The 56332-nt window shown below is 41.0% G+C and carries 61 protein-coding genes, 1 tRNA gene, 1 other RNA gene and 2 pseudogenes (1 of these 65 running past the window's edge); 11 read left to right on the top strand and 54 right to left on the bottom strand.

The features are described 5' to 3' along the window. The 3 genes from pyk to ACVR1I_RS09345 all read right to left on the bottom strand — a co-directional run. On the bottom strand, positions 1-899 hold the 5' portion of the coding sequence (gene pyk / locus ACVR1I_RS09335; protein WP_447443756.1) for a pyruvate kinase. Its footprint begins 607 nt before the window's first position; only the first 899 of its 1506 coding nucleotides appear in the window; it begins with the start codon at positions 897-899; the stop codon falls past the left edge of the window. Between the two features lie 32 nt (positions 900-931). Continuing rightward, on the bottom strand, positions 932-1945 hold the full coding sequence (gene pfkA / locus ACVR1I_RS09340; RefSeq protein ID WP_447443757.1) for a 6-phosphofructokinase: 1014 nt from the start codon (positions 1943-1945) through the stop codon (positions 932-934). Positions 1946-2028: 83 nt separating this feature from the next. Continuing rightward, positions 2029-5133 carry a DNA polymerase III subunit alpha gene (locus ACVR1I_RS09345; protein WP_447443758.1) on the bottom strand — a complete coding sequence of 1035 codons (3105 nt, stop codon included), beginning with the start codon at positions 5131-5133 and terminating at the stop codon, positions 2029-2031. A 120-nt stretch (positions 5134-5253) separates the two neighbouring features. On the opposite strand from ACVR1I_RS09345, the gene ACVR1I_RS09350 reads away from it, so the two are divergent. From ACVR1I_RS09350 to ACVR1I_RS09360, 3 genes are read left to right on the top strand one after another with little or no spacing between them, the layout of a single operon-like run. Beyond that, positions 5254-5619, top strand: coding sequence for a GntR family transcriptional regulator (locus ACVR1I_RS09350; protein ID WP_447443759.1), 366 nt, complete (start codon positions 5254-5256; stop codon positions 5617-5619). A gap of 1 nt (position 5620) precedes the next feature. After that, entirely contained in the window at positions 5621-6328 is a 708-nt protein-coding gene (locus tag ACVR1I_RS09355; RefSeq protein ID WP_447443760.1) for an ABC transporter ATP-binding protein, read from the top strand. Positions 6329-6347: 19 nt separating this feature from the next. Further along, the gene (locus tag ACVR1I_RS09360) at positions 6348-7145 is read left to right on the top strand and encodes a hypothetical protein (protein ID WP_447443761.1); all 798 of its coding nucleotides are present in this window, start codon (positions 6348-6350) and stop codon (positions 7143-7145) included. A 77-nt stretch (positions 7146-7222) separates the two neighbouring features. On the opposite strand, the gene ACVR1I_RS09365 is transcribed toward ACVR1I_RS09360, so the two are convergent. Together ACVR1I_RS09365 and ssrA are read right to left on the bottom strand one after the other, a co-directional pair. Then, positions 7223-7310: transfer RNA gene (locus tag ACVR1I_RS09365), tRNA-Ser, on the bottom strand. Beyond that, positions 7311-7659: a transfer-messenger RNA gene (gene ssrA / locus ACVR1I_RS09370) on the bottom strand. 107 nt (positions 7660-7766) lie between these two features. Between ssrA and ACVR1I_RS09375 the strand changes: the two genes are divergently transcribed. Beyond that, the gene (locus ACVR1I_RS09375) at positions 7767-8363 is read left to right on the top strand and encodes a TVP38/TMEM64 family protein (RefSeq protein ID WP_447443762.1); all 597 of its coding nucleotides are present in this window, start codon (positions 7767-7769) and stop codon (positions 8361-8363) included. Between the two features lie 32 nt (positions 8364-8395). On the opposite strand, the gene ACVR1I_RS09380 is transcribed toward ACVR1I_RS09375, so the two are convergent. The 3 genes from ACVR1I_RS09380 to dnaG all read right to left on the bottom strand — a co-directional run bounded on the left by ACVR1I_RS09380 (position 8396) and on the right by dnaG (position 11867). Then, complete coding sequence (locus ACVR1I_RS09380; protein WP_447443763.1) at positions 8396-8728, bottom strand: metal-sulfur cluster assembly factor; 333 nt, start codon at positions 8726-8728, stop codon at positions 8396-8398. Positions 8729-8934: 206 nt separating this feature from the next. Continuing rightward, positions 8935-10056 carry an RNA polymerase sigma factor RpoD gene (gene rpoD, locus ACVR1I_RS09385; protein ID WP_447443764.1) on the bottom strand — a complete coding sequence of 374 codons (1122 nt, stop codon included), beginning with the start codon at positions 10054-10056 and terminating at the stop codon, positions 8935-8937. Between the two features lie 2 nt (positions 10057-10058). Continuing rightward, positions 10059-11867, bottom strand: a complete 1809-nt coding sequence (gene dnaG / locus ACVR1I_RS09390; RefSeq protein ID WP_447443765.1) for a DNA primase — start codon at positions 11865-11867, stop codon at positions 10059-10061. A 157-nt stretch (positions 11868-12024) separates the two neighbouring features. Between dnaG and mscL the strand changes: the two genes are divergently transcribed. Next, complete coding sequence (gene mscL, locus ACVR1I_RS09395) at positions 12025-12396, top strand: large conductance mechanosensitive channel protein MscL (RefSeq protein ID WP_447443766.1); 372 nt, start codon at positions 12025-12027, stop codon at positions 12394-12396. An 87-nt stretch (positions 12397-12483) separates the two neighbouring features. Here mscL and galE read toward each other — a convergent pair whose 3' ends face one another. The 28 genes from galE to ligA all read right to left on the bottom strand — a co-directional run bounded on the left by galE (position 12484) and on the right by ligA (position 36465). Further along, complete coding sequence (galE, locus tag ACVR1I_RS09400) at positions 12484-13500, bottom strand: UDP-glucose 4-epimerase GalE (RefSeq protein ID WP_447443767.1); 1017 nt, start codon at positions 13498-13500, stop codon at positions 12484-12486. Positions 13501-13564: 64 nt separating this feature from the next. After that, positions 13565-13741 carry a 30S ribosomal protein S21 gene (rpsU, locus tag ACVR1I_RS09405; protein WP_000048054.1) on the bottom strand — a complete coding sequence of 59 codons (177 nt, stop codon included), beginning with the start codon at positions 13739-13741 and terminating at the stop codon, positions 13565-13567. 79 nt (positions 13742-13820) lie between these two features. Further along, positions 13821-14462 (bottom strand): TIGR01906 family membrane protein, encoded by a 642-nt coding sequence (locus tag ACVR1I_RS09410; RefSeq protein WP_447443768.1) that lies wholly within the window; start codon positions 14460-14462, stop codon positions 13821-13823. Beyond that, entirely contained in the window at positions 14452-15225 is a 774-nt protein-coding gene (locus ACVR1I_RS09415) for a TIGR01457 family HAD-type hydrolase (RefSeq protein WP_447443769.1), read from the bottom strand. Before ACVR1I_RS09415 ends, ACVR1I_RS09410 begins: the two co-directional genes overlap by 11 nt. A gap of 260 nt (positions 15226-15485) precedes the next feature. Continuing rightward, positions 15486-15641: an NUDIX domain-containing protein gene (locus tag ACVR1I_RS09420; protein WP_447443770.1), complete on the bottom strand. Its 156-nt coding sequence runs from the start codon at positions 15639-15641 to the stop codon at positions 15486-15488. Between the two features lie 58 nt (positions 15642-15699). Then, positions 15700-16326 carry an NUDIX hydrolase N-terminal domain-containing protein gene (locus ACVR1I_RS09425; RefSeq protein WP_447443771.1) on the bottom strand — a complete coding sequence of 209 codons (627 nt, stop codon included), beginning with the start codon at positions 16324-16326 and terminating at the stop codon, positions 15700-15702. Beyond that, the gene (locus ACVR1I_RS09430; protein ID WP_447443772.1) at positions 16319-17053 is read right to left on the bottom strand and encodes an acyl-ACP thioesterase domain-containing protein; all 735 of its coding nucleotides are present in this window, start codon (positions 17051-17053) and stop codon (positions 16319-16321) included. The genes ACVR1I_RS09425 and ACVR1I_RS09430 overlap by 8 nt, the downstream gene beginning before the upstream one ends. A gap of 1 nt (position 17054) precedes the next feature. After that, the gene (hemW, locus tag ACVR1I_RS09435) at positions 17055-18197 is read right to left on the bottom strand and encodes a radical SAM family heme chaperone HemW (RefSeq protein ID WP_447443773.1); all 1143 of its coding nucleotides are present in this window, start codon (positions 18195-18197) and stop codon (positions 17055-17057) included. 83 nt (positions 18198-18280) lie between these two features. Continuing rightward, positions 18281-20545: a glycogen/starch/alpha-glucan phosphorylase gene (locus ACVR1I_RS09440; protein WP_447443774.1), complete on the bottom strand. Its 2265-nt coding sequence runs from the start codon at positions 20543-20545 to the stop codon at positions 18281-18283. Positions 20546-20689: 144 nt separating this feature from the next. After that, positions 20690-21415, bottom strand: coding sequence for a Gbs1250 family HEPN protein (locus ACVR1I_RS09445; protein ID WP_447443775.1), 726 nt, complete (start codon positions 21413-21415; stop codon positions 20690-20692). 1 nt (position 21416) lies between these two features. Further along, a complete protein-coding gene (deoD, locus tag ACVR1I_RS09450) occupies positions 21417-22124 on the bottom strand; it encodes a purine-nucleoside phosphorylase (protein WP_447443776.1) in 708 nt (235 codons plus the stop codon). Positions 22125-22333: 209 nt separating this feature from the next. Continuing rightward, positions 22334-22498 (bottom strand): hypothetical protein, encoded by a 165-nt coding sequence (locus tag ACVR1I_RS09455; RefSeq protein WP_447443777.1) that lies wholly within the window; start codon positions 22496-22498, stop codon positions 22334-22336. A 60-nt stretch (positions 22499-22558) separates the two neighbouring features. After that, complete coding sequence (locus ACVR1I_RS09460) at positions 22559-23368, bottom strand: purine-nucleoside phosphorylase (RefSeq protein ID WP_447443778.1); 810 nt, start codon at positions 23366-23368, stop codon at positions 22559-22561. Then, positions 23368-23790 carry an arsenate reductase (glutaredoxin) gene (arsC, locus tag ACVR1I_RS09465; protein ID WP_447443779.1) on the bottom strand — a complete coding sequence of 141 codons (423 nt, stop codon included), beginning with the start codon at positions 23788-23790 and terminating at the stop codon, positions 23368-23370. Before arsC ends, ACVR1I_RS09460 begins: the two co-directional genes overlap by 1 nt. Positions 23791-23799: 9 nt before the next feature. Beyond that, on the bottom strand, positions 23800-25011 hold the full coding sequence (locus tag ACVR1I_RS09470; protein WP_447443780.1) for a phosphopentomutase: 1212 nt from the start codon (positions 25009-25011) through the stop codon (positions 23800-23802). A 198-nt stretch (positions 25012-25209) separates the two neighbouring features. Next, positions 25210-25752, bottom strand: coding sequence for a TlpA family protein disulfide reductase (locus tag ACVR1I_RS09475; RefSeq protein WP_447443781.1), 543 nt, complete (start codon positions 25750-25752; stop codon positions 25210-25212). 14 nt (positions 25753-25766) lie between these two features. Continuing rightward, positions 25767-26447: a cytochrome c biogenesis CcdA family protein gene (locus ACVR1I_RS09480; protein WP_447443782.1), complete on the bottom strand. Its 681-nt coding sequence runs from the start codon at positions 26445-26447 to the stop codon at positions 25767-25769. Between the two features lie 123 nt (positions 26448-26570). Then, on the bottom strand, positions 26571-26915 hold the full coding sequence (locus tag ACVR1I_RS09485; protein WP_447443783.1) for a DUF2200 domain-containing protein: 345 nt from the start codon (positions 26913-26915) through the stop codon (positions 26571-26573). Between the two features lie 61 nt (positions 26916-26976). Next, positions 26977-27393: a F0F1 ATP synthase subunit epsilon gene (locus tag ACVR1I_RS09490; RefSeq protein WP_447443784.1), complete on the bottom strand. Its 417-nt coding sequence runs from the start codon at positions 27391-27393 to the stop codon at positions 26977-26979. Between the two features lie 9 nt (positions 27394-27402). Continuing rightward, positions 27403-28809 (bottom strand): F0F1 ATP synthase subunit beta, encoded by a 1407-nt coding sequence (atpD, locus tag ACVR1I_RS09495; protein ID WP_447443785.1) that lies wholly within the window; start codon positions 28807-28809, stop codon positions 27403-27405. 76 nt (positions 28810-28885) lie between these two features. Further along, positions 28886-29761 carry a F0F1 ATP synthase subunit gamma gene (locus ACVR1I_RS09500; protein ID WP_447443786.1) on the bottom strand — a complete coding sequence of 292 codons (876 nt, stop codon included), beginning with the start codon at positions 29759-29761 and terminating at the stop codon, positions 28886-28888. A 14-nt stretch (positions 29762-29775) separates the two neighbouring features. Continuing rightward, positions 29776-31281, bottom strand: a complete 1506-nt coding sequence (gene atpA / locus ACVR1I_RS09505; RefSeq protein WP_447443787.1) for a F0F1 ATP synthase subunit alpha — start codon at positions 31279-31281, stop codon at positions 29776-29778. A gap of 19 nt (positions 31282-31300) precedes the next feature. Continuing rightward, complete coding sequence (locus tag ACVR1I_RS09510; protein WP_447443788.1) at positions 31301-31834, bottom strand: F0F1 ATP synthase subunit delta; 534 nt, start codon at positions 31832-31834, stop codon at positions 31301-31303. Continuing rightward, the gene (atpF, locus tag ACVR1I_RS09515) at positions 31834-32334 is read right to left on the bottom strand and encodes a F0F1 ATP synthase subunit B (protein WP_447443789.1); all 501 of its coding nucleotides are present in this window, start codon (positions 32332-32334) and stop codon (positions 31834-31836) included. The genes ACVR1I_RS09510 and atpF overlap by 1 nt, the downstream gene beginning before the upstream one ends. Before the next feature lie 20 nt (positions 32335-32354). Next, entirely contained in the window at positions 32355-33068 is a 714-nt protein-coding gene (gene atpB, locus ACVR1I_RS09520; protein ID WP_447443790.1) for a F0F1 ATP synthase subunit A, read from the bottom strand. Between the two features lie 37 nt (positions 33069-33105). Next, positions 33106-33309: a F0F1 ATP synthase subunit C gene (locus tag ACVR1I_RS09525; RefSeq protein WP_447443791.1), complete on the bottom strand. Its 204-nt coding sequence runs from the start codon at positions 33307-33309 to the stop codon at positions 33106-33108. A gap of 138 nt (positions 33310-33447) precedes the next feature. Then, positions 33448-34497, bottom strand: coding sequence for a diacylglycerol kinase family lipid kinase (locus ACVR1I_RS09530; RefSeq protein ID WP_447443792.1), 1050 nt, complete (start codon positions 34495-34497; stop codon positions 33448-33450). 9 nt (positions 34498-34506) lie between these two features. Next, the gene (gene ligA, locus ACVR1I_RS09535) at positions 34507-36465 is read right to left on the bottom strand and encodes an NAD-dependent DNA ligase LigA (protein ID WP_447443793.1); all 1959 of its coding nucleotides are present in this window, start codon (positions 36463-36465) and stop codon (positions 34507-34509) included. Between the two features lie 135 nt (positions 36466-36600). Here ligA and ACVR1I_RS09540 point away from each other — a divergent pair, with 135 nt between their 5' ends. The 4 genes from ACVR1I_RS09540 (at position 36601) to zwf (ending at position 40007) form a co-directional block, all read left to right on the top strand. Beyond that, positions 36601-36723, top strand: a complete 123-nt coding sequence (locus ACVR1I_RS09540) for an SPJ_0845 family protein (protein WP_447443794.1) — start codon at positions 36601-36603, stop codon at positions 36721-36723. Continuing rightward, a complete protein-coding gene (locus ACVR1I_RS09545) occupies positions 36720-37625 on the top strand; it encodes a permease (RefSeq protein ID WP_447443795.1) in 906 nt (301 codons plus the stop codon). Before ACVR1I_RS09540 ends, ACVR1I_RS09545 begins: the two co-directional genes overlap by 4 nt. Further along, positions 37626-38441, top strand: coding sequence for a TIGR03943 family putative permease subunit (locus ACVR1I_RS09550; protein WP_447443796.1), 816 nt, complete (start codon positions 37626-37628; stop codon positions 38439-38441). It begins immediately after the preceding gene. A gap of 78 nt (positions 38442-38519) precedes the next feature. Next, complete coding sequence (gene zwf, locus ACVR1I_RS09555; RefSeq protein WP_447443797.1) at positions 38520-40007, top strand: glucose-6-phosphate dehydrogenase; 1488 nt, start codon at positions 38520-38522, stop codon at positions 40005-40007. A gap of 76 nt (positions 40008-40083) precedes the next feature. Here the strand turns inward: zwf and ftsY are convergent, their stop codons facing one another. From ftsY to ACVR1I_RS09575, 4 genes are read right to left on the bottom strand one after another with little or no spacing between them, the layout of a single operon-like run. Further along, positions 40084-41439, bottom strand: a complete 1356-nt coding sequence (ftsY, locus tag ACVR1I_RS09560; protein WP_447443798.1) for a signal recognition particle-docking protein FtsY — start codon at positions 41437-41439, stop codon at positions 40084-40086. A 1-nt stretch (position 41440) separates the two neighbouring features. Continuing rightward, complete coding sequence (locus tag ACVR1I_RS09565; RefSeq protein WP_447443799.1) at positions 41441-42253, bottom strand: Cof-type HAD-IIB family hydrolase; 813 nt, start codon at positions 42251-42253, stop codon at positions 41441-41443. Beyond that, entirely contained in the window at positions 42229-42546 is a 318-nt protein-coding gene (locus tag ACVR1I_RS09570) for an HAD family hydrolase (RefSeq protein WP_447443800.1), read from the bottom strand. Before ACVR1I_RS09570 ends, ACVR1I_RS09565 begins: the two co-directional genes overlap by 25 nt. Next, the gene (locus ACVR1I_RS09575) at positions 42543-43046 is read right to left on the bottom strand and encodes an HAD-IIB family hydrolase (RefSeq protein WP_447443801.1); all 504 of its coding nucleotides are present in this window, start codon (positions 43044-43046) and stop codon (positions 42543-42545) included. Before ACVR1I_RS09575 ends, ACVR1I_RS09570 begins: the two co-directional genes overlap by 4 nt. A gap of 251 nt (positions 43047-43297) precedes the next feature. On the opposite strand from ACVR1I_RS09575, the pseudogene ACVR1I_RS09580 reads away from it, so the two are divergent. Beyond that, positions 43298-43399 (top strand): annotated as a pseudogene (locus ACVR1I_RS09580) (DNA-binding protein); the annotation flags it as partial. A gap of 61 nt (positions 43400-43460) precedes the next feature. On the opposite strand, the gene ACVR1I_RS09585 reads toward ACVR1I_RS09580, so the two are convergent. The 3 genes from ACVR1I_RS09585 to ACVR1I_RS09595 are packed head-to-tail and all read right to left on the bottom strand — an operon-like array spanning position 43461 to position 45259. Then, complete coding sequence (locus tag ACVR1I_RS09585) at positions 43461-44114, bottom strand: hypothetical protein (RefSeq protein ID WP_447443802.1); 654 nt, start codon at positions 44112-44114, stop codon at positions 43461-43463. Positions 44115-44123: 9 nt separating this feature from the next. After that, entirely contained in the window at positions 44124-44333 is a 210-nt protein-coding gene (locus tag ACVR1I_RS09590; protein ID WP_447443803.1) for an HNH endonuclease domain-containing protein, read from the bottom strand. An 8-nt stretch (positions 44334-44341) separates the two neighbouring features. Then, the gene (locus ACVR1I_RS09595; RefSeq protein WP_447443804.1) at positions 44342-45259 is read right to left on the bottom strand and encodes a hypothetical protein; all 918 of its coding nucleotides are present in this window, start codon (positions 45257-45259) and stop codon (positions 44342-44344) included. Between the two features lie 138 nt (positions 45260-45397). On the opposite strand from ACVR1I_RS09595, the pseudogene ACVR1I_RS09600 reads away from it, so the two are divergent. After that, positions 45398-45502: pseudogene (locus ACVR1I_RS09600) on the top strand (DNA-binding protein); the annotation flags it as partial. A 213-nt stretch (positions 45503-45715) separates the two neighbouring features. On the opposite strand, the gene ACVR1I_RS09605 reads toward ACVR1I_RS09600, so the two are convergent. The 11 genes from ACVR1I_RS09605 to rnc all read right to left on the bottom strand — a co-directional run bounded on the left by ACVR1I_RS09605 (position 45716) and on the right by rnc (position 56020). Next, complete coding sequence (locus ACVR1I_RS09605; protein WP_447443805.1) at positions 45716-46006, bottom strand: immunity protein Imm33 domain-containing protein; 291 nt, start codon at positions 46004-46006, stop codon at positions 45716-45718. Further along, the gene (locus ACVR1I_RS09610) at positions 45993-46535 is read right to left on the bottom strand and encodes an ankyrin repeat domain-containing protein (RefSeq protein ID WP_447443806.1); all 543 of its coding nucleotides are present in this window, start codon (positions 46533-46535) and stop codon (positions 45993-45995) included. Before ACVR1I_RS09610 ends, ACVR1I_RS09605 begins: the two co-directional genes overlap by 14 nt. A gap of 10 nt (positions 46536-46545) precedes the next feature. Continuing rightward, on the bottom strand, positions 46546-47637 hold the full coding sequence (locus ACVR1I_RS09615; RefSeq protein ID WP_447443807.1) for a GH-E family nuclease: 1092 nt from the start codon (positions 47635-47637) through the stop codon (positions 46546-46548). A gap of 108 nt (positions 47638-47745) precedes the next feature. Further along, a complete protein-coding gene (locus ACVR1I_RS09620) occupies positions 47746-48027 on the bottom strand; it encodes a hypothetical protein (RefSeq protein WP_447443808.1) in 282 nt (93 codons plus the stop codon). 93 nt (positions 48028-48120) lie between these two features. After that, positions 48121-48702: an RHS repeat-associated core domain-containing protein gene (locus tag ACVR1I_RS09625; protein WP_447443809.1), complete on the bottom strand. Its 582-nt coding sequence runs from the start codon at positions 48700-48702 to the stop codon at positions 48121-48123. A 212-nt stretch (positions 48703-48914) separates the two neighbouring features. Beyond that, positions 48915-49046 (bottom strand): hypothetical protein, encoded by a 132-nt coding sequence (locus tag ACVR1I_RS09630; protein WP_447443810.1) that lies wholly within the window; start codon positions 49044-49046, stop codon positions 48915-48917. Between the two features lie 138 nt (positions 49047-49184). After that, positions 49185-49601 (bottom strand): PIM7 family immunity protein, encoded by a 417-nt coding sequence (locus ACVR1I_RS09635; RefSeq protein WP_447443811.1) that lies wholly within the window; start codon positions 49599-49601, stop codon positions 49185-49187. Positions 49602-49626: 25 nt separating this feature from the next. Beyond that, on the bottom strand, positions 49627-50886 hold the full coding sequence (locus tag ACVR1I_RS09640; protein ID WP_447443812.1) for a hypothetical protein: 1260 nt from the start codon (positions 50884-50886) through the stop codon (positions 49627-49629). A gap of 79 nt (positions 50887-50965) precedes the next feature. Next, positions 50966-51796, bottom strand: a complete 831-nt coding sequence (locus ACVR1I_RS09645; protein ID WP_447443813.1) for a Cof-type HAD-IIB family hydrolase — start codon at positions 51794-51796, stop codon at positions 50966-50968. Between the two features lies 1 nt (position 51797). Further along, entirely contained in the window at positions 51798-55331 is a 3534-nt protein-coding gene (smc, locus tag ACVR1I_RS09650; RefSeq protein WP_447443814.1) for a chromosome segregation protein SMC, read from the bottom strand. Positions 55332-55333: 2 nt separating this feature from the next. Beyond that, positions 55334-56020: a ribonuclease III gene (gene rnc, locus ACVR1I_RS09655; RefSeq protein ID WP_447443815.1), complete on the bottom strand. Its 687-nt coding sequence runs from the start codon at positions 56018-56020 to the stop codon at positions 55334-55336. Positions 56021-56332: the final 312 nt, after the last annotated feature.

Genomic DNA, 56332 nt, shown 5'->3' on the forward strand with positions numbered 1-56332 from the left:
TTACCAGCAGCATTAACTTTTGTGATAATCATTTTTTGGTAAACTGGAACCATTTCAAATGGTACTTCAATACCCATGTCACCACGAGCAATCATGATACCATCTGATGCTTCAATAATCTCATCAATATTGTCAATACCTTGTTGGTTTTCAATTTTAGAGAACAATTGAACATGCTCATTGCCAGTTTCACGCAAGATGTTACGGACTTCTTCAACATCTTTTGCTGTACGAACAAATGAAATCGCGATAAAGTTCAAACCTTGCTCCAAACCAAAACGGATATCTGCATTGTCACGTTCAGCAAGAGCTGGGAAAGGAATTTTAGTGTAAGGGATGTTCACACCTTTTTGCTTAGCAATCACGCCATCATTTTCAACACCAACAAGGAACTCACGTGTTTCTTCATCTTTTGAAATAACCGTCAAACCAAGTTTACCATCGTCAACAAGGATTTGTTTTCCGACTTCAACATCATCAAAGATATCCAAGCCACCAGCAACGTTTAAAGCAATCACATCTTTTGTTGATTTGATACCTTGTTTTGTCGCAACACGTAATTGATCACCAGTCTTGTATTCGAATTGACCTGAACCATCTTCAAACAATTCTGTACGAATTTCAGGACCTTTTGTATCCAACAAGAAACCAACCTTTTTACCAGCGATTTCTTCTGCACGACGAACAGTTGCCATACGTGCACCTTGCTCAGCATGGTCACCATGCGAGAAGTTGAAACGGAAGACGTTAGCACCTTCAGTGATCAACTGAGCAATTTTCTCAGCTGATGCTTCTACATCCAATTCTTCTCCCCAGTAACCATCGTCACCGAATTTTTTTCCGCCACGGAATTCAACCGCAGGACCAAGGGTTGCAACGATTTTGACACGTTTATTCATTTTAAAGAGTTCTCCTATTTTTTAGTTATTGATTAACGACGTAATTCACGACTCAATTGAGCCAAATCCAAGCGGGCTTTATGTGGATTGTTAACCACAATTTTGCCATCTTCTGCCAAGCTAAACAAAGCGTTTTCTTCAGCTGTTCCAAGAATTTTGTTTTCAATCAAACGTTCATCTTGAATACCAACTGCAAGACCGCCTTTTCCTTCTTTCAGAAGTTCAACGGCACGTGCTCCCATCCACGAAGCTAGCACACGGTCACGTGGACTTGGGCTACCACCACGAAGAATGTGACCAAGGTTTGTCGCACGAAGATCACTTGTATCTCCTGCTTCTTTCATTTTCTTGGTAAATTCATCAGCTGACATGACACCTTCTGCTAAGACAATAATCGCATGGCTCTTGCCACGTTTTTCATAGCCTTCCATGTTACGTTTAACCACTTCGTTAATATCATATCCTTCTTCAGGAATGATGATTTGGTCAGCACCAGTAGCAACACCTGTCCAAACAGCAATATCACCAGCATTACGACCCATTACTTCAACAACGAAAGTACGCTTATGACTGTGGGAAGTATCACAAATCTTATCAATCGCTTCAACAGCCGTATGAACAGCTGTATCAAATCCGATGGTATAGTCTGTTCCGACAATGTCATTGTCAATCGTACCTGGTACACCAACAGCTGGGAAGCCATGTTCTGTTAATCTCATGGCGCCATGGTAAGAACCGTCTCCACCAATCACAACAACGCCTTCAATTCCATGTTTTTTTAATTGCTCAATTCCTTTTAATTGCCCTTCTAACTTGGCAAATTCAGGATAGCGAGCTGATTTCAAGAAAGTACCTCCACGAGATAGGATATTGGTTACTCCCTTTGTATCAAACTGGAAAATATCTCCTTCAACCATACCGGCATAACCACGGTTAATCCCGTAGACTTCCATGCCTTCATAAAGTGCTTTACGAACAACTGCACGAACAGCAGCGTTCATACCAGGAGCGTCTCCACCACTGGTTAAAACGGCAATACGTTTCATTCACACATTCTCCTTTAAATTTTCATTTCAACTTTATTATTATAACATATCCGAGGCGAGTCTGCTTGACTTTTCCCTATTTTTTATCGAAAAACCGTTTTCACTGATAGATGGCACAATCGATTCTGTAATTCCTCTGATTTTTGAACCGAAAATCCCTGTACACGAACTGTCTGGTTGGTATTTTGATAGTGTAGTATCACTGGAATTGATCCTGGAAATTGACCTAGCATAGCTGCAATTTCAGCATCGTTTGTTTGATCTTTTACTAGTATCCAAAACCTCTCTGAGCTGGCTAATTCCAGATCATCCAGTATCAATTGCAGATGGCCATCTCTTTCTTGTACCTTACCCGATAAATAGCACAGGACTCCTTCGCTTAACAAATTCATATATTTTTGATACGTTTCTGGAAAAAGCGTTACATCCATACGTTTTTTGGTATCCGTCACCTGTAAAAAAGCCATGAGTTCCCCAGTTTTTTTGGTTCGAATCTGGCGAATCTGCTGAATTTGCACTAAAATCGTCACGCGCTCTCCTTCTACTAAATCAGCAATCGGCAGAAAAGATTTCGCACTTTCTTTTGCGATTTGAAGCAAGGGATGTGGACTCAGACCAACCCCGATAATGGCTTGTTCCATCTCGTATTTTTCAAGGTCAGCGTAATCATCTGATTCTGCCCAACTGTATTCTTCTTCGGCAAAAAAACTACCAAAGGCATCTGCAAAGACAAATAGGTTTTCCAAATTCGATATAATTTTTTTCCGATTTTTATCAAAAAGATCAAACAAACCAAGTTGCACGAGCGGTGTCAAAAGTTCTACTTTTTTAAAGGGAGCAGGTAGGCGTAAGACAAAGTCTTCCACACTCTTAAACGGACGTTCTTCCATCACCCAAAAAGCAAATTCCCGCGGGAGTCCCTTAATGTTTTTCAAGCCCATAAAAATACGGCCTTGGTCAAATTTATCATGATAGGGAATCGAATTGATGGATAAACTGGCTACTTCAAAACCAAATTGCAAAGCGTCGGTAATGTAATCACTGCTTGAGAAATTAAGCATGATGTCAAAAAAGACATCCGGATAGTGAGCCTTAAAATAAGCCAGTTGAAAGGCAAGAGCTGAATAGGCATAAGCGTGACTTCTGTTAAATCCATAACCTGCAAACTTGGCCATCATGGCAAAAATATGTTTGGCCTTTTCCGGGTCGTGTCCTAGCTGAGTAGCTCCCATCAAAAAGGCTGCTTCCATCTTCTGCATTTCAGCGGCATTTTTCTTCGACATGGCCCTACGTAACAAATCGGCTTTTCCAAGAGTAAAACCAGCATAAACTTGCGCAATCTGCATGACTTGCTCCTGATAGAGCATAATGCCGTAGGTCGGCTCTAGAATAGAAGCAATAGAGGAATCCAACAGATCGACTGCTTCTTTTTGGTGCTTTCGGTTCACAAAATTATCAGAATAATCACTCGCCCCCGGACGATTAAGACTAGTTGTAGCCACTACCTCTTCAAAAGAAGCCGGTTGAACACGTTTCAAAAGAGCGATGGCCCCCGGTTGCTCAAATTGGAAAATCCCTTTGGTCAAGCCCTTTGCAAATAAGGAAAGGGTTTGTTTGTCTTCTAAATCAATCTCTTCGATGACAATTGTTTTCCCATATTTTTCAGCAACAGCTTCTTTCATTTTTTGAACAAAAGTCAGATTGCGCAAACCTAGAAAATCCATCTTTAACAGACCATTGGCCTCCACCGCATGGGCGTCGTACTGGGTAATGTACATATCCTCGCCCTGCTTAAGCGGGATACAATCGGTCAAATCAGCATCACTCATGACCACACCTGCTGCATGAATAGAGGTCTGGCGAGGTTGCCCTTCGATTGCTTGTGCCAATGAAAAGGCCTTCTGGTATTCAGGCTTGCTGTTTATCAACTGACGAAAAGAAGCATTTCGTTCATAGGCAGAATGCAAATTGTCCCGAAACGAGATTTTTTTGGTAATATTGGTCAATTCATACTCAGGTGTTCCAAATCGTTTAAAGACATCACGAATCGCCTGCTTGGCTCCAAAGGTCGAATAGGTCACAATTTGGGCACTGTGGTAACTGCCGTAGCGCTCGCGAACATAGCGAATAAACTCCCCACGGTAGATATCCGGTATATCAATATCAATATCTGGCATACTGTAACGTTCTTCATTCAAAAAACGTTCAAACAGAAGGCCATGTTTGACAGGGTCAATGCCTGTGATTTCCAAGGAATAGGCAACCAAACTCCCTACTGCTGATCCACGTCCCATTCCCATGTAATACCCTTGTGAACGGCCGAAGCGCAGCAAATCCCAGACAATTAAAAAATAGTCATCAAAGCCCATTTGGTGGATAATGCCCAATTCCTTGTTGAGGCGTTCTTGGTAGATGGAGGCTGTTAAGCCTTTTGCAACCAAGCCCGCTTGCGCTCTCTCCTGCAATTCCACTACGGCTTCTTTTTCTCTGTTAAACCGAGGCAACTTTAAATCGCGGTTAATCTGATAGGAAATGCCTTGAACCAACTGTGAGAGATTGACCAGGGCCTCTGGAAACCGTCCCGCAAATACTTCTTCTAGCTTTTCTGGTGGTAACAACTGCTGGTGATGAGCCAACTCTCCGACTTCATTTAAACTGGTATTGTCCCGAATCGCATGAAGTACCTGCAAAGTCTCCCTGTCACTTTCATCAAAATACCGCACAGTATAAAGTGGTAGAATCGGTCTCGGAAAGCCCTGTACAGGCGTATCGCCATACACTCCAATATAATAGTCAAAATCTAAACGAAGGTTCTTTTCGTATTCTTTGTAAGGAAGGATAAGGGCGACATCTGAAAAATACTGGAAGTAAGCTTCAAGTTGTTTTTCCCCCAACATACGCAGCGTAGAAATTTTCAATAACTGCTGATAACCATGACTAGTAAGAGCTACCATTTGAAGCCTGAAAGAGATCCCTTCTTGCTCCAACTCTACTTCACAGCCAATAATGGGAGAAATGCCAGCCTTATGACACATTTCCATAAACCCAAAAGCTGCATACAAACTATTGCTATCCATGATGCCAAGATGAGTATAGCCAAGTTCCTTAGCACGAGAAACGTATTTTTCAATCGTTACAGTACTATCCATAAAACTATATACCGTCTTTGTATCTAATTGCGCCAGCATCGCTTCCTCCTTTAAAATCTCTTTTACACTATTATACAAAAAAAAAAGAAATAATACTTGCATTCCATTTTGTTTTATTGTATTATATATTTAAGACAAATAAACAGAAAGGAACAGACTATGGCTTGGAAATTTGATAACAATATTCCCATCTATGTTCAAATTACGAACATTATCAAACTGCAAATTGTCACAAAACAATTAAAATCAGGAGACAAACTCCCAACTGTGCGTGATTTAGCCGAAACAGCTGGTGTCAATCCAAATACCGTCCAACGGGCATTATCCGATTTGGAAACAGAAGGTTTTGTCTATTCTGTCCGCACAACAGGACGCTTTGTGACAGACAATATAGACTTAATTGCAAAGACCCGTATCCAACTGGCACAAAATGAATTGGAAAACTTTGTGACCAACATGTTGGCACTCGGTTTTGACCAGTCAGAATTAACGCAATTATTGGACAACTACTTGAAGGGAGCATAATATGGAAAACCAACTAAATCTTGTTGAATTCAAACAAGTATCAAAAGCGTATGGCGGTTTAGTCGCCCTCAACAATATCAATCTCAAACTTGGTGCTGGGAAAATCATCGGATTATTAGGTCCAAACGGCTCTGGTAAGACAACTATGATCAAATTATTGAACGGTCTGCTGCAGCCAGGATACGGCCAAATTCTCATCAATGGTATGGAGCCATCTCCTGAAACAAAGAAAATTGTTTCTTACTTACCAGATACCACCTATCTAGATGACCATATGAAGGTCAAAGAGGCACTTGCTTACTTTAAAGACTTTTACGAAGACTTCGACGAAGCCAGAGCACTTCACTTGCTTGATGATTTAGGTATTGATATTGAATTACGCATGCAGCACCTCTCTAAAGGAAACAAGGAAAAAGTGCAATTGATTTTAGTCATGAGCCGCCAAGCCCTCCTTTATGTATTGGATGAGCCGATTGGTGGTGTCGATCCTGCGGCCCGTGACTATATTCTTCGGACTATCATCAATAACTACTCACCGACTGCTTCTGTTCTCATCTCCACACACTTGATTTCAGATGTCGAACAAATCTTAGATGAAGTTATCTTCATTCAAAATGGTAGCATCATTCGCCATGACAATGTTGACGATTTGCGCATCGAAAGTGGTGAGTCCATCGACGAGCTCTTCCGCAGAGATTTTAGAGCCTAGTCCAGAAAGGAGATAAAATATGTTTAAAAAATTACTAAAATACGAATTTAAATCACTTGGAAAATGGTACCTGAGTCTCTATGGCTTAATCACACTCCTATCTGTTGTTCTAGGATTTTGGATGCGTTCAGTTGTCAATCGTTCAATAGAAAATGTATCAACTGGACCTGAGTTTGAAGGTTGGCTCTTTGGAATTAGTTGGTTTGCCTTTATGTTACTCATTGCGGGACTCGGCATCTCCACCTTTATATTAGTCATTCGTCGTTTTTATTCCAACATCTACGGGCGAGAAGGCTACTTAACCATGACCCTTCCTGTCACCAGCCACCAAATTATCCTCAGCAAGTTTCTTGCGTCCTATATCTGGTATACACTTGCTGGTTTGATGACAGCCTTGAGTATTGCCATTATCGGATTCTTGGCCATACCAACAGAAGTCTATCCTGAAATTCAAAAAGGTATTTGGACTGCTTTACTAGAATTTGAAGGCATTGATTTCCCTTTCTGGAACCTGATTGTTAACGGCTTTCTAGAGTCTATCAGTAGCATCTTACTGGCTTACTTTGCCATTTCGATTGGCCAACTGTTTAAAGACCATAGAGTCTTAATGGCAGTTGTCGCTTATGTTGGTATTTCCTTTGTACTTGGAACATTCTCAAGTATCGCTACCCTTAGCCTTGGTTTATTTTCCGCATCCAATTCGGAAGTTTTCTTCCCATTCAGCCATCCTTTCCATCTCATCTTGAACATTATCTTGATCCCAGTCTACTACTTTGGAACGCATTACATCATGACCAAGAAGTTAAACCTACAATAAAAAATAAGCTGAGGCAACCGCCTCAGCTATTCTTATAAAGAAAAAAGTATTGCTTGCAATACTTCATCATCACGATACGGAAGACATGGGATTCGAACCCACGCACGCTGTTACACGCCTACCGCGTTTCCAACACGGCCTCTTAAGCCTCTTGAGTAATCTTCCATATGGAGCTGGTGGGAGTCGAACCCACGTCCAAACACCTGCTAACTTATTCGTCTACAACTATAGGCTATGTATTGATTTAACCCCTACCAGACACATAACTCAAGCCGAGTGTGGGCGATTCAGAACATCTCTTTTGAAAGATCCTGACCCTCTTTCAACGTAGCTTGCTATTTTTAAGACCAGACGAGAAACACAAGCAATTTCTATCTAGTCACGCAGGCAGGTGTTTAGGCTGCTAATGCGTAAGAATTTGTATTTTTTGCAGTTATATTTAAACTGAGCGGTTACGCCGCCAATCGAGTTGCAGAACAAGCCTCATAATGCCTGTCGAATCCGTAACAACCCCTAAGTTATTACAAAGAGTATTCTAACATATTCTATTGGAAAATGCAAAAATATTTTCCGAAACAGCAAAAAAAGAAGAAAGGTCCCCTTCTATGGTAAAATAGTCTTATGTATAAATTTTGGCAAAAAACAATCCATATCCTAAGTATTCTAGTGATTATCGCAACAGGTATCTTATTGGTATGGCTTTATAAAATCGGGATTTTGCATGACCAAAATGCCCTTAAACAATTTATTGAAAATCAGGGAAGCATGGGAGCAATAACCTATACATTTCTTCAGATTATCCAAGTTGTCTTTCCCATCATTCCAGGCGGTGTCACAACTGTTGTTGGCTTTCTCATTTTCGGACTATGGAATGGCCTGCTCATCAATTATATCGGAATTGTCATTGGCAGTATCATTCTCTTTTGGCTGTCACGCACTTATGGAAAAAAATTCTGTCTTCTCTTTATGACAGAAGAAACCTTCTACAAATATGAAAGCAAGATTGACGACAAACGTGGCTACGAGCTTTTCTTTATTCTCTGCATGATTTCTCCTATCTCCCCAGCAGATATTTTGGTCATGATTACTGGTCTAACCAGCATGAGCTATAAAAAATTTTTAACCATTATTCTCTTGACAAAGCCCTTGTCAATCCTTGGTTACAGCTATTTTTGGATTTATGGTGCTCAATGGTTGCAAGAATGGTTTTCAAAATAAAAAGTCTTGAAACAAATTGTTTCAAGACTTTTTTAACGAATTCCTAGAGCAATACGAGCATAGCGGCTCATTTTTTGAACAGTCCATGCTGGTGACCAAACCAAACGAACATCGACTTCGGTCACTTCAGGGATAGAGCCTAACACATCGTGAATCTGATCGGTAATCAAGTCCGCCAATGGACAGCCCATTGTCGTTAAGGTCATATCAATCTCAGCTTTTCCATCGATGAAACGAATTTCATAAATCAAACCAAGATTGATAATATCAATGCCTAATTCTGGGTCAATGACTTCTTCTAATGCAACAAAAATCTTTTCTTTAATGACCTCAATTTCCTCAGGGCTATATTTTTTTTCTGACATGAAATTCCTTTCTCATCCAGCTCTCTTCCTGTTTCAAGTAAGCTAGCTAGGATATACTCTCTATCTTAACCAATATTCTACAATATTAAGATCAAGTCGTTTGCATCATTTTCACGAGGGATCTGATGTCAGCTATCGGGTATTAAAAATCTCCCCAACAGACTGAACAATCTTCTCATCTTGATAAAAGGTATTTTTTAAGTGTATCAGTCCTCAATAAAGTCACGGAGTGGTTTGCTACGACTTGGATGGCGAAGTTTGCGAAGCGCTTTAGCTTCAATCTGACGAATCCGCTCACGAGTCACATTAAAGACCTTACCGACATCTTCCAAAGTCCGCATTTTCCCGTCGTCCAAACCAAAACGCAAACGCAAGACATTTTCTTCACGGTCTGTTAAGGTATCCAATACTTCGTCCAATTGTTCACGAAGAACGACACGCGTCGTATAGTCAACTGGGTTTTCAATCACTTCATCTTCAATGAAATCACCCAAGTGGCTGTCATCTTCTTCACCGATTGGGGTTTCAAGAGAAACTGGCTCTTGCGCAATCTTCAGGATTTCACGCACCTTGTCCGGTGTCATGTCCATCCGCTCTGCGATTTGCTCTGGAGTTGGGTCTTGACCTAATTCTTGCAAAAGATTGCGTTGTTCACGGACCAGTTTGTTAATGGTCTCAACCATATGAACTGGAATCCGAATGGTACGGGCTTGATCCGCAATCGCACGGGTAATCGCCTGACGAATCCACCATGTGGCATAAGTAGAGAACTTAAACCCTTTTGAATAGTCAAACTTATCCACGGCCTTCATCAGACCCATATTTCCTTCTTGAATCAAATCAAGAAACTGCATGCCACGGCCAACATAGCGTTTTGCAATCGATACAACCAAACGAAGGTTAGCTTCTGCTAAGCGTTGCTTGGCTTCTACATCTCCAGCTTCAACTGCAAGAGCCAATTCCTGTTCTTCTTCATTGGTTAAGAGTGGAACAACCCCAATCTCTTTCAAATACATCCGGACTGGATCATTCACTTTAGCTGAATTACTGCCCAACAATTCTTCATCTGATAATTCTGGCTCTTCTTCGGTTTGCATGACACGAGAACTTGGATTGCCATCCTTGTCAACAATCGAAATACCAGCATCCTGAATGCGTTGCAATAAATCATCAATGCCATCTGCATCTAATGTAAATGGAACAGCTAATTTGTCATTAATTTCATCATCAATAGCTGTGCCTTCTTTTTTATGATGACGGATAAATTCCGCTACTTGAACATCAAAAGTTGTCACTTCTGTTTTTTTGTCCGTTTTTTTGGTTGCCATAATTACTCCATTTTTCTTTTTTGGGCGATGAGTCTTGCCAACTCATCAAGGGCTTGGTCAGTATTACCAACATGCGATTGCTCACGAACCACACGCAAGGTTTGTCGATTGTCCCTCTTTAGTAATTCGCGATTGCGATGGGTTTCTAAATCTTCGATTTCATTTGAACCCACTTCTTTTGGTAATTTTTCTTCCAAAACCAGATACCAGGCTCTTTGAGTTGATTCATCCAGTTGCGACAATTCAAAAGAGGTGATTTCACCATTTTCTTTTAAAATGCCAAAAAGAACCTGCAATTCTGGTGTCGCAAACTCAAAATCCTCACGCAATCGAAATTCATTTAAGATGTACAAGTGTTCTGCCATACGGGCTAAGAGTTGATTTTCAGTCCGAACAAGACTGGTTAGCTTAGACTGCTGTAAAACAATCGGTGCTTGAACATTCGGATGAGCAAGATAGCCTTGGGTATCGCCTTGTAAATAATCTCTTCTTTCCTGACGCTTAGACAGTCTAACACGGTTCACAACGTCCTCAACCTGCTGGTAATCAAAATCACTCAGCACATCCGCTACTTTATAAATATAGGAATTTTGAGCAGTGATAGATGCCGTTTGTGCAATAATGGGAGCCATCTTATCCACAAAATCAATTTGCATCTGCAAATTATCTGGATTTTCTGGCTTGTAGTAATGAATCAAAAATTCAACACTACTCAAACGAGATTTGGTAAGCGCCTGAGCCAATGCTTCTTCCGAATTTTTGGCAATAAATTCATCAGGGTCCATATTGTCTGGCAAAGAGACAATTTCAACATCAAAGGCCGACAACTCTTCAAGCGCTTTAGCGGTGGCTGTCTGACCTGCCTTGTCTCCATCGTATGTAAGCACCAGCTTTTTAGTAAATTTGCTCAGGTGTTGCACATGTTCAGGTGTTAAGGCAGTCCCCATTGAGGCAACGGCATTGTCAATACCTGCACGATAAGCAGCAATGACATCCATGAAACCTTCCATCACATAGACTTCACATTCTTTTTTAATCGAAGCCTTGGCCTTATCCAAATGATAAAGCTCGTAACTTTTATTAAAAATTGCTGTTCCACGGCTGTTTTTGTACTTTGCTAATTCTTTATTTTCTAGATCTGCTACTGTCCATTTTCGACCTGAGAAGGCCATGACCCTACCATGCTCATCCATCAACGGAAACATAATCCGATGTTGAAAAGCATCATAAACTAGATTGTTATTTCCTGTATTAAAAAGCCCAGACGCCAACAAATCATCTTCATTATACTGCTTTGACAAATGCTGGAAAAGATAATCGGGTTCTTGTGGAGAAAGACCTATTTGAAAATGCCGAATCACATCATCTGTCAACCCCCTATTGTGCAGATACTCCCTAGCAGCTTCTCCCATCTTAGTCGTCATCAAAAAAGCATGGTAAAATTTTGTGGCTTCTGAATGAAGATCAAACAAAATTTGATGAGGATGATTTCTTTGTTGCATTTGGCGAGAATAAGATGGTTGAACATCTAGTTGAAAGCCAGATTTTTCAGCAACAACTTGCACACTTTCTGAAAATGAGATGCCACGAGATTCTTCCACAAATTTAAAGACATCTCCAGAACGTCCACAACCAAAACAGTGGTAAAACTGCTTATCCTCTACAACATTAAAGGAAGGTGTTTTTTCTCCGTGAAAGGGACAGAGACCGAGATAATTGCGTCCACTCTTTGTAAGAGCAACCGTTTCACCAATCACATCAACAATGTTGACAGATTGCTTTATTTCATTAATTTTCTCTTTTGAAATCATGGTCTCTCCTCTCTATGTAGAATAAACACATTTTAACATACTTTATTGTAACCTAATTTTCAAAAAATGTAAATTTTCAAAGCACATAGCTTGCAAAAAAAATAAAAACCTATATAATAATTAAGTAAAATATTTTATGAAAGGACATATTTAGGATATGTTAAAAGATTTAAAAGCATTTTTGTTCCGTGGCAACGTTCTTGATCTTGCAGTAGCGGTTATCATCGGTGGTGCATTTGGTGCCATCATCACTTCATTTGTAGAAGATATCATCACTCCACTTGTTTTAAACCCAGCCTTGAAAGCTGCAAATGTTGAAAACATTGCAGAATTAGCTTGGAATGGTGTGAAATATGGTAGCTTCTTGAGTGCCATCATCAACTTCTTAATCGTTGGGACATCTCTCTTCTTCGTAGTAAAAGCTGCTGAAAAAGCAATGCCTAAAAAAGAGGAAGAAGTGGTTGAAGTGGCTGCACCAACTCAAGAAGAACTTCTTGCAGAAATCCGTGACTTGTTGAAAAACAAATAATCACATATAAAAAGGTAGATTCGCTGCCTTTTTCTTTTATATGAATACAAAAGAAGTTGTCAACGACAACTTCTTTTTTTTGAACGATTAACCTTCGTATCCATTTGGATTTTTCGATTGCCAATTCCATGTATCACGGCACATATCCTCAATGGATTTTTCTGTTTTCCAGTTTAATTCTTCCAATGCTTTGTCAGCATTTGCATAAAAGGCTGGCAAATCCCCTGCCCGGCGTGGTGCCATTTTATAAGGTACTTCTACTCCCGTTTCCTCTACAAAGGTATTGACCAACTCAAGAACACTGGTTCCTTGGCCTGAACCGAGATTGTAGGTATAGACTTGTGGCGCTTTATTCAAGACATCTAGTGCTTTCACATGTCCTTTTGCAAGGTCAACGACGTGGATATAATCGCGAACACAAGTGCCATCAACTGTGTCATAATCGTTTCCAAAAATGCTGAGGTATTCTCGCTTGCCGACAGCAACCTGAGCCACAAACGGCATGAGGTTATTTGGAATCCCTGATGGATCTTCACCGATTAAACCAGATTCATGAGCGCCGATTGGATTGAAGTATCGCAAGAGCGCAACCGACCAATTGTTATCAGAAACAAAGATATCACGAAGGATTTGCTCACACATGACCTTAGTTTGCCCATAAGGACTAGTTGGTACTCCGACAGGCATATTTTCCAGGTATGGAGATGGATTGAGACTGCCATAAACAGTCGCACTAGATGAAAAGACAATCTTTTTCACATCATATTCGGCCATTACTTCGACCAAGGATAAGATGGACATGATGTTATTCTCATAATACATCCCTGGTTTTTGAACAGATTCACCTACTGCCTTGAAGGCTGCAAAATGAATGGCAGCGTCAATATTTTCTTGTTCAAAAACAGTTCGAAGTCCTTCTTTTTCTGCTACATCCAGCTGATAAAATCGTGGGCGTTTGCCAGTGATTTGTTCGATTCGATCAATCACAAGGACACTTGCATTAGAAAGGTCATCGACAATGACTACTTCATGACCTAATTCAAGCAATTCTACAACCGTATGACTACCGATATAGCCACAGCCACCTGTTACTAAGATACTCATTTTTTCTCCTTTGAGATAGTTGACAAAAATAAAAGACAGCATTGCAGCTGTCTTTCATCTATTATTAGAATTTTTTACGCTTACGAGCTGCTTCTGATTTGCGTTTACGTTTTACAGATGGTTTTTCGTAGAATTCACGTTTGCGTGTTTCTTGAAGAGTACCAGCTTTGGTAACCGCACGTTTGAAACGACGAAGAGCATCATCAAGAGATTCATTCTTGCGTACTACTGTTTTAGACATTATTTTCACTCCCCTCAATTTCAAAGTCTACATTATTATACTATGTCCCTTTGAAAAAGTCAAGGCTTACCTATTGATTCTATCCTGTTTTCAGAAACTTTTTTCTTTGAAAAAAATGAAACGTTAGTATTGCCAAGCAAAGCGTTTCATAGAGGAAGAAAAACAATAAGAAACAATGTAAGAAAAACTCAGCTGGTAAGATATAAATAACTGGGTCGGTTGCTGGATTAAAGAGCCAAGTGCTATCTCCAGGAAATAAAACCTGATGAAATAGGACAAAAAACTGGTCAAAGCCAATCAAGACACCCACTAGAGCGACAAGAACTGGCACTAGGGCCATCCATATATAGAAACGGCGATAGATAGTCCCGTAGCCCTTCATGATGACTTCCTTGAAGAAATCAATACTCAACGGAAGACTCAGTAAGAATAACCCTTGACAAAGATGAAAGAGGAGTTTCACATCTTGAAAATGGTGAAGCCCTTCTTTAGAAGAGGCAAAATTCGGCATGTCCAATTCCCAAGAAAATGGATTGGTCAGGTAGTTCATCAAAATATTAAAATTATAGGAAATATCCTCTGCCTTCAAATAGACAATCTTTTCCAGTTCAAAATACTGTATTTCAAGCGGGTAAAAGACCCAGGCTAAGTAGATGGTCAACAGAACGGATGATGATAGAATTGTCACCACTGTTGAGGTAATTTGTAATTTAGTCTTCATCCATACTCCATTCATCAAGACTGTCAAGAACATGGGTCGGTGCGATTGGAAGATTGGCAACTTCTTCCGCTCTTGTAAATCCTGTTAAAACAAGTAGAGTTGGGAAGCCATTATCAATTCCAGCCCGGATATCGGTCAGGTAATTGTCCCCCACCATCACTGTTTTTTCACGCTCCGTTCCTAAACGCTCCAAAGCCTTGTTCATAATGGTAGCTTCTGGTTTGCCCATGATAATTGGTTTGATGCGAGTTGCAGCTTCTAAAAGAGCTAAGAGCGACCCAGCTCCTGGCAACAGTCCTCGCTCCGTCGGGATATTCAAATCGGGATTGGTCCCAATAAAGACCGCTCCCTTTTGAATGGCTAGTGTTGCCAGAGCCAGTTTTTCATAAGTGACGTTCCAATCCAGTCCAACAACGACATAGGCTGGATGCTCTGTGTCCTCAACATAGCCTGCTTCAGCAATGGCCGACTTCAATCCTTCTTCGCCAATGACATAAGCCGTTTTCCCTTTTCCTAAGTCATCCATAAAATCAACCGTTGCATGAACAGCTGTATAAATGGTCTCAAGTGGCGTTTCCACTTGGAATTGGTTGGCTAACATATCCTTAATTTGCTGTGGAGTCCGTGTGGTGTTGTTGGTCACAAAAAGATAGGGAAGCCCCTTTTCTTGCAATCGCTGCACAAACCGTTCACCAGCTGGAATCCGAGTGGTGCCCTTGTAAATCGTTCCATCTAAATCAATCAAATACCCTTGATAAGCCATATTCTCTCCTATCTATTTTTAAACTGCCATTTCTGCTCTTCTATAAAAAAGAAATTCTCACTCAAATGATTGTCTTCAAAAATCGGCAACATGTGTTCAAAGCCATCTACTAGCTGATACTAATCCAAACCCGCTCGCTCTATCCAAAACACTTCTCCCTCTTCAGACGATTGTAACTCACCTGAAAACTGATTGGTTTTGTACAAAAAGACTAGACAGCGAGGCGTACCCTCACTATGGGTAAACTGCTTGACACCACATCAGTGCAAATCTGAAATGGCCAAACCAGTTTCCTCATAGACCTCCCGAATGGTCGCATCGATAAAGGATTCTCCTTTTTCAACATGGCCCCGCCAGAAATACCAATCCTGGTCAGTTCGGATCCTTACGTTTTTGAACGAGAATTTTTGTGCCATCTTAGATCATACACATATTGGTCAAGACAACGGGTTCTGTACGTGCCATCACTCCCCCTTAATCAAATCGGGTTTCCCAGTAGTCTGCCTTGCTGGCTTCAAAACACATCTCCAGCTGTTTTGCAGTCGTTTTTTGTTCGGATAAAACTGGTAATTGGTCCAAACTGAAATAGCCACTGGCTATCGTTTCATTGTTGGGAACAAATTCCCCGCCAAGACTGGTGCACAAGACAAAAGCTTTGGTCACATGATGAGCGAACCGCTTGGTATTGGGGTGGTGCTTATGCTTGTCCAATACTGCAATCAATCGCTCTGCACGCACATTTAGCCCTGCTTCTTCTTTGGCTTCTTTGATGGTATTTTCTAAGATTGATTGGTCAACATCGCACCAACCACCCGGCAGTGCCCAACGCCCATCTGCTTCTTGAACCAAGAGGATTTTCTCGTCTTTGAAAATAGCTGCGCGGGTATCCAATTTGGGAGTTTGGTAGCCTGTTTCGTTGCAAAAGAGCTCTTCGACTTTTTCCAAAGGCAAATCAGATGGCGTCACCAACATTTCTGCTGCAATCTGGCGAATTTCTTCAAAACGTTCCTTGTCAAAGGCATTGGTCGTATAAGCCAGGCCATTTTGAGCCAGAGACTGCAACCGAACAGCCCATTCCAGCCACTTATCTTCCTTATGCATCGCGTCTCTCCCAGTTCAAAATTGCTTGGGCATGGATTTGCCCATCTGACCAGATTTCATGCTGACTAGTTAGTCCGTCTTGCTTGACACTGGACGTAATCATCCCACCTGGCGAGACTTCTTTGACGTATTTTAACTGAAGATGGCTGGGTCTATGTTCCAATAAAAAGGCATAATCCAAGGCATCATACATCCATTCTAGGTACTTGCTGTTGTTGACATGGCCATTCATATCGATGTCAAAATACCGGATGCGGTAATCCTTGCTGTCGGGCTCTTCCAAGGTTTGGTAGCGAGGTGCCCGTTGCAATTTTTTCACTTTTTCAGACTGGTAAGGAGCAATCAAGTCATCTGGTACAGGGGTTAGCTGACGTGTTTGAAAATCAATCAAAACAAAATAGCACAAGAGATCCATCAACAATTCACTCTTGTCATCGTAAATATAAAATTTTCGGTAACAGAAAAATTTATTATAAGACACTGCTTCTGTCACAATAGTAACCGTTTCATTGTAGCGTGGCAAGCGGTTAATAGTCATATCGTAGTCTGTGACCACCCAGACCAGGCCATATTGTTCAAAGACATCTAAGTCACTACGGCCAATGGCTTCTGATTGTCGACCAGAAACACCCAAACAATAAGAAATAAACTGTGACAAAATAATCTCTTGTTTGACATCCGTCATGGCAAAGGGTACGGTAAAACTTTCTTTGTATTGCAATCCCATCTTATTCTTCCTCGTCTATGATAAACCGTTCGGCAACGGTATCCCCTAAAAACAAACCACGTTTGGTCATGCGAATGGTATCTCCCTCTTGTTGGAGCAAACCTTCCTTGATTAAATCAGCCACAATCTCCCCATAGCGATGTTCAAAGGAAACACCAAATTTCTCATTAAATCGACTCATGGAGATTCCAGTTTTCTTTCGCAGTCCCAAGAACATCTCTTCCTCCATCTGTTCTTTTAGCGTCAATATCTCTTCGTGCAAACGAGCATGTTGCTTCTCACGAATTGATTTGAGGTAATGCTGGATTGGGCCACGGTTGCGGTAACGCATGCCGTTTAGGTAGCCTGAAGCACCTGCTCCCAAGCCGTAGTATTCACTGTTGTCCCAGTACATGAGATTGTGCCGGCTTTCAAATCCCGGTTTGGTAAAATTGGAGATTTCATAGTGTTCAAAACCATTTTTTTCCAACTCTTGTAAAATGTACTCAAACATTTCTGATTCGACGTCTTCATTTGGCAAATGCAGGCGACCACGTTTCTGACGGTTCATAAAGACCGTGTGGTTCTCTAAAATCAAACTATACAGGCTCATGTGGGGAATGTCTAGAGCCAAAGCCTTGGCCACATTGTCCACCACCTGCTCCATGGTTTGTCCTGGTAAGGCATAAATCAAATCAATGGAGATGTTGTAAAATCCGGCCGCCTTTAGGGCATCAATGGTTTCATAAATTTGGCTCTCGTTGTGGCTGCGGCCAATTCGTTTGAGCATTTTATTGTCAAATGTCTGCACGCCTAATGAAACACGGTTGCACTTTGATTTTTGAAGCACCGCGATCTTGTCTTCCGTCAAATCCCCTGGATTGGCTTCTATGGTAAATTCTTCCAGTTGGGACAAGTCCAAGACTTTTTCCAGATTGGTCAAGAGGTAGTCCAACTGTTCTGCTGATAAGGCCGATGGCGTCCCACCACCAATGTAGAGTGTGCGAAGGGCTGGTAAATCATACCACTTCACTTCGGAGATGAGGGCTTCCAAGTATTCATCGACTGGTTGATTTTTTATAAAGACCTTAGAAAAGTCACAATAGTAACAAATCTGGGTACAAAATGGAATATGGATATAGGCCGAACTTGGTTTTTTTAACATAGATTTATTATAACACAAATACACTATTTCCTTTTTGATGAAGTCAATAGAAAAAAGCTAGATGATTCTAGCTTTCTTCACCATTAGGCTTCTAAATGCCAAATGTCTTCATTGTATTGGGAGATGGTACGGTCACTTGAGAAGAAACCAGCTTTGGCAATATTGACAATGACTTTGTCCAACCAAGCATCACGGTCTTCGTAATCCGCCAACATTTTTTCCTTGGTCACAATGTATTCTTCCAAGTCAAGCAGGGTCATGAAGTGATCATTGTGCTTGAGGTTGTCCTGCAATCTCCAGAGACGCTCATCAATACCACCTTCGGCACGGATCACATCACTGGTGATAAAGTCAATCAATGGACGAATGGTATCCCGCTCGTAAAAGGCATATGGGTGGTAGCTGCCATTTGCGTAGTGGTCAATGACCGTTTGGCTATCTTTACCGAAGATGTAGATATTCTCATCCCCGACCAATTCATGAATTTCAACATTAGCTCCGTCATCTGTTCCAAGGGTCAAGGCACCATTCAGCATGAATTTCATATTCCCTGTACCAGAAGCTTCTTTGGAAGCCAAAGAAATCTGCTCTGAAATATCGGCTGCCGGAATGATGAAACTAGCTTCTGTTACATTGTAGTTTTCAATCATGACCAGTTGCAAGTGTGGGCTCACTTCTGGATCGTGTTTGATAACTTGTGACATAACCAAAATAAAGTGAATAATGTCCTGGGCTGCAGTGTAGGCTGGAGCAGCTTTACCCGCAAAGAAAACTGTCAATGGACGAGCTGGAATATTTCCGGCCTTGATGTCCAAATACTTATGAATGACATACAACATGTTCATTTGCTGGCGCTTGTATTCGTGGAATCGTTTGATCTGAACATCGAAAATCGAATCTACATTAACTTCAACACCTTGTGTTTTGGCAATATGGCGTTGCAATTTGCGTTTGTTGTGCTGTTTGATATCTTCTAATTTTTCTTTTAAGGCTTTATCAGCCTTAAATTTCAACAACTCTTCCAATTCAGATGCATCATGGTGGTAGCCATGACCAATCAATTCATCCAGGTAGCTAGCCAAACTTGGGTTGGCATGCATGAGCCAGCGACGGAAGGTAATCCCGTTGGTTTTGTTATTGAATTTTTCAGGGTACAAATCATAGAATGGTTTGAGCTCTGATGTTTTCAAAATCTCTGTATGAAGTGCTGCCACACCATTGATGGAATAACCATAGTGAATGTCCATATGGGCCATGTGAACACGGCCATTTTCATCAATGATATTTACTGCAGGATCATTCTGAATAGCTTTAGCCCGACGATCCAATTCTTCGATAAATGGTACCAAATGAGGTACGACACGGTTCAAGAATTCCAAAGGCCATTTTTCCAAGGCCTCTGCCAAAATAGTATGGTTGGTATAAGCTGTCATGCTCTTGACAATATCCACTGCTTCATCAAAGGAGATGCCACGTAATTCCAGAAGTCGAATCAATTCAGGAATCACAAGTGAAGGATGGGTATCGTTGATTTGAACAACCGCATAGTCTGCCAAATCATGGAGATTAGAGCCTTTGGCAATCGCCTCATCAATCAACAGTTGAGCGGCATTGGAAACCATAAAGTATTGTTGGAAAATCCGCAAAACCTTACCTTGGTCAGTTGAATCGTCTGGATAAAGGAAAAGAGTCAAATTACGGAAAATGTCTTCTTTGTCAAACTCAATTCCATCATAAATGATGTTGTCATCAACAGAAGCCAAATCAAAGAGGCGCAAACGGTTTTTCCGCTCTGTTTTGTATCCTGGCACATCAATATCGTACAATTTCGATGTCAGAGTAAAATCAGCAAAAGGAACTTGGTAGGAAATAGGTGATTCTGTCAACCAAGAGCGTGGTGTAATCCATTCATTTGGTACAGCAGATTGCTGATGATATTCAAACAATTGACGGAAAAGACCAAAGTGATAGTTTAGACCAACACCGTCTCCGTTCATTCCAAGACTCGCAATGGAATCCAAGAAACAAGCCGCAAGACGTCCTAGACCACCATTGCCAAGAGAGGGCTCCATCTCCATTTCTTCAATAGCGATTAGATCTTTTCCAGTTGCAACCAGCTGCTCCTTGACTTCATCATAGAGTCCAAGGTTGATTAAATTGTTGGACAAGAGTTTTCCAATCAAAAATTCTGCAGAAATGTAGTAAACCTTTTTCTTTTGTTCATTGGTGCATTTGGCTTCACTGCGTTGCTTGGTAAAAGCCAACAAGGCATAATATAGTTCTGTATCCGTACAATCCTCAATACGCTTTGCGTACATCGCTTGCACAAAATTTTGTAAATTAATCAATCGAATTCTCCATAAATATTTTTATAAAAACGTTTTCAGACGTTCCCTATCTATTATACCTTATTTACATAGTTTTTACAAATTCAATCACTAAAAAAGCAAGGGCCGTTCGGCTCTTGCTCTTTTCTACTGAAACGTATCGCACTATTTTGTTAACATCGTTTTCAACCGATCATTCATCTGATCAAAATAGAAGGGAGCTGGGTAGTTGACACCCGCTGTTCTAGCTAGACGAATCAAGGTTTCTAGAAATACTTTGGATGAAAAATTGGTTGTCCGTCTCAATTCTGTTTCATCAAAGGGTTTAATCAAGTGTGCTAAGGGATTGCGAACCGAGCGTTCAAAGTCACGCAGTTGAAGACTATCCTCTTTTATTTGTTGAGAATAGGGTAATAACTGAATCAATTGAACAAGACTACTGGATGTTACATTTCGACCAGACCGAAAGGTTTGCAGGACTTCGTTGGACGAATTGGCCAAAGCATCCCAGATCCATTCATCATAGGATTGGTCTTTGGAATCGTAAATGTAATCTTTGAGATTTGGAATTTCCATGTAAAGGATTCGTAAAAATATTCGATACAAAACAGGCGATACGGCACGCACAAAATCAATCAACTGATTTTTCTTAAATTTTACCTGCAAATCCAAGATGTAATTGGCAATTTGCTCTGCTGATTCTTCTTGGTTCATCACGAGGCCTGCTTCTTGAGCTGGCCTTATATCAAGCTCCCGTCTTTCTTTCAAAAGATAGAGCAAATCCAGCATGTCCTTAGGACAATGCTGGATTGTTTGGGCAAAGCGATAAGCAATGCCGTATTCATACAAGTCAATCAACAGAAGCAGTTGTTGCTGTTCTTCTGCTTTCATATTAGCCAATCAACGTTTCTAGTCCAACTTTCATCATATCTGTGAAAGTATTTTGACGCTCTTCAGCTGTGGTGTCTTCTTCTGGATGAATAAGACTGTCTGAAATGGTCATGATTCCGAGAGCTTGTACACCATGTTGAGCTGCAAGGTAATAAAGCGCTGCAGCTTCCATCTCAATTGCTTTAACACCCAACTCACCCAACTTCATATTGCGTTCCGGCATATTGGAATAGAAAACATCCGATGACAAGACTGAACCAACATGCGTTGTCAAGCCCATTTCTTTTGCAATGTGGTAGGCTTTATCCAACAATGTAAAGTCTGCAATTTGTGGAAAATCAAATTCAGGGAAGTCATTGCGAATAATGTTAGAGTTTGTTGCGGCAGCTTGTGCCAATACCAACTCACGTACATGAACATTTGGATCGATGGATCCAGCAGTTCCCACACGGATGAGTTTTTTCACGCCATAATCTACAATCAACTCACGCGCATAGATGGAAATCGATGGCATTCCCATACCCGTTCCCATAACAGATACACGCTCTCCCTTATACGTTCCTGTGTAACCAAACATGTTGCGGACTTCATTGAAGCAAACCGCATCTTCAAGGAAATTCTCTGCGATGAATTTAGCCCGCAGAGGATCTCCAGGAAGTAAAATTTTATCAGCAATATCGCCTTTTGCGGCGGAAATATGAATAGACATCAATAAGATACCAAGCCTGTCACAAATCCGTTTTGAAACTATCAGAATGCTTCATAAGGATTTTAATCAAGGCAATTCCTTTCTGTTATGAATTTATAATCAGGATAGCTCCGTGTTCAGACCACTGAACACGGAAATCTACCTTTTTTAATATCAATAGACTTCTATAAGGTGAACATTTTATTAAGCAAAGCAGTCCACTAATCGTTTTAATCTTGTTTTTCTTTACTGAAAAAATAAAGCCAGATAACTGCAACGATAAGAGTCATCACAGCCATTTTTCCATTCTTTCCTAGAAAAAAAGCAATACTGGCAATACTTGAGCAAATACTAGCAAATAGATAGAGCGATCTTAAAGAAATTTTTAGATGCATCTTATCTCCTTTCCAAAACATACACTGGCTATCGATATGAAGTGTTGAACAAGTTCTATCCTACAACTCTGCCAAAATCGCTTTGATAAGGCCTTTAAAATCTTCTTTGATACGCTGTGTCACTTCAACCACTTCTTCGTGGTTAAGCTCTGCTTGGAAACCAGCAGCAAAGTTGGTAATAGCCGAAATACCGAGTACCTTCATACCAGAGTGAGCTGCAATAATGACTTCAGGAACAGTAGACATACCAACCGCATCTGCTCCTAGAACTTTGAAAGCACGAATTTCAGCAGGCGTTTCATAAGTTGGACCAGAACAGCCAAGGTAAACACCATCTTCCAAACTTACTCCCAATTTAGCAGCGACTGCATGGGCTGTCTCACGATACGATCTAGTGTAGGCATCAGACATATCTGGGAACCGAGGTCCAAATTCATCTAGATTCTCACCAATCAATGGATTTGTCCCTGTCATATTGATATGGTCGTTAATCAGCATCAAGGTTCCTGGACCAAATCCAATTCCACCTGCTGCATTAGTAACCAAAACACTATGACACCCCAGTGCCTTCATGACACGGACTGGGAAGGTCACCACCTCCATTGGATTTCCTTCATAGAAATGGAAACGCCCTTGTAATGCCAAGACTTTACGACCAGCCAAATCTCCATAAACCAACTTCCCAGCATGGCCAACCACTGTTGATTGCCCCCAGTTTGGAATATCTGCATAGTCCAAAACAATGGCATTTTCCACTTCTTCTGCCAATTCACCTAGACCAGATCCCAAAATCAAACCAAATTCTGGTGCCAGCAATCCTTTTTCTTCTAAAAATGTTTTTGTTTCGTTAATTTTTGTTATCAGTGACATTATTTCTCCTTTTCTTCTGCTTCAACAACCTGTCCGTCTTCCTTAGAAAAAGGGTAGGGAAAATCTACTGGTAATATCTCTAAAACCTTCTCTGATGGGCGGCACAACCTTGTCCCTTGAGGGGTCACCACAATCGGACGATTGATTAAAATAGGCTCTGCCATCATGGCATCAAGCAAATCATCGTCAGATAAATCCGATTTCTCCAATCCTAACTGTTCATAGGGAGGGACGTTGGTCCGAAGGACCTCTCTGACAGAAATGTCCATATCCGTTATCATTTGAGTCAAGCTCTCACGAGACGGTGGTTGTTTTAAATACTCAATAATTTCTGGCTCAATCCCCGCATAGCGAATCATGGCTAGAACATTCCGAGAAGTTCCACACTTTGGACTGTGGTATATCGTAACAGTTTTCGTCATTTTCTCCTTTTAAACCAGCTGGCTTAAGAAACTCTCCCCAATCATGGCTTTTTCGACGCCGAAGTTTTCAGCAATGGTTGCTGAAATATCTGCAAAATGACCTTGTGGCAAGACACCATTTCCTTTGAGAGATTTTCCATACATCAAAACTGGAATGTATTCACGCGTGTGGTCTGTACCTGCATAAGTTGGGTCATTGCCATGGTCTGCTGTGATAATCAGCAAGTCTTTCTCACCCAGATGTTTCAAAATATCTGGCAATTGACTGTCAAATTCTTCTAGGCAATCACGGTAGCCTTCTGGATTCCGGCGGTGACCATAAACAGCATCAAAATCAACCAAATTCGTAAAAGAAAGACCTTTTGTAAAGTCTGGTAATTGCAGGGTTTCAATCAATTTTTCGACGCCGTGGGCATTTGATTTTGTGTGACCCATGTCATTGGTAATACCTGAACCATTGAAAATATCATTGATTTTGCCGACAGAATATGTCGCTACTCCAGCTTCTGCTAATTTGTTTAAAACCGTTGGCTCAAAAGGCGATACAGCATAGTCATGGCGGTTAGAAGTCCGTGTAAAGTTGCCAGGCTGACCTACATAAGGACGAGCAATAATCCGTCCCAAGAGGGCTGGGCGTTCTAAGGTAATAGAGCGGGCATATTCACAAATACGGTAGAGCTCTTCCAAGGGAATAATGTCTTCATGTGCCGCAATTTGCAACACCGGATCGGCAGATGTGTAAACAATCAACTCGCCTGTCTCCATCTGACGCGGTCCAAAATCATCAATAACGGCTGTACCAGAATAGGGTTTATTGGCTTCACGAATGATTTTACGCCCTGAAAACTCTTCAATTTTGGTCAGGATTTCTTCAGGAAAACCATTCCAGAATGTATCAAATGGCTCTGTGATATTCAGCCCCATAATTTCCCAGTGACCAGTCATGGTATCTTTTCCAAGCGATACTTCTTCCAACTTGGTCACATAACCAGTTGGCTGTTCTGCCTTTGGAACTGTTTTTATAGGTGTTTCACGAGGGATATTTCCAAGACCAATTTTGGCCATATTTGGCACCGAGAGACCAACTGTTTCAGAAATATGACCCAAGGTATCTGAACCCGTATCTGGCACGCCTTCATTGAAGAACTGATCAGAATCTGGAGCTGCTCCAATTCCAACTGAATCAAGAACAACCAAATGTATACGGTCAAATGTTGACATACTGTCTCCTAATCTAGGGTGGTTACGGTTAGCACCCAAAACCTATAGAGTTGTAAAATAAAATTACGTATTCCATTATAACACAAAAACGGTGGTAAAACTAGAGATGATGAATCCGATTTCAAAAACGGTTTTCAGACAAAAAGTAAAAAACAGAACTAGTTATTAGCTCTGTTTCATAACAAATTGATGAGACGCCTACTCCAAATCACCCAACATTTCTTTCAAGGTTTCAGCATCGGTACTTCCCATCAAGACTTGGTCAATCTTTCCTTGACTGTCAATAAAGATATGGGTTGGAAAAGCTTGTAAGCCATAATGTAAAGCCATATCATCTTTTTTATCAAACAAAACAGGATAGGTAATGCCTTCTTCCTGTGCAATTTCTAATATCTCTTTTCGATTCTTATCACGAGTTGTATTTTTAAAATCCTTATCATTTGGAAGTGTGACTGATAAAAAGATGAGGTCTTCTTGGTCTTTGACCGATTGGTAGACTTTTTCTAATTCTGGGATCTCAGCCATACAAGGTGGGCACCAGGTTCCCCAAATATTGATATAAACTTTTTTGCCTTCAAAATCACTGAGTTTAACTTCCTGCCCTGCTTTATCATACAGTGTAAAAGCATAGGCGTCTGTTCCCGCCATTTTATCAACAGCTTCTTCATCAACACGCATACCGCAGCCTACTAAAACAATAGAAAATACCAGTGCAATTGCAGTCAATAACCATTTTTTCATATAAAACCTCCTTGTTAATAAGCAAAGTAATCAAAAAATCCAAATAAAATGGATAGCCCAATCAAGAGCAAAACCACACCTGACACTAAAGTTGTGTGCCGCATCACCTGACTCTTTTGACGCAGATAAACCAGCAACTTCTCAGCAAATAAAGCAATGATCAGAAAAGGGAGAATAAAACCCAGGCAATAAATGAAAATCATCAAGACACCAAATAACCCTTGATGCGTACTAGCATAGAGAAAGACAGAAGCTAAGATAGGGCCAATACAAGGAGTCCATGAAAAACTAAAGGTAAAGCCCATCAACAGAGCAAGCCACGGTCCAACCGCTTTTCCTCCTTGGTAAACTTTTTCTTTTAGACTGCGTTCCTTATACAAAAAATCCAATTTTAACCAGCCCAATTGAAAGGCTGCCATCGTACAAATGAGTAAGCCACTCAAAAGACGGATCTCCTTTGAATGTTGTACGAAGAAACGGCTCAATAAACTAGTGGCAAAAGCCATAAGAAAGAAAGTCAGCGAAATACCAATGACAAATGCCAAGGTATTGGCTAAAGCATATTTCTTTTTTGCTTCCCCCTGACCTTGGTTGGTTAAGATCCCTAAGTAAATGGGTAATATTGGCAGCACACAGGGCGAGAAAAAGGCTAAGGCACCTTCTAGAAACAAGGCCACTAATTTCATACTTCCCATAGAAGACTCCTTTGTATGAATACAGAGATACAATCTATGTTTATTTTAACACAAGCTCCTTTTCTTTGCAAGCGCTTTTCTATTGTTTTTTCAAAAAAGGAAAGAGTCTCTAAACTCTTTCCTTCAAGCCTTTCTCTTAATCTTCTCCAAAGCTTTCCCCCTAGCCAGCTCATCAATTATTTTATCTAAGTAACGGATTTTCTGCATGAGTGGGTCTTCAATTTCTTCTACTCGATACCCACAAATGACACCTTTGATTAAATGAGCATTAGGTTGAAAATAGGGAGCATTCTCAAAAAAAGTCTTGAAATCTAGCTGATTTTCCAGAACCTGTTTTAAGGCCTCTTGATCATAGCCAGTCAGCCAAAAAATCAACTCATCTACTTCTTCTTTAGTACGATTTTTTCGCTCTGCTTTTTGGATATAGAGTGGATAAACAGAGGCAAAAGACATGTTAACTATTTTCATAGTAAAAGTATAGCATACGCAGGAAAAGAAAAAAAGGTTAGCAAACTCGCTAACCTGATTTTTAACGATTCCCAACCCGAATACGATTGAGTGCTCGTTGCAAGGCAATGCTTGCCCGGCGTTCCATATCTGCATTATGGGTGTTTTGTGCCTCTTGCATTTGGCGTTCTGCCCGCAACTTCGCACGTTCTGCTCGACTGACATCAATATCACGAGCTCGTTCGGCTGAATCTGAAATGATGGTGATAAAATCCTTCGAAATTTCAATAATCCCACCATTCACCGCAATCCAGTCCACATGATTTTCATCATCGACACGCCGAACTTTTATTTCATCAATGTCTAGAACAGCAATCAAGTCAATATGCCCAGGGTAAATCCCCAGCTCGCCTTCCGTCGTCTTTACCAGAACAAAGGCTGCATGGTGATCGTAACGAATTCCATCAGGTGTGACAATTTGAACAGTCATTTGTGCCATAGCCCACCTCTAAAATTTCATCTTATCCGCTTTGGCAATCACATCCTCAATCGATCCGACATTTCGGAAAGCATCTTCCGGTAAGGTATCATGCTTGCCATCTAAAATTTCCTTGAATCCTTTTACTGTTTCAGCAACGGGAACATAAGAACCTGGTAGTCCTGTAAACTGTTCCGCTACGTTGAAGTTTTGTGAAAGGAAGAATTGAATCCGACGAGCCCGTCCTACCAAGGTCTTTTCATCATCAGAAAGCTCATCCATACCAAGGATAGCAATGATATCTTGTAGCTCTTGGTAACGTTGGAGAACACGTTTGACTTCCATTGCTACTTGATAATGTTCTTCTCCGACAATTTCTGGTGCAAGGGCACGAGAAGAGGAAGCAAGTGGATCAACAGCTGGATAAATCCCCAATTGGGTTAATTTCCGTTCCAAGTTGGTCGTTGAATCCAAATGGGCAAAGGCTGTTGCTGGGGCTGGATCTGTATAGTCATCGGCCGGTACATAAATGGCCTGAATAGAAGTAACAGAGCCTTTCTTAGTCGATGTAATCCGCTCCTGTAATTGCCCCATTTCCGTTGCAAGAGTTGGCTGATAACCAACCGCTGACGGCATCCGACCAAGAAGAGCCGAAACCTCAGAACCAGCTTGGGTAAAGCGGAAAATGTTGTCAATAAAGAGTAAGACATCTTGTCCTTCCACATCACGGAAGTATTCAGCAATGGTCAAACCTGTCAAGGCAACACGCATACGGGCACCGGGTGGCTCATTCATCTGGCCAAATACCATGGCCGTTTTTTCAATAACACCGGATTCCTTCATTTCCCAATAAAGGTCATTCCCCTCACGTGTCCGTTCACCAACACCTGTAAAGACAGAAATACCACCATGTTCTTGGGCAATATTATGGATCAATTCTTGGATTAAGACGGTTTTTCCGACACCGGCACCACCAAATAATCCGACCTTACCACCTTTTAGATAAGGTGCTAAAAGGTCAATAACCTTAATACCTGTCTCTAGAATTTCAGTTGAAGTAGATAATTCGTCAAAGGTAGGGGCCTTTTTATGGATTGGCTCACGAGTTGTTTCCTCTGGAAAAGCCGCTTCCAAATCAATGGTATCGCCGAGCACATTGAAGACACGACCTAGCGTTTCTTTTCCAACAGGAACTGAGATCGGTTTACCAGTATCTAGAACTTCCATACCACGAGTCAAGCCGTCTGTTGATTCCATGGCAATGGTGCGGACAACTCCGTCTCCCAATTCCAAGGCAACTTCAAGCACAACTTTCTGTTTTGTCTCATCGTTCTTATAAACAACAAGCGCATTGTTAATCTCTGGTAGTTTCCCATCAGTAGCAAAGGCTACATCAACGACAGGACCGACAACCTGAGTAATTTTGCCTGAACTCATCTTTTCTCCTTCTTCTAAGATCATCGAGCCTTACTGTTCCCAGTAGAGACTCAGCTTTTTGCATTCCATCCCGCAACTAATCCAAGGCCGAAGCTCCCGCAACAATTTCTGTAATTTCTTGGGTAATGGCTGCTTGGCGAGCACGGTTGTATTGAATCGTCAAATCATTGATAACATTTTTAGCATTGTCTGTTGCCGTTTGCATGGCTGTCATACCCGCTGCATTCTCAGCTGTTTTTGCATCTAAAATGGCACCATAAATAACCGATTCTGCATATTGAGGCAATAGTTGATTTAAAATCGCATCTCTGCTTGGTTCCAATTCAAAAGTTGCCGTATGACCATCTGCCTCATTGTGATCTAAATCTTCAATTGGCAACATTTGTTGAACACGTACCTGACTAGTCAGACTGTTGACATGGTGATTGTAACAGACATACAACTCATCAAATAGCTCATTCTTATACATTTCAACCGATTTTGAAATGATTTTTTGAACTTCATTGAAACTTGGATTGTCTGCAATCCCACGTAATTCAAAAATAGGTGTCATACCACGTCCACGGAAGAAATCCGCTCCCATTCCACCAATTGCAATGATTTCATATTCATCTGGGTGGTCATGGTCTTGTTCAATCATTCCCATAACGGCTTTCAGAATCGTTGAATTGTATGCTCCTTTTAATCCACTATCGGATGTAATCACAATGTAGCCTGTTTTCTTAACCTCACGTCGAATTAACATGGGATTGGTTGAACCGTTCATCAATTCAGCACGTAGCAAGTCTGTTGTGACAGCCCGAACTTTTTGTGCATAAATTTCAAAAGCTTTTGCAGATTGTTCTGACTTGGCTAATTTTGCAGCCGAAACCATCTGCATGGCACCTGTTATCTGACTGGTTTTCTTTGTCGATGCAATTTTTGTTTTGATTTCATTGAGAGAACCTGCCATTGGTCACTTCCTTACTATTTGTAGATAGACTGCTCTTTGAACTCTGTAATCGCATCGTTCATCAATTCGGCATCTGGTAAATCTTTTGTTGTGCGAATAATGTCTAAGAGAGAATCATGATGCAAGTCAAAATAAGCATACAAATCTTGCTCAAAATTGACTAAATCATCAATCGGTACAGAATCCAAGAATCCATTTGTCAAAGCATACAAAATCAAGACTTGTTTTTCAACTGGAAGTGGCTTATGAAGTGGTTGTTTCAATACTTCCACTGTTCGACGTCCACGGTTTAACTTAGCCTGAGTTGCAGCATCCAAATCCGATCCAAATTGCGTAAAGGCTTCTAATTCACGGTAAGATGCCAAGTCAATCCGAAGCGTTCCTGCTACCTTTTTCATAGCCTTGATTTGCGCTGAACCACCAACACGCGATACAGATGACCCCGCATCAATGGCAGGACGAATACCCGAATTAAACAAATCGTCTTTCAAGAAAATCTGTCCATCCGTAATGGAAATCACATTGGTTGCAATATAGGCTGAAATATCTCCTGCTTGCGTTTCTATAAATGGAAGAGCTGTAATCGAGCCTCCTCCTAATTCATCGGACACTTTCGCAGAACGCTCCAATAACCGGCTGTGCAGATAGAAAACGTCTCCTGGGTATGCTTCACGTCCTGGTGGACGACGAAGGAGCAAGGACAGTTCACGGTAGGCTACCGCTTGTTTTGATAAATCATCATAAACAATCAGAACGTGCTTGCCTTCATACATAAACTCTTCGGCCATTGCAACACCAGCATAAGGTGCTAAAAAGAGCAAAGGAGACGGTTGAGAGGCAGATGCCGTTACGACAATGGTATAGTCTAGGGCACCGTATTGACGGAGCGTTTCAACTTGGGCACGAACAGTTGATTCTTTTTGACCAATTGCGACATAGATACAGATCATATCTTGACCTTTTTGGTTCAAAATAGCATCAATCGCCACAGAAGTCTTACCCGTTTGACGGTCTCCAATAATCAATTCCCGTTGTCCACGACCAATCGGAACAAGCGCATCAATGGCTTTCAAACCTGTCTGCAAGGGTTCACTAACGGATTTCCGTTGCATAACACCTGGAGCAGGGTATTCAATCGGACGTGTTTTATTGGTTTGGATATCACCCAGTCCATCAACTGCTTGACCCAGAGGATTGATAACCCGACCAATCAAAGCAGATCCAACTGGTACTTCCATAATTTTTCCTGTACGGCGGACAACGGAGCCTTCGCGAATCGTTGAAAATTCACCCAAAATGATAATACCGACATCTGCCGTTTCCAAGTTTTGGGCCATACCAATTGTACCGTTCTCAAAAACCAGTAACTCACCACTCATGGCATTGTCAAGACCTTGTGCACGAGCAATTCCATCACCAATAAAGGTCACAACACCTGTTTCAGTATAATCAAAATCAGGTGTATAAGTATCTATTTGTTGTTTTAGTAAAGCGCTAATTTCTTGTGTGTTTATTACCAAAAGAACACCACTTTCTATTTTAAAGCTTTTTTCTAATGTCGTTTAATTGTGTACGAACACTAGCATCAATTACGCGATGATTTACTGTTACAATAAAACCACCCAGTAATTCTTTGTCAATTTCTTCAATGACTTGACGTATTCGAACATCAAATCGACTTTCCGCTAAGGCATGAATCCGTCTTTTTTGCTCTTTCGTTAGAGCTTGAAAAGTTGATACATAGGCATCAAACTCATTTTTTTGTTTGCTAATCAACTTCATTGAAACCTGAAGGACTTCTCTTAGCAAACTATACTCGCCACCTTGAATGACGGATTCAATTAAATCGTTTACTGCACGGTAGCTAGAGTGTCTCAAGGTCCGAATAAAGGCTTCCTTATCCGTATTTGACACTGTTGCATCATGTAGCATGCGGTTTAATCCAGTTTCATTTATAATCTGAACATAAGATTGCAATTCATCAAAAATATGCCAAATATCCTCACGTTCACTGATGACCTCAACAAAGTTTCGAGCATATTTGTGTGCCAAGGCACTTTCTCTTATATTCATTAGCTTTCTCCTAATCTATCAAGGTATCGGTCGATCAATTGACGGTGATCTTCCTCTGATAAATCTGTCAAGATGATTTTTCCAGCTAAGTCAACTGCTAAATTCGCGACTTGAATCTTCAAATTCTCTTGCGCTTCTTTCTTTTCAGCAGCAATTTCCAATTTAGCTTTTTCTTTCAATGCTTTAGCTTCCACAGTTGCTTGATCAACAATATGTTTCTTTTCAACTTTTGCGCGTTCAACCGCATCTTGAACGATTCGTTTGCCTTCTTGACGTCCTTTAGCCAATTCCAGCTCTTTTTCTTTCACTAAATCAGTGGCAGCTTGGTGTTGAGCTTCAGCAGCGTCTAATTCACCAGCAATCTTCTGAGCCCGCTCTTCAAAAATCCCTGTGATTTTGTTCCAAGCAAAAACACGAATTAAAACAAGCAAAATCAAAAAAGATGCAGTCACTAAAATAAAGTTTCCTAGTATTGCACTACTTGCATTTAATGCTATCATGTTTGTTCTTTTCCTTTCCCCTATTCTCCATCGTCAATTTTCTTATTCAAATACATCGATACCAACATAACAAATACGTAACTTTGGAGACACGAAATAAACACAGAAAATCCAGTCCATAAAACATTTAATAAGAGTGCTATTGGATAAGCAAAAGCATGGACATGCGCTAATTGCAATAGCAAACCTACCAATACTTCACCTGCATAAATATTTCCATAAAGACGTAGACCAAGAGAGGCCAAATTTGTGACTTCCTCTAAGATATTCATCGGAGTCATGGCAACCGGTGTCACAAAAGCCTTGAGGTATTTTTTTAATCCTCTTCTGCGAATTCCTTCAATATGACAAAAAACGGTCGCTATGGTAGCAAGCCCTAAGTCATATGCCATATTTGCAGTAGGTGATGTCCATAAGTTGTAACCTTGTGAGGTTTCAATTTTGGTCATCAAACCAAGGTTATTAGCTACTAGCAAAAATGTAAAAGCTGTGAAAAAGAATAAGGCATATCGTTTTGCCTCAACATCGCCTAAGTTTCCCTTTGTAAAATTGATGGTCAGTTCATAGACATATTCCAATACATTTTGTTTCCCTTGAGGCTTTAATTGCATCTTGCGACTAGCCCAAAACACCAGACTAAAAATAATTGCAATGGTGACGGCAGAAACCAATACCATGGCCAAATCAAATGTAACTGGACCAAGCGTTAGGGTTGGATTCATATGCTCTTCCAATGAAGATTCCCCCTTTTCTAACTGTTATCTAGATTTCTTAACCACGGAACAAGAATGTCATTGCTAGGGTTACGAAGAAGGTACCCTCAATAAAGGCAACACCTAAAAATACTCCAGACATCAATTTACTTTGGAGTTCCGGTTGACGTGCTGAGCCGTTCAAATAAGCTGCTACCAAGATTCCTTCACCAATACTAACACCTAAAGTAGCAATACCTAATCCCAATGCTGACAAATCCATAATGATTCTCCTTTTAAATTTTGATACCTTGTTAGCATACTCCTAAAATAGACTTTTGTCAAGGAAACAGGGGTAAGTAAACGTTTTTTTCAATGTAATTTTCATAATAAAAAAGGGCCAAAAAACCCTTTCTTCCTATTATATATTGTCCTCTAAAAAAGGCTCTTCTATGTGTGTCATTTCCTCTTCAAATCTTCTGGTCATTTCCAGGTATTCTCGGTCTGAAGTAATCGCATCATCAGATACCTTATCTGTATCTGCAAAGAATTCAATGTGGTTGGCTAAATTGACCAGTTTGACAGGTGCATCACCACCATATTCTCCATCCAGATTGATCAAGAGACGATCCAGATCTTGATTTTGTGCCTTAATTGAGATTTTCTTTGTCTTAATATACTCTATTTTGTCACTAGCGATATGCTTGCCTCCATCTAAAACCAGACGAACCAAGTGCAAGATTTCAAATAAATTTCCTGTTTTAACCATGATGAGCGTAAAATGACCATCATCAAGCTTGGCATCTGGCACAATCTGTTCAAAACCTCCAACAGAATTGGTCAAGGCGACAAAGATAAGGGAAACCTTGCCTTTGAATTCTCCGTGATCATGTTTAACCGTTACTGGTGTAAATTTGACACGCGGTAGCAATTCAGCACCTTTTACAACGTAAGCTAGGTAGCCAAACATAGTTTTTAATTGACTTGGCACACTATACGTCAGCTCTGTCAAGGTACCTGCTGCGGCAATATTGATAAAGTAACTTTCTAAATCTTGCTCATCTTTTTTAGTTTTTGCAAGACCAATATCCATTAAAATGGTTTGGTTTTTACCGATTAATCTGGCAGCTTCTATTGGATTTCCTCTCGGAACTTTCAAGGCTCTAGCGTAATCATTGGTTGTACCTGTTGGAATAATGGCCATTTTAGGACGTTTCTTGAGCGGAGCAATCCCATTGACCACTTCATTTATAGTGCCATCTCCCCCAGCCGCAACCACCAAGTCAAAACCGACTTTGGCAGCTCTTTGCGCTTCATTTTTTGCAGAGTCCTTTTCTGGCGTTGTCTGAAATGCAGATGTTTCATAACCAAATCCTTCAAGAATATTCAATACTTCTGCAACATTTTTTTTCATGATTTCTTGTCCAGAGGTTGGATTGTAAATCAAGCGTGCTCTTTTTTGTTTCTCCATATTGCTTCCTTATAAACTTTCTAACCATGCTTCATCTTTGACGTCAATCCCAAGAGCTTGTGCTTTTGCTAATTTACTACCTGCATCTGCTCCAGCAATTACTAAATCTGTTTTTTTAGAAACAGATCCGGCTACATTTGCTCCTAGACGTTCCAATTTTTCCTTGGCTTCACTCCGTTTTAAGCGTTCGAGTTTACCTGTTAAAACAACTGTTTTGCCAGATAATACCGCACCTTCAACTGCTATTGGTCCATTGTATGCCAAATTCACTCCAGCTGCTTTTAATTCTTGAATCAGGCTTTTAGCGCCGTCATTTTGAAAATAGGTTACTAAGGAGTTTGCAATAACCAGTCCCAAGCCTTCAATGCTTGCAATCTCTTGGTTACTTGCTTTTGCAAGCGCTTCAATACTCGTAAAGGTTTCTAGTAATAATTTGCTGGCCTTGCTTCCGACATGGCGAATTCCCAGACCAAAGAGCAGGCGATCCGCTGAATTCTCTTTGGATGCTTGAATCGCTTGGTATAGTTTCTCAGCAGATTTTTCCTTAAAGCCCTCCAAGGTCAAAAGGTTTGCAACTGTCAACTTATAAATATCAGCCACATCTGAAACCAATCCGGCTTGGTAGAGCTTTTCAACGATAGACGTTCCCAAACCTGCTATATTCATGGCATTGCGACTCGCAAAATGCTCCAAGCGGTTCATGACTTGAGAGGCACAATGAGGATTGATGCAACGAAGGGCAACTTCATCTTCATAATGCAATAGCTGACTATCACAACTTGGACAAGTCTTAGGAATCGGCATGAGCTCTTTTGTGGTTCGTTTGTCTACAACGACACGCAAAACAGCTGGGATAATGTCTCCTGCCTTATAAACGATAACTGTATCGCCAATCCGAATATCTTTTTCAGCAATATAATCCACATTGTGTAAGGTCGCACGACTAACGGTTGTCCCTGCTAGCTGTACTGGTGTCAAATTAGCCGTTGGCGTCACTACTCCAGTCCGTCCAACAGTCCAATCAACAGATAACAATTCTGCTTCTTTTTCTTCTGCAGGGAATTTGTAAGCAATGGCCCAACGAGGAGCTTTCACTGTAAATCCAAGCTCTTCTTGGATAGCCAAATCGTTAACCTTGATGACGATTCCGTCAATTTCATACGCTAGGTCTTGGCGTTTGTCTTCCATTTTTTGGATAAAGTCCCACACCTCTTGGATGGAATCCGCTAAGACATAGTCTGAATTGGTTGAAAATCCGAGCTCTCTTAACTGATGTAAGACACTTGCTTGACTTGGTAGATCAGTTGGACTCGCTTCTTGGTACAAGAAGGTTGCAAGTCCCCTAGAAGCCACCACAGCAGTATCCAATTGCCTTAGGGTACCTGCTGCGGCATTGCGTGGATTGGCAAAGACAGCTTCTCCTTTTTCTTGACGAAGCTGATTGACGTTTTCAAAAGAAGCCTTGGGCATGTAACACTCACCACGCACGGTTATATCAATTGCTTCAGGTAGAACAAGTGGAATATCCTTGACACGTTTCAAGTTTTCAGTGATATTTTCACCAACACTACCGTCTCCACGCGTTGCCCCAACTTGCAAGTGACCATTTTGATAGGTCAATGAAATAGATAAGCCATCAATCTTTAATTCGCAGATATAGCTCGCCTGTGGAAACTCTTTGCGAACACGATTGTCAAAAGCGACTAATTCCTCATAGGAAAAAGCATCTTGTAAACTATACAAGGGATATTCATGGGTGTATTTTTCAAAACCGTCTAGTATTTTCCCACCCACACGGTGACTAGGACTGGTTGGCAAAATCCATTCTGGATGGGCCGCTTCTATTTCTACCAACTCACGGTACAGACGGTCATACTCGCTATCTGTAACGCTTGGATTGTCCAAACGGTAATACTCATCTGCCAAACGATTCAATAAAATCACTAATTCATTCATTCTGTTTTTCATACCCTTATTATACCATTTTTTTAAGCCATTTTATCCGTCAAAAGAACTAGGTTTTTCAAAAAGAAATAGCTATGAGGAGAATTTTTTCAATAGAAACGGTATAATAAACAGTAACTATATTTTTTGGAGGAACCCATGCCTGTTACGTACAAACGACAAGATGATTTAGAAAAAATGTTAGAAGAATTTGCAAGCTTTGATGAATTGGAAAAGGTGGAATTCCCTGAGCAAAATCAACAGAAAGAGAATGAAAAATGACCTCTCTCTTCCAGCAATTACCAACCTCTGTTTTACAAATGGGGGCCATCTTTTTGTCCATTATGATTGAGGCTCTGCCCTTTGTCCTAATTGGATCCATTATTTCAGGATTTATTGATGTCTACATCACACCAGATAAGGTCCACGAATACCTTCCTAAGAATAAATTTCTACGGATTTTGTTTGGAACTTTTATTGGTTTTATTTTTCCGTCCTGTGAATGTGGAATTGTCCCAATTGTCAATCGTTTTTTGGAAAAAGAAGTGCCGACTTATACAGCTATTCCCTTTCTAGCAACGGCTCCTGTCATCAATCCCATTGTCTTATTTGCAACCTATACTGCTTTTGGAAATTCGATTCGCTTTGCCTTGTTTCGTGCCATTGGATCAATTATGGTCGCAATCATTTTAGGAATTTTTTGGGGTTTTCTTTCAAAAGAGCCAATCTTAAAGGCAAACAAAAAAGCAGTGCACTTGCATGATTTTTCAGATAAAAAAGGCTGGCGCAAGGTTGGCTATGCCCTCATTCAAGCCATTGATGAATTTTTTGATACAGGTCGCTATCTGGTCTTTGGTTGTTTGTTTGCCAGCTTTGTCCAAGTCTATATCCCAACGGCCTTCTTAACCCGAATCGGACACAATTCTCTCACAGCCATTCTTTTGATGATGTTGCTTGCTTTCTTGCTCTCACTCTGCTCAGAAGCAGATGCCTTTATCGGGGCTTCCTTACTTTCTAGTTTTGGCTTTGCTCCTGTCATGGCCTTTCTGGTTATTGGACCCATGATAGACATCAAAAATCTTCTGATGATGAAAAACCATTTTACCAATAAGTTCATTATGCAATTTATCGGGATTTTGAGTGTTGTTATCCTGATCTACTGCTTGTTATTAGGAGGAGTTTAAATGGTTCGCTTTTTGATTTTAATGGGTTATTTTGAAATGACCATGTACCTCTATGTATCGGGCAAGTTAGACCAATACATCAATCTTCACTATACTTACCTGGCCTTTTTGTCTATGATTTTGGCCTTTCTACTTGCCATTGTCCAACTGGTAGTATGGATGAAACAGATGAAAGTTCATAGCCATCTGACTACAAAAACCGCTCAAGTTGCCAGCATCGCTTTCTTGTTAATTCCTCTTATTATTGCATGGGGCTTTCCGACAGTTTCCTTAGACGCTACAACTGTTGCTGCTAAGGGTTACCATTTCCCATTGGCTGCAGGGGTAGACAGCGACACCCAACAACAAGAAGGAACTTCTGTTCAGTATCTTAAACCGGATACGTCAACTTATTTCACAAAATCAGCCTACAAGGAAGAAATGCGAAAGGTAGCCGACTTCTATCTAAAAGAAGAAATAATCACTATCACAAATGAAAATTACATGGCTGTCATGGAAGCTATTTATGATTATCCAGATGAATTTGCTGGAAAAACGATTGAATTAACAGGATTTGTCTACAATGACCCAGACAATCCAAACCAACAGTTTATTTTTCGCTTTGGCATTATTCATTGTATTGCCGATTCAGGTGTTTACGGTATGGTATCAACTGGCAATCAAGAACAATTTGAAAACGACACTTGGGTCAAAGCCCGTGGAACAGTTCGTATTGTCTACCACAATTCTCTTAAACAGTCCTTGCCAAGCCTAGATTTAACAGAATTTCAACGTATTTCACAACCTAAAAACCCTTATGTTTATCGGATTTTCTAAGAAAATGACACTGAAATCTTAAATTATCTGAAAATTTATGCTATAATAGATTTATTACCTTACAGATTGGAATGTATTATGTCATCACCTGTTTTATTTACCATTTTCGGGGCAAGTGGCGACCTCGCCAAACGCAAACTTTACCCCTCTTTGTTCAGACTCTATAAGGCTGGACATATTGCTGACAATTTTGCTGTTATTGGTACGGCTCGTCGTCCTTGGACAAAGGAATTCTTTGAACAAACGGTCATTGAATCATTAGGCGATTTACCAGATAACCCGCGTCAAGCACATGAATTTGCTAGCCACTTCTACTATCAAAGCCATGATGTCAATGATACGGAGCATTATATCGCCCTTCGTGAATTACAAGCTTCTCTTGGCAAGCAATACCAGACACAACACAATAAAATCTTCTTTTTGTCCATGGCTCCTGAGTTCTTTGGAACCATCGCAAAACACCTAAAATCAGAAGAAATTGTGGATGGAAAAGGATTTGAACGCCTCATCATCGAAAAACCATTTGGGACCAGTTTAGAAACAGCAGAAATTTTGAATCATGAATTGTCTCAAACTTTCGAAGAAGACCAGATTTACCGTATTGACCATTATCTTGGTAAAGAAATGGTTCAAAATATCTTTGCCGTTCGATTTGCAAATATGATTTTTGAACATATTTGGAATCGCGCTTTTATCGAAAACGTTCAGATTAGTTTTGCAGAGTCCATCGGTGTGGAAGACCGTGGTGGTTATTATGACAAATCCGGCGCCTTAAAAGATATGATCCAAAATCATGCCTTGCAGGTCTTGTCAATCTTAGCTATGGACAAGCCTGCTAGCTTTAACGAGTGTGATGTCCGAGCTGAAAAAATCAAGGTTTTCCAGAGCCTACGCATGCAATCGAATGATGAAATCAAAAAGAATTTTGTCCGTGCTCAGTATGCTGCTGGTAGCATCGATGGAAAAGACTATGTCGCTTACCTCGATGAGCCAAATATCGCAGAAAATTCTCAAACTGAAACCTTTGCTGGTGGCGTCTTCTTTGTAGATACGGAACGCTTCAAAGATGTTCCCTTCTTCTTCCGTACTGGAAAACGCCTGACCGAAAAAGGGACACGTGTGACCATTACCTTTAAGAAAGCCGAAGATATTTTTGGGCAACATTCAGAACAAAATGTCCTAACAATCTACATTCAGCCAACGGAAGGTTTCTCGCTCTTTATCAATGGTAAGGAAGTTGGTTCAACCTTCTCCCTTACTCCAGCCAAATTAAGCTGGCGCCACAGTGCAGCAGCCTTAGGCAACTCACCAGAAGCCTATGAAAAACTCTTCTTTGATGTTTTAAATGGCGATTCGACCAACTTTAGCCATTGGGAAGAAGTAAAAGCTAGCTGGGCCTTCATCGACCAAGTCGTTCGGATTTGGGGCGCTAATGAAGTTCCTCTTCATACCTACCCAGCTGGAACGATGGGACCACAAGCTATCTTTGATTTGCTGGAGTCCTATGATACAGAGTGGCACTGGAAACCAGATACCTGGTATCGGGAACGTGGCCTCTTAAAATAACAGAAAAAAAGCAGTTAGTGACGATTCACTACTGCCTTTTCTTTTTTAAAAAAACAGAAAACCAAACGGTTTTCTGCTAAATCAGACCTTCTAGAAGTCCACGCATAAAGTCTTCAGAATTAAATTCACCAATGTCGTCAATTTTTTCACCAAATCCAATAAATTTAACGGGAATATCTAATTCTTGACGGATAGCCATGACCACACCACCTTTTGCGGTTCCATCAATCTTTGTTAAGACCAAGCCAGTCAAGGGGGTAATTTTTGAAAATTCTTTGGCTTGCACCAAGGCGTTTTGACCCGTGGAAGCATCAACTGCTAAAAGTGTTTCATGCGGAGCATCTGGTAAGACACGCTTCACGATCCGGCCAATTTTTTCTAGCTCTGCCATGAGGTTATCCTTATTTTGCAACCGTCCTGCTGTATCAATCAAGAGAATATCAGCCTGTTCTGCGACAGCTTTTTCCATCCCATCAAAAACAACACTGGCTGGATCCGATTTTTCGGGTCCTGTCACAACTGGTACATCCACTCGACGGCCCCATTCAACCAACTGGGCTACGGCACCTGCTCGGAAGGTATCGGCTGCGACCAGCATAACTTTTTTACCTGCCTGTTTGTATTTGTAAGCCAATTTACCGATGGAGGTTGTTTTTCCAACGCCATTGACGCCAACAAAGAGCATAACCGTTAGGCCAGGCTGCATGTTGATGGTCTCGTTGTAAGTTCCATCTTTGTCATAGATGTCAACAAGCTTTTCAATAATAACCCGCTGTAAATCACTGGATTTCTTGGCATTTTGCAATTTTGCCTCGTAACGGAGATCTTCTGCTAGGGTCGAAGCCACTTGAACGCCCACATCGGACATGATGAAGAGTTCTTCCAATTCTTCAAAAAATTCTTCGTCTACTGTTCGGAAGTTGGCAAAAAATTCATTGAGACGAGCACCAAAACCAGTTCGTGTTTTCTTCAGACTGCGTTCGTATTTTTCTTGCTCGGTTTCTTTCGGCACATGACTAGTTACAACTGACGTTTCAACTGCTTTTGTCTGAATGGCGATGTCTTCTCCACTTTCCTGAGCCTGTGCCACACGGTTAGCCAGCGCTGCTTTTTCAGCGTAATATTGCTCCATAAAATCCAGTGTCCGTTGCTTTTGTGCAGCTTCTTCACTGGATAATTCTTCTGCAACTTCTACTGATGCTAGTGCTGTTTGGGTTTCTGAAGCAATTTCTTCAAGAATTGAATCTTCAGAACGATCTATACTTGTCTCCAACTCTTGGCTAGACTCACTCTGTATCTCTGTTTCTTCAAGTTGATTAGAACCTTCCTTAAGCTGTTCTTCGACAGGGACTGCCGTTTCATCCTCCAACAAGACTTCTTCTTTTAGAGGCTCCTCTGTTTTTTTACCAAATAATCGATCAAATAATCCCATCTTACTCCTCGTTTAATACATATTTTCTAACGGCCCAGCTGACAGCATCTTCCTCGTTGGTCATCGGGGTGACAACATCTGCAACGGCCTTGACTTTTTCTGATCCATTTGCCATGCAAACACCTAAACCAGCCCATTCAATCATCGATAAGTCATTGTCTTCATCCCCACAGGTCATGACTTCTGAGCGATCCATTCCCAAATGGGCAATCAATTTCTCTAGACCGCTGGCTTTGTGAACACCCTTTGGACTCCATTCTAATAAAATGGTTCTAGACTTGAAAATCTCAAATTTTTCATACAGATGAGGTGGCAATTGGGCAATTCGCTCATCTAAATATTCTGGATCACAGCAAGAAACAGCCTTATTGAAGAAAGCGTCCTGTTGTAAATCTGTAAAATGAAAAGGGATATAATTCAATATCTTGTTGCAGGTTGGATAGAGTGAATCTACTGCAGCATCCAGCATATAAACTTGTCCACCTTGCACCACATCTAGTGGCAGTCCCAAGGACTGAGTGGTCTCGTAAATCTCTTTAACGTCATCATAGCCAAAGACAATCTGATCAATAATGTCTCCGTTGTTTTTTTGTACTAATCCACCATTAAAGGTCAGGGAATACTCATTTTCATGAACCAAGTCCAATTCTTCTAAAAAGGCTTGAATGCTTGGCAAGGGACGTCCTGTTGTAATGACAACCTTTACCCCTTTTTCACGGGCCAAAGCCAAGGCCTCTTTATTGGCTTTTGAGATTTGCTTGTCTTCATTTAAGAGTGTTCCATCTAAATCTAGTGCAATGAGTTTGATTGGCATACGATTTCCTCCATATAAGTGATGATTGATCCCGTTTCATGTGGACCAATGATGTGTTCTGCTAGCAGTTTGATTTCTGGTCGAGCATTTTCGGGCACAATGGCGTGACCGGCCATCTTTAGCATATCTTCGTCGTTTAGATTGTCCCCAAAGGCATAGACCTCTTCCATCTTGATATCCAACTGTTCACATAGCTTTTCAAGCGCATGGCCCTTATTGATGTGCTCCATCATGACATCTAAGCAATCATAGCCACTTGTCATGGCCACCACCCCTGGTATAGAATCGGTCAACCACCGACTCGCAGCATGTGCAGTTCATCATAAGAAAAACTTGCTCCGACCTTATACACTTGGTCTGCAACTCTTGAAAAGTCATCTAACTTTACAAGTTTGGGCGAATAATGCTCTAAAAACGCCTGATAGGCTTCACCAATATCTGTGTAAACGTAGGAAGCTTTTTTCCCAGATAAATGAACAGTATTGGTATTTTGAAACTGGCTGGCCTGAATAGCTCCGACAATCCGCAAATAAGTCTCTCGAGGCATGGTTTCTTCGTAAAGAATTTCACCCCTATACTCAACCACACCACCATTTTCTGCTAGAAAAATAATCTCTTCTTGAAATTCCGCAAATAATTCCTTAATCGATAACAAACAGCGACCGCTGGCTACTACAAAATAAATTCCCTTTTCCTTACATTGTTCCAACAAGGTTTTCAAGCGTTTCTTATCGTACCGTCCGGACTTATCCAAAAAGGTTCCGTCCATATCGGTTGCAATGAGTTTAATCATACAATCTAACCTTTTACCTTTCAAGGGGGTGCAAAACCTGAGTATGGTATCCATCTCATATCCTAATACAACTTCTTCTATTATAACACAGAAACACCAAAAAAAGACGTGCCGAATTGACACGTTCTTTTTCTGAACTTACGCTTCGTAACTCAACGATTAACGAATCCTCTGGCCTTGAAATGACAGCTTTTGGCCATCAAAAATTTCTGGAGGAAATTATTGACGGAGTTGTATCTCCTTATGGACACGTCTCCATCAACAAGGATTATCCAGACAAATTCGCGCCAGCAGAGGATGAACCAAGGATTGTGGGGAAAATAGTTGGAAATTTTATGCCGATTGAACAGTAAAAGCACTTGAAGAAATTAATTTCTTCAAGTGCTTTTTGAATATTGAACGAAGTATTATATGTTAATCCAAATAAATACGCATACTTTCTAGTAGCTTCTTGGATTCCTCAACCCCCTCTGTTCCGTATCTAGATAGAACATCTAAGCCACCAACTAGTCGAATATCTTGATTAGGATTAGACATTCTTTCTTTGAATAACCTTACAACTAAATCCAATTCTACCATGTCCATCTCATAATAATTTTTCCAATGCTCTAAACCAATTTCAAAGGTAGAGAGTTGGGGAATCAAAATATCCCCACCATTAGAAAATACATCACTCCAACTATCATTAGATTCTAGTTTATTTCCATTGCTCCAGAAACAAGCTGTAATAATTGGAAGAACGACTCCGTCAGTTTCATCTAACAAATACTGCAATGCCTCTTTCTCTGCCAATTGAATAATTTTTTCTGGACAATTTCCAAAATAATACGTATAGGGAATCGAATTCCTTAAGCGTTCACTATTATCAGAGCGAACAGCACATACACAAAAATCATTTTGAAATGTAATTGTCCCTCGATTACCAAAACCATCCTGAACTGAGTAATTAATTCCATCCCAATAATGCTCAAATGATAACTCTGGAAATTTAGCAGACATAACAGCACAAGAAATACTTGCTAAGTAACATCCCTCATGTAAGGTTTTAACATTTAAAATATATGACATCTTAATCTCCTACGGATAATAATCTGACTTCATACGATTCTCATATCTAGACAACATCTGTGCATTAGAATAACTATTTGAGCCACCTTTACTTTTGGGGGTAATATGATCTATCTGCCACTCGTTAGGATCTGGCGTGACCTCTTTTTGGCTTTTCTGAGGTTGGTATAAAATTTCTCCAGATAAATCCGAACGAACAACTCCACCATTTCTAGCCATATTTTCTTCTATGATAGTACTCTTTTGAGTTGCGGTAAAATCTTTACCTGCTCCCACATACTTAGAGTCTTGCAAATAAGAATATGGACTAGTGGCTGGTATTGCATCTCCTGAAGGTGACACATAAAAATCCGTCTTAGGCGTAGATTTAAGAGCAGGCAATGCTGACATAGGTTCTGGTGCTGGTAAGGCAGAGGTGTAGTACTATTTTCTACATTGTGGATAGCTTTAATAGTACCTTCACGACGGAGGTGCTCATCAAAATTAGAACTATCTCTAGCTTTTTTGCTTGCGTCAATATTCGCAAGAACTCTCTGACGCATATCGCCAGATGATTCCACATTAGTCGATGGTTTAGTCTTATTGACTTGGACATCTCCACCTTTAGGTTTGCTAGTATTGACATCTGCTTTGGCAGATTTCTTACTTGAAACACTACCTGAACCATTAGTAACGAGATTGAGACCATAGTCTGTCACGACATTATTAAGAGAAATTGGATTCCCTGTCGCAACGGAGATACCCGTATCTATAACGGTCTCAACACCAGCTTCAACACCCGCTTTCGCAACATGACGAACAGTCTGGTTGGCAATGTTTTGTGTCACATTAGCGGCCACATTGGCACCAGCTCCAATAAATTGACCACCTACAAAACCTGTAATAGCTCCTAATCCTGCTCCTTTGGCAATAGAGCCAACCAAGGCCCAACCACGTTGACCTGAGCCATAGGCATCATAGCCAGACATAATGGCTCCAGAAGCCGCTCCTCCAATAGCCATCGCTACGGGAGCACCCAGACCTCCGGTTGCTACGGTAAGGGCAATACCAACACCAATAGCACCAGCTGTGACAGCTACCTTCTTCCAGTCGATTTTCTTAACGTAGTTGGCAACTTGAGTATCAACATTATACAATAAATTCAAAAAGAGGACAAATTTGCCCTCTTAAATCAATTATCGAATCCGACACCGTCTATTAATTGAGTAATTAAACTCAAATGTTCTAAAGTATCTACTTTATCAATATTAGAGACATGCTTCTGGCCTCCTAATACAAATCCAAACGGTTTCCGCCTCGTATCCATCGACAAGAATTACCCTGACAAGTTTGCGCCAGACGAAGATAATCCTAGATTTGTAGGAAACTTTATGCCGATTGAACAGTAAAATCCCTTGAGGAAATTGATTCTTCAAGGGATTTTTAACAATACGCGAGGTAATATTCACTAACGCAAATAGGTACGCATAACCTAGATGTATATTTACTAGTATTAGAGGACTTCTATCCACTATCCTTCATTAACAATGGCAAATTCTTCAAATCAGGAAGACTAAATTTCCAATATTTCTTGAATCGTTACCTCACGATCTGAGATTAAATCATAGAAGCCTATTATGAACATTATTTTCATAAATCCAGAATAAATCTGTTCCATATTTTGCTGAAAAAATTTCCAAAATTACAGGAGATATTTGAGCAATACTTGTTGCACCTAAAATAGTAAAATTATCTGGATTTGAAACATAAGAGGCATCATCAGCTTCAGAAATAATAGTCCACCCATTCAACTGACTAATTGATGATTCTTCACGATAAGTGTACTGTATACGAAGACCATTTATTACGTTGTTTGAAACTAAAAATCCTCCAAAATCACTATTCTTTATCATACAATGGTCCCCCATTCTCAGACAATAGACCATGTCTCCAACTGAATTCTCTTGCATAATCGACAGCAGATTTTCCCTGAAAATTCTTCAGATTTGTATCAGATCCACTATCTATCAACAGATTATATATTGGCATGGCTTCTTCTGTAGGTAGTTTTAGGACAGTTATTGCATAGATTAGAGGAATTGAACCATATTTATCAACTTGATTAATATCTATTCCAGATTCCAATAAAATTGTCAAGATTGTTAGTGCATATTTAACGTTTACTCTCCAATTAGCTTTATACTGAAAAAAATTATGTAGAACATTTCTCTTATCCGAATCTAGATAGTTTACATCTATTCCTTCATTAACAAGAAATTGAACAATTTTAACCTTTTCTTCCAGTAACGAATTACTAGTCAAAACCACATTCAGTAGATTCATATTATCATTCGACATTTGATTAATATCTCCTTTAAAAACTGAATAAAATTCTTCAAATGTTCCTTCCTGAGCAATCTTAAATATATTACCTTCCATCATACTCCCCCCTTTATTCATACTTATGACTTCTATTTGCACCAGGTGTTTCAAGCCGGAAATTATTAGGATCTGACTGAAATGCTTTCAAATCGTCTAATGTTATCAACCCATTTTTATAATCTTCAAAAATAGTTTTATAACTTTTACCTTTCACATGCCCAAAGTCTACAACGCCTTTTCTTGGTTGTCCAGGTTTCCAATCTATTACTTCTTGAGTATTTGGATCACGAAGGATTCCATCCGGGTCAACTTGTGAGTCAAATACTGCTTGTTCAAATTCCATTTTAGCTCGTCCTGTTGGAGCAGGCCGTCCATTTGGTTTACCATTTTTTATATACGGTCCATTTACAAGTGGAGTAGTATGAGGCGTTTGAGAGGTGGATTTAGGTGCCGGTAAGGCAAGAATAGGCTCGGGTGCGGGCAGAGCTAGTTGCTGTTTAGGAGCAGGCAATGCTAGCTGTTGAACATGAGTGGATGACTGACGAGACTTCGTAACTGCAACATCCCCAGACTTAGGCTTACTAGTATGAACATCCGCTTTGGCAGATTTCTTACTTGAAACACTACCTGAACCATTGGTAATAAGATTGAGACCATAGTCTGTCACGACATTCTTAAGAGAAATTGGATTCCCAGTCGCAAGGGAGATTCCCGTATCTATAACGGTCTCAACACCAGCTTCAACACCCACTTTCGCAACATGACGAACAGTCTGATTGGCAATGTTTTGTGTCACATTAGCGGCCACATTGGCACCAGCTCCAATAAATTGACCACCTACAAAACCTGTAATAGCTCCTAATCCTGCTCCTTTGGCAATAGAGCCAACCAAGGCCCAACCATGTTGACCTGAGCCATAGGCATCATAGCCAGACATAATGGCTCCAGAAGCCGCTCCTCCAATAGCCATCGCTACTGGAGCACTCAGACCTCCGGTTGCTACGGTAAGGGCAATACCAACACCAATAGCACCAGCTGTGACAGCTACCTTCTTCCAGTCGATTTTCTTAACGTAGTTGGCAACTTGTTTCTTAACACGTTTAGCTGTTTTACACACATGCGTGTACATTTCCTTAAGGGTTTTACCCCAGTTACGGAACATGCTCTTAGCTTCTCGTGTCTTAGGTGTCGTCTTGATTCCTGTTGACTGGCTATACTCGTCTCGAATATGTTGCTGACGGCGTTGCTCAGCTTGGGCTCTAGCTTGAGCCTATTGTTGCTGAGCATAGGCATGACTGCTACTTGGAGAGTGGTATCCTCCACCGTAACTGCCTGATGAGGCCTGGTAACTTGGTGCAGAGTGATAGTTATTCCACTGCTGAACTGCCCAGTTCTTGACATGGTTAACTTGAGTGCCAACCCAGTTAACAGCCTGACTGACCTTGTTGCCTACCCAGTTCACGGCATGAGATACTGCACTCTTCACTGTATTCCACGTATTTGTCGCAACTCGCTTCACTGTATTCCAAGCGTTGCTTGCTGCTTTCTTCACTCCGTTCCAAGCTTTACTTGCTGCCTTCTTAATGCTCTTCCAGAAGTGTCCACTTGGGTCGGTGTAGTTGACTGGGTTATTGTGGACATAGGTTTAGCGATTCTGACTAAGCGGATCGGTTAACTCACCTTGGTAGGAATCCTCGGTGAGGAAGGTACCAGCCTCACTATCATAGTAACGAGCACGCAGATAGTCAAGTCCAGTGACATCACGAGCTTCACCGTTGTAGGCAAATGGGTTGCCTGTCTCGTCAGTGCTTTCTTTGGTTGAACCGTAGAGGTTGTAAGAGCTTGAAGCGACTGATTGACCATCCTGAACCAATCCTGTGACAGATCCTGCTTGGTTGGTCAGGTAATCATAACTCTTATCTGTCTTATTGTCAAGATAAGAACTTCTGCCATATCCGTAGGTGTAAGTCTCTCTTGCTTTCAGCTCACGGTCATAGGTCTGGAGCACTTCGGTATGTTCTCGGTTGACATCATTGACATAGTTGCGCTCCTCGTAGTAATAGTAGGTGTCTTCCCTCGTCGTATAAGGGATAAGAATATCTGCCACTTCACTAGCATAGGTCACATCCCCCTCACCTGGAAGGTTGCCCAAATCTGGCGGATTGACCACAAGACCTTCGTCGTTAGCCCTATCCTTAGCCACTTTCTTGTGGTAGGCAGTAGACACATCATCAAAAATGTCATGCCAGATACTTCCGACCGTCTGTGGTAAGGTAGAGAGCGACTGGAGGACATTCTGACTAAAGCCATACCAGAAGATACTATTTTCCTCACCCGCTGGTGCAGTGTGCGGAGACTTTTTACCTCCTGAACGAGCAGTATCTTTTGGTTTTCGCTGGAAGAGAATGTAAAATCGTAAGTTCGAATTTTCAATAAGAACTATAAGGATTGGATATCAACTACCCCATTTTGAATTTTCAAGGCGTATAAATACAGTTGAAAAAATGAATTAAAGAACCCAACTGATCCAACAGTGTAATAGCGTAGACCAACTTTTAATGTGACTGACATCTCATTAGTTTATAACTGATCTCGCATTATATAACCTCTATTATGGTAATTACTTAGTTGTTAATAGTATTGTGGGATCCATAATTAATTCTCGATTGACTTCTGCTGCAACACCAGTAATTTCAAAGAAAATCAGCATTAAAAATTATTACTCCAGAAAAATTCTTGCTTTGATATTGAAACTTTTTCGATATCAATAGTTTTACAAATAAAATTGAGAAGAACAAGACCCTCTAAAACTATCGTGCATTTCGTAAAAATCTCATCATAATAATCAAGCGATATATCTTGACAAGTATATAACTGATTTTTTGTAAAATCTTTTACTTTAAAATTTCTACGTTCTCGTGCATCTGTCTCATAATTTAGCTTTGAACAGCCATTAAAAGTAATTTTCCAACATTCTTCCAGATTATGTTTATCCAAATCATAGTCTTCAATATATAGATGAACTTCATCACCAAAAAATAAGATTTGTAGGTCTAAAATTCGTACATCCCAATAATCAATACGATTAATTTCAATTTGCTTCTCTCTTAAATTAAACTGTCCCATTATTTATTAATCCTCCATTTATTTACTATTGATCACCATTCCACGGGATATGTGCATCTGGACTTCGATAATCAACTATTTTTCCATTTATATCTAAAGGATTTTGGTTTCCATCATAAAAATGTAAATGTGGATAGGTAGTTTTAGAATCTGGTGGATCAATTCTGATTATCGGTTTCGGACTTACACCATCATAAATATGCACAAAACCGTTATTGTTGTTCAACTCCCACCCCTTTGGTAGTGTCTTGCCTATATTATCTAATGACATATTGGCAATTTGCCTAGGTGATAATTTATCAAGTGATGATAATGGCGTTAACGGTCCGTTATTTTGTTGTGGTCCATAAGGTTTTAATGGAGTTAAAGTGTCATTTGGCTGCTGTGGACCATATATCTGTCCAGTTTCTGCCGGCATCGACTTACTACCGCTACTCCACTTCATTCCATTTTCTTTAGGGACACTAGAATTATATTTCGCAACTTGTACTCCAGCATAAATAGAAGCTCCAGTTTGAACAATTGGAATGAGCGGAACAAACGGTGCTATCTTTTTCTCAAGGTCCGTTGCTGGTGTTCCATCCGGTCGACGACCTGTTTTTCTGATCGAGTCGTAGATATTGAGATAATGGTACTTGTTCAATTCCGCAATGTGGTCAGCTTGTTTCGCATCCTCTTTTGCCTTCAGCTCCCGGTAACGCTTCATGACAAACTGGTCTTCAAACAATTGTTTTGGACTCCGGACAATATAGCCATAGCCAGTACCTTGATAGCTATGTTGAGCACTAATGAGACCTTTGTATTTCTTCGTCAACTCCTCATAATCCAGTTTGTTGACTTTCTTCTTAAAGGATTCGCTCACTGTGGGTTTAGTGGTAGCTTTATCCTTAGCCTTAGCAGTCTTCGGATTGCACACATGCTTCAATGTCTCAGCTAAGGCTTTACCCCAGTTACGGAACAAGTTCTTGCCTTCCCGGGTCTTCGGTGTGGTCTTGAGACCTGTTGCTTGGCGGTATTCGTCACTAATCTTTTGCTGACGGCGTTGCTCGGCTTGGGCTCTAGCTTGAGCCTGTTGTTGTTGAGCATAAGCATGACTGCTACTTGGAGAGTGGTATCCTCCGCCATAACCGCCTGATGAGGCGTGGTAACTTGGTGCAGGGTGATAGTTATTCCACTGCTGAACTGCCCAGTTCTTGACATGGTTAACTTGAGTGCCAACCCAGTTAACAGCCTGACTGACCTTGGTGCCTACCCAGTTCACGGCATGGGATACAGCGCTTTTCACTGTATTCCACGTATTTGTCGCAACTCGCTTCATCGTATTCCAAGCGTTGCTTGCTTCTTTCTTCACTCCGTTCCAAGATTTACTTGTTGCTTTCTTGAGTTTCTTTTTTTAGATACTGCTTCAGATAAGTGAGTACAGCGTCATCTTGGCAAGAACCAATCACTTGATCTGCTAGGAGCTGGATAGACAGCTTGGCATTACTTGGAACAAGGGCTAGTCCTGCAAATTCCAACATTTCTATATCATTTTCATTGTCTCCAAAGGCGACAACATCTTGACTGCTTAGACCAAAATGTTCACACAAGTAATTCAGGCCAACAGCCTTATTGTTGCCATTTAGAATAATGTCTACCGAGTCAAATCCGGTTGTGACGGAGTGAATTTCTGGGAAGGTCTCATTCAACCAGCGATTGGCTTCTTCCAGAGTTTCTTGGTCAAAGGTGACCACCAACTTGACAATGGCTGCCTCAACGGTTGCAAAATCTGTTACTAAGACAGTATTGGGATAATAGTTGATAATCCGGTCATAATACTCTTTGTCAATGCTATCGAGTAAAAAGGCCCCATTTTTCCCCGATAAAAGAACGGTACTGCGACTTCCATAGGGACCCGCTTTGATGGCTTCAATCAAAGGAAGATAGATTTTTTTTGCAATGGGAGCATCTTCAAAAATGATTTGGTCTCTATAAGCGACTATACTGCCATTTTCAGCTAAGAAACCCATTTGTTCTTCGTAACCGTTAAAGACGCTCTTTAAACTCAAAAGAGGACGACCACTGGCTGCAACTAAGAGATAATCTTTTTCCTTAAACAGCTTCAAAATCTCCTCGAGACCTTCTCTATCAAAGGAATGGTCTGGTCTTAAAAAGGTTCCATCTAAATCGGTTGCAAAAATTTTCTTGATTGTCATGCTACAAACTTTCTACATCTTTTAGTTTTACAGAAACCAGCTTGGAAACTCCTGATTCCTGCATGGTAACACCATAAATTGCATCTGCTGCTGCCATGGTTCCTTTTCGGTGGGTCACAACGATAAATTGACTGGACTTGTCAAAACGATTCAGGTAATCCCCAAAGCGTTTGACATTGGCCTCATCAAGTGCAGCCTCCACCTCATCCAAGATGACGAACGGAATCGTTTTAACGCGAATAATCGAGAACAAGAGGGCTAGAGCAGAGAGAGCTTTTTCTCCACCAGACATAAGGTTTAGGGATTGAATCTTCTTGCCAGGAGGCTGGACAGAAATCTCTACACCAGCTGTCAGCAAATCAGAATCGGTCAATACAAGGTCTGCCGATCCACCACCAAACATCTGCTTAAAGGTCATTTGGAAGGATTCGCGAATGGCTTCAAAGGTCACTTTGAAGCGGTCTTTTACCTCACTGTCCATCTCATGAATGGTCCCTAGTAATAAGTCTCTCGCAGAAAGAACATCGTCTCTTTGGCTATTGAGGAATAATAGCCGTTCAGAAACTTGGTCAAACTGCTCAATCGCTTCTAAGTTGACAGGTCCAAGAGCACGGATAGAGCGTTCTAATTGTTTGAGTTCTTGCTCTGCTGAAGCTAGTTCAGTGAGAGGGTTAGCTATTTTAGAAGCCTCTGCAAAACTCATCTTGAACTGTTCTGTCAGATTGAGAGCCAGCGTCCGCAAGCGTTGGCCTATTTGTTCACAAATCGCTTCCAGTTTGGCCTGATTGCGGATCAATTCATCATTTTTAACACGCGCTTGCTCTAGGCGCCCTTCAATATCTTCAAATTGGCCTTCGATATCCTCCAATTCAAATTTTAGGCGGATCAAGCCTTGTTCTGTCTCTGTCTTTTTGGCAGTTGCAACTTGCAACTGTTCGGACAAGACTTCCAAACTCGTATCATCCAAGGCCAAATCTTTTTCTTGGATAATTTCCTGCAAGAGGATGATTTCTTTTTCGAGTGCCTCACTTTCGTCTTGCAATCGTTTCAAGGTTTCTTTCTCAAAACCAAGTTCGCTTTGCATTTGCCGCTCTTCTAATTTTAGCTCGGCTTGCTGGTGTTGCAGGCTCTGCAACTGTTCTTGGATAGCGTTGCGGTTAGTTTTTACTTCTTCAATTTGAGCTGTAATGGCTTGTTTTTTTTCTTCAAAGGTAGATAAAGCAGCCTTGTTCTGGGCAATAGCTGTTTCTAGTTGGTCCTTGCGGTCACCAGAAACCTGAGCTGTTTGCATGGAAATCAACTGTTTCATATCTGCCAATCGCTCAGCTAGTTGCTCATGTTGGAGTCGGATTTTTTGTTCCTGTAAGCGGGCTTGCTCTCCTTCTTCCTTAATCGTCTCCAATTGTTGGCGAAGGGCTTCCAAGTTTTCTTTTTCCTTGGCAACTTGTTTTTCCTGCTGGGTAATTTCTTGGTGCAGGACTGTGACTTCAGCCTGCAATGCCTCTAGTTCCGGCTTGATAAACAGTGTGTTGTTGTTGCGATTCGCTCCTCCTGCAAAAGAGCCGCCAGGACGAATTTCTGAGCCATCCAAGGTCACAATCCGAATCTGGTAACCAGTTGCACGCGCTGCCTGGTTTGCTTCTTCCAAGGTTTCAAAAATAGCAATGCTACCAAGCAGGTTTTGAAAGATATTTGAAAGTGCTCTATCATAGGAGACCAATTCATCTGCACTACCTAAAAAGCCAGCAATTTTTTCCAACTGCGAACGATTGGCTTGGGAAATCTGCCTTGGCTTAATGGTGGTCAGCGGAAGAAAGGTCGCACGGCCTTGGCGGTTTTTCTTAAGAAAGGAAATCCCTGATTTCGCATCAGCCTCTGTCTCTACAATAATGTGTTGACTAGCAGCACCAAGGGCGATTTCCATCGCTGTTTGGTAACGAGCATCAAAGCTCACATGCTCACTAACCGCACCAATAATCCCGCCCAGTTGGTCTGCCTGTTGCAGCACCGCTTTTACCCCAGCATAAAAATTGGAATGATTTTTTAAGATGGATTCCAAGCTATTCTTGCGGGCTTCTTTATTTTTCAATTGATCTAGGAGAGAAAAGAGTTTTTCTTGCTCCTCTTGGTAAGTCTGATTGGCAATTGAGGCTGACTGTCTAGCGGTCTGGTAATCTGCCAAAAGGCTGCGAAGACGAGCTTCAGCTTCTGAAAATGTCTGTTGACTGGTTGAAACTTCTGCTTCCAGTTCCGTCTTATCTGCTTCCAGACGTTGCATCTGCTCTGCTTTACTGGCAACAGTTTCCATATGGTTTTCCAAATCTTGCTCCAATTTGGCCAATTGATTGGAATGTTCTGCTTCAGACTGCAAGAGCGTGACATAGGTCTCACGTAAGTGTTCGATGACTTGGTCTGGATCTTCTGAGAAATGGGCAATTTCGTCTGTTAGTGCCGTAATTTGAGATTGGATAGCTCCTAGTCGCTCTGTCAAGATTCCTGTTTTTTCTTGGCTTTCTTCCAAAGCAACCTGGGTTTGTTGGCGTTTCTCCTCCTGAGCTGTCAAACGGTTTTGGGCCTCTTGTTTGCTGGACTCATTTTGGCTGGATTCCAACTGGTGTACCGCTTGTTTGCGTTCAATATCGCTAATCAGACGAGTCACATCTAGGAGAAGGGCTTGTTCTTTTTCCAAGAGCTGGTTGAGTTTTTGACGTTCTTGTTTGAGCTCCTGGTTTTCCAGTTCCAACTTGTCCCGTTGTTGGTAATAGGCACTCAAATCTGCCTTGACACGGCCGAGCTCTTTTTCTTTTTCAGATAGTTCCTTTTTCCCGTTTTGGATTTGAGCCACCAAAACATCCAGATAGAGATCGCTGCGTTTGCCATCCAGGTCTAGAAATTCTCGGGCTACTTGGGCTTGTTTTTCTAAAGGTTTGACCTGCTTGTCTAACTCAAAAATGATGTCTTCCAAGCGGTCCAAATTGTCCTGTGTTTGCGCCAGTTTGCTCTCCGTTTCCTTCTTTCTGGTCTTGTATTTCAAGACACCCGCCGCCTCTTCAAAAATCGCACGACGTTCCTCCGGTTTGGAATTAAAGATGGCTTCGACCCGGCCTTGAGAAATAATGGAGAAGGAATCCCGACCGAGTCCCGTATCCATAAAGAGGTCATGAACATCTCTCAAACGGACTTTTTTTCCATCGATCAGGTACTCACTGTCTCCTGAGCGGTAAATCTGGCGTTCAACCTTGATTTCCTTTGCCTTATCGGCAATAAAGCCATTGCTATTGTCTAGGGTAACTGTTACGGTCGCAAAATTGAGGGGCTTACGGTTTTCCGTTCCCGCAAAAATAACATCTGGCATCTTACCACCACGCAAGCTCTTGGCAGAAGATTCCCCTAAAGCCCAACGCAGGCTTTCTGTGATATTGGATTTTCCAGACCCATTTGGTCCGACAACAGCTGTAACCCCCTTGTCAAAGACCACTTTCGTTTTATCCGCAAAGGACTTGAACCCTTGCATTTCAATTGATTTCAGATACATACTTATCTCCTAGCCTCCACTGCATTTTTAGCGGCAGCTTGTTCAGCTAATTTTTTGGAACGTCCTGTTCCTTGTCCGATAACGTCCCCATCAGCCGTCACTTCCACAGTAAAGATTTTCTCATGGGCCGGTCCCACTTCATCAATCACCTGATAGGAAATCACAATCTCCCCATTGACTTGAAGCATTTCTTGTAGGGTCGTCTTGTAATCCGTCACCTTTTCAAAGTTACCGACCTCCAACTGGGGAATCATGACCTGGTGTAGAAAACCTTCCACCGTTTTTTCTCCCTTGTCCAAAAGCAGGGCTCCCAAAAATGCTTCGAAAGCATCTCCTAGTATGGTATCACGATTGCGACCACCTGTCTTTTCTTCTCCTTTTCCAAGCAAGAGGTACTGGTCAAACCCACACTGTCTGGAAAAACCTGCGAGGCTTTCTTCCCGTACAAAACTGGAACGCATCTTAGACATCTCTCCCTCTGGCTGGTCCGGGTATTTTTGGTAGAGGTATTTGGAAATAATCAATTGAAGAACAGCGTCTCCTAAAAATTCCAAGCGTTCATTGTGTGAAATTTTTAGAAGGCGGTGCTCGTTGGCATAAGAGGTGTGAGTAAAGGCGGTTTGCAGCAAGTCTAAATCTGAAAAATCAATTCCAAACTCCACCTGCAGTTTTTCTTGCAGTCGTTTCATCTCAGTTTCCTTTCTGTGCTACCCACGTTCTCCCTGGGCAGTCTATCCGTTTTATTATACCACAATTTCGCTATGATTCCCTCCTTAACCCTTGATTTTGCAAGAACTACCATTTCAATCAAAAGACCATTTTTTAGAAACATGGTATAATGGATAAAATAGCTATTGATACAAAGAAGGAAAATATGATTACCAAAGAATAATAACTCCTTATTTCAACAGAACTTAACCCAATGAAAAGCCCGTCTTATCGGGCTTTTTTGATTTTCCGTCAGGTTAAATTAAGCTAACTTTAAAAATAATTTGGGGCGA

The organism is Streptococcus cameli (assembly GCF_053207365.1).

Excerpts from the sequence above, each read along its gene's own strand:
- ACVR1I_RS09490 (WP_447443784.1), bottom strand. The coding sequence starts at position 27,393 with ATGGCACAAATGACTGTTCAAATTGTCACACCTGATGGAATTCGTTAC.
- ACVR1I_RS09380 (WP_447443763.1), bottom strand. The coding sequence starts at position 8,728 with ATGTCAGAAAAAAAATATAGCCCTGAGGAAATTGAGGTCATTAAAGAA.
- ACVR1I_RS09525 (WP_447443791.1), bottom strand. The coding sequence starts at position 33,309 with ATGGATTTGTCAGCATTGGGATTAGGTATTGCTACTTTAGGTGTTAGT.
- ACVR1I_RS09645 (WP_447443813.1), bottom strand. The coding sequence starts at position 51,796 with ATGACAATCAAGAAAATTTTTGCAACCGATTTAGATGGAACCTTTTTA.
- ACVR1I_RS09585 (WP_447443802.1), bottom strand. The coding sequence starts at position 44,114 with ATGTCATATATTTTAAATGTTAAAACCTTACATGAGGGATGTTACTTA.
- ACVR1I_RS09455 (WP_447443777.1), bottom strand. The coding sequence starts at position 22,498 with ATGCATCTAAAAATTTCTTTAAGATCGCTCTATCTATTTGCTAGTATT.
- ACVR1I_RS09460 (WP_447443778.1), bottom strand. The coding sequence starts at position 23,368 with ATGTCACTGATAACAAAAATTAACGAAACAAAAACATTTTTAGAAGAA.
- ACVR1I_RS09475 (WP_447443781.1), bottom strand. The coding sequence starts at position 25,752 with ATGAAAAAATGGTTATTGACTGCAATTGCACTGGTATTTTCTATTGTT.
- ACVR1I_RS09630 (WP_447443810.1), bottom strand. The coding sequence starts at position 49,046 with ATGTCAGTCACATTAAAAGTTGGTCTACGCTATTACACTGTTGGATCA.
- ACVR1I_RS09575 (WP_447443801.1), bottom strand. The coding sequence starts at position 43,046 with ATGATTAAACTCATTGCAACCGATATGGACGGAACCTTTTTGGATAAG.
- ACVR1I_RS09350 (WP_447443759.1), top strand. The coding sequence starts at position 5,254 with ATGGCTTGGAAATTTGATAACAATATTCCCATCTATGTTCAAATTACG.
- ACVR1I_RS09345 (WP_447443758.1), bottom strand. The coding sequence starts at position 5,133 with ATGCTGGCGCAATTAGATACAAAGACGGTATATAGTTTTATGGATAGT.
- rpsU (WP_000048054.1), bottom strand. The coding sequence starts at position 13,741 with ATGTCTAAAACAGTAGTACGCAAGAATGAATCTCTTGATGATGCTCTT.
- ACVR1I_RS09530 (WP_447443792.1), bottom strand. The coding sequence starts at position 34,497 with ATGGAGAAACAAAAAAGAGCACGCTTGATTTACAATCCAACCTCTGGA.
- atpF (WP_447443789.1), bottom strand. The coding sequence starts at position 32,334 with ATGATAGCATTAAATGCAAGTAGTGCAATACTAGGAAACTTTATTTTA.
- arsC (WP_447443779.1), bottom strand. The coding sequence starts at position 23,790 with ATGACGAAAACTGTTACGATATACCACAGTCCAAAGTGTGGAACTTCT.
- mscL (WP_447443766.1), top strand. The coding sequence starts at position 12,025 with ATGTTAAAAGATTTAAAAGCATTTTTGTTCCGTGGCAACGTTCTTGAT.
- ACVR1I_RS09605 (WP_447443805.1), bottom strand. The coding sequence starts at position 46,006 with ATGATAAAGAATAGTGATTTTGGAGGATTTTTAGTTTCAAACAACGTA.
- ACVR1I_RS09425 (WP_447443771.1), bottom strand. The coding sequence starts at position 16,326 with ATGCATAAGGAAGATAAGTGGCTGGAATGGGCTGTTCGGTTGCAGTCT.
- ACVR1I_RS09415 (WP_447443769.1), bottom strand. The coding sequence starts at position 15,225 with ATGGCTTATCAAGGGTATTTGATTGATTTAGATGGAACGATTTACAAG.
- ACVR1I_RS09500 (WP_447443786.1), bottom strand. The coding sequence starts at position 29,761 with ATGGCAGGTTCTCTCAATGAAATCAAAACAAAAATTGCATCGACAAAG.
- ACVR1I_RS09355 (WP_447443760.1), top strand. The coding sequence starts at position 5,621 with ATGGAAAACCAACTAAATCTTGTTGAATTCAAACAAGTATCAAAAGCG.
- ACVR1I_RS09565 (WP_447443799.1), bottom strand. The coding sequence starts at position 42,253 with ATGCCAATCAAACTCATTGCACTAGATTTAGATGGAACACTCTTAAAT.
- ACVR1I_RS09615 (WP_447443807.1), bottom strand. The coding sequence starts at position 47,637 with ATGTTCCGTAACTGGGGTAAAACCCTTAAGGAAATGTACACGCATGTG.
- ACVR1I_RS09445 (WP_447443775.1), bottom strand. The coding sequence starts at position 21,415 with ATGAAAGCAGAAGAACAGCAACAACTGCTTCTGTTGATTGACTTGTAT.
- ACVR1I_RS09480 (WP_447443782.1), bottom strand. The coding sequence starts at position 26,447 with ATGGGAAGTATGAAATTAGTGGCCTTGTTTCTAGAAGGTGCCTTAGCC.
- atpD (WP_447443785.1), bottom strand. The coding sequence starts at position 28,809 with ATGAGTTCAGGCAAAATTACTCAGGTTGTCGGTCCTGTCGTTGATGTA.
- rpoD (WP_447443764.1), bottom strand. The coding sequence starts at position 10,056 with ATGGCAACCAAAAAAACGGACAAAAAAACAGAAGTGACAACTTTTGAT.
- deoD (WP_447443776.1), bottom strand. The coding sequence starts at position 22,124 with ATGTCTATTCATATTTCCGCCGCAAAAGGCGATATTGCTGATAAAATT.
- ACVR1I_RS09610 (WP_447443806.1), bottom strand. The coding sequence starts at position 46,535 with ATGATGGAAGGTAATATATTTAAGATTGCTCAGGAAGGAACATTTGAA.
- pfkA (WP_447443757.1), bottom strand. The coding sequence starts at position 1,945 with ATGAAACGTATTGCCGTTTTAACCAGTGGTGGAGACGCTCCTGGTATG.
- galE (WP_447443767.1), bottom strand. The coding sequence starts at position 13,500 with ATGAGTATCTTAGTAACAGGTGGCTGTGGCTATATCGGTAGTCATACG.
- ACVR1I_RS09485 (WP_447443783.1), bottom strand. The coding sequence starts at position 26,915 with ATGAAAATAGTTAACATGTCTTTTGCCTCTGTTTATCCACTCTATATC.
- ACVR1I_RS09420 (WP_447443770.1), bottom strand. The coding sequence starts at position 15,641 with ATGGCACAAAAATTCTCGTTCAAAAACGTAAGGATCCGAACTGACCAG.
- ACVR1I_RS09545 (WP_447443795.1), top strand. The coding sequence starts at position 36,720 with ATGACCTCTCTCTTCCAGCAATTACCAACCTCTGTTTTACAAATGGGG.
- ACVR1I_RS09470 (WP_447443780.1), bottom strand. The coding sequence starts at position 25,011 with ATGTCAACATTTGACCGTATACATTTGGTTGTTCTTGATTCAGTTGGA.
- ACVR1I_RS09375 (WP_447443762.1), top strand. The coding sequence starts at position 7,767 with ATGTATAAATTTTGGCAAAAAACAATCCATATCCTAAGTATTCTAGTG.
- ACVR1I_RS09540 (WP_447443794.1), top strand. The coding sequence starts at position 36,601 with ATGCCTGTTACGTACAAACGACAAGATGATTTAGAAAAAATGTTAGAA.
- rnc (WP_447443815.1), bottom strand. The coding sequence starts at position 56,020 with ATGAAACGACTGCAAGAAAAACTGCAGGTGGAGTTTGGAATTGATTTT.
- ftsY (WP_447443798.1), bottom strand. The coding sequence starts at position 41,439 with ATGGGATTATTTGATCGATTATTTGGTAAAAAAACAGAGGAGCCTCTA.
- dnaG (WP_447443765.1), bottom strand. The coding sequence starts at position 11,867 with ATGATTTCAAAAGAGAAAATTAATGAAATAAAGCAATCTGTCAACATT.
- ACVR1I_RS09510 (WP_447443788.1), bottom strand. The coding sequence starts at position 31,834 with ATGAATATAAGAGAAAGTGCCTTGGCACACAAATATGCTCGAAACTTT.
- ACVR1I_RS09635 (WP_447443811.1), bottom strand. The coding sequence starts at position 49,601 with ATGGGACAGTTTAATTTAAGAGAGAAGCAAATTGAAATTAATCGTATT.
- hemW (WP_447443773.1), bottom strand. The coding sequence starts at position 18,197 with ATGTTAAAAAAACCAAGTTCGGCCTATATCCATATTCCATTTTGTACC.
- ACVR1I_RS09360 (WP_447443761.1), top strand. The coding sequence starts at position 6,348 with ATGTTTAAAAAATTACTAAAATACGAATTTAAATCACTTGGAAAATGG.
- ACVR1I_RS09430 (WP_447443772.1), bottom strand. The coding sequence starts at position 17,053 with ATGGGATTGCAATACAAAGAAAGTTTTACCGTACCCTTTGCCATGACG.
- ligA (WP_447443793.1), bottom strand. The coding sequence starts at position 36,465 with ATGAAAAACAGAATGAATGAATTAGTGATTTTATTGAATCGTTTGGCA.
- ACVR1I_RS09550 (WP_447443796.1), top strand. The coding sequence starts at position 37,626 with ATGGTTCGCTTTTTGATTTTAATGGGTTATTTTGAAATGACCATGTAC.
- zwf (WP_447443797.1), top strand. The coding sequence starts at position 38,520 with ATGTCATCACCTGTTTTATTTACCATTTTCGGGGCAAGTGGCGACCTC.
- ACVR1I_RS09410 (WP_447443768.1), bottom strand. The coding sequence starts at position 14,462 with ATGAAGACTAAATTACAAATTACCTCAACAGTGGTGACAATTCTATCA.
- smc (WP_447443814.1), bottom strand. The coding sequence starts at position 55,331 with ATGTATCTGAAATCAATTGAAATGCAAGGGTTCAAGTCCTTTGCGGAT.
- ACVR1I_RS09590 (WP_447443803.1), bottom strand. The coding sequence starts at position 44,333 with ATGGCTAGAAATGGTGGAGTTGTTCGTTCGGATTTATCTGGAGAAATT.